This window comes from Chryseobacterium hilariae, assembly GCF_051400735.1.
GTDB lineage: Bacteria > Bacteroidota > Bacteroidia > Flavobacteriales > Weeksellaceae > Chryseobacterium.
This window is the reverse complement of record NZ_JBLFFJ010000001.1, coordinates 1,031,803-1,089,473: the sequence shown is the minus strand read 5'-3', so window position 1 is coordinate 1,089,473 and position 57,671 is coordinate 1,031,803. Positions and strand designations below refer to the sequence as shown.

Genomic DNA, 57,671 nt, shown 5'->3' with positions numbered 1-57,671 from the left:
ATTAATGAAGCATTAGCTCTCGTAAAACAGACTGGAAACCTGCCGGTGCCTTTACATCTTAGAAATGCACCCACCAAGCTGATGAAAGACCTAGATTATGGTAAAGAATATAAATATGCCCATTCCTACGAAGGAAATTTTGTAGAGCAGGATTTTCTGCCCGAGGAAATTAAAGATGTAAAACTTTACCAGCCGGGAAACAATGCTACAGAAAAAAAAATCTATGAGGAGCTTAAGAAAAAATGGAATAACAGATATTAAAGTAAAGGGTATGTTCATGTGCTTGTCTTTAGTGAGGTTTCCGAATGCTGCTTAACTGCTGGCAATAAGGCTGTCAGTTCCAAATAAGGGTGTTTATTTTATCCATCCTAAATAAATAGAAACAGGCATTATGGCTAGAGTTGAAGATATTATTATTGCAAAGCCATAGGAAAATTTCAGAATCAAGGGATTGTATTTTTCATGACTGATCCCTATAGAACGGAATGCGCTTTGAAAGCCATGTAATAAATGCCAGCCAAGGGATAAGCATCCTATCAGATAAATCACTACTTCAAATGGATTTTGAAATTTTTCAATAATCATTTCATATAACGGAAGCTCTTCTCCATATTGAAACTGATGAATTCGGTTAGGAATCCAAAAGTTTTGTGTATGAATAATTAAGAATAGCAGGATCAAAGTGCCCAGTAAAGTCATGCTTTTGCTATACCATTTAACTCCGGGCGTATTGTCTTTATAACTATAGCCAATTGACCGGGCTTTTCTGTTCTTTCTCCACAGAACAAGTCCCTGAGCTATATGAATTATAAAGCCAAAGATCAGAATAATTTCAATAGTTCGGATGATAGGGTTTGTAGCCATAAAATGTGCCCCAATAGTAAATGTCTTACCATTATCGTTACAGAAAATGAGCGCATTTACTGAGGCGTGTACAATAAGAAAACTTATTAGAAATAAGCCGCTTAATGCCATTAGGATTTTCCTGCCTATAGAACTTTTAAATATACCTTTTAACATAGTGATTAATTTTATAGTATAATATTTTGACTTCTATCAAAGTCTGTCAAATTCACTTCTCCCAGCATCTCTCTCAATTCGGCTTCTAATTGAAAGCTAATTTGAGATATGGGAACATCATTGGCGCCTCCTTCAAATGGATTCTCAGTATTTTCACCTACTTGCGCTATAGAAGAATACAACCAGGAAATTAAGAAACTGAAAGGAATGATCAGCCAAATCATATTCCCTTTCATAATTCCGCTAACACTTTCATTTAGCTTGTTAAAATCTGCCAGCAATCCATATGGCAATAGGAATGAAAACGATTGAATTAACAGATTATTAATAATATTATACTGGCGGGGAAATGGTGAATTTTTTATCTGCTCACTTTTTCCCTGCAGATTGTAAAACTCTTTAATTGATTTTTCCATATCAACAAATTGTGTCACATTAATCTCCTGTTTTTCGTAAAGAGATTTCAGGGTCTTACTTTGCAGACTCAAAATTTGAGTTGAAATATTTTTTGCTTTGAGAACATTCTGAAGCTCTGCAGGCGCCAGGTATTTAGCCAGCTCTTCTTTAAGGGTTGTATCGTGCTCAGGAATCGTAAATCGTTTACGATATTCTACATTATTTTTTTTATTTGTTGATTCCCATCTTTTAGGTTCCCTCATGCTATAGCGTAAGGCAGTAACCCAGGCTATATGAGTATAAATAAGAGATTTTGAAATTTCACTATTATCCTGTAAATAATCCTGACTTACCAAACCCCAGGAACGACTATTTGATACAATAGAAGTCCATACATTTAGAGCTTCTAAAGACCGGCTATAACTCAGGTTATTTTTGAATCCTAAAATAAATGCGGTAGCAGTTCCCAGCATGGCAATGACAGACCAGGGAATTGCTACCCATTGTAGTCCGAATATATGATACAGGCATATGGGAATAAAACCTAACAGGAGCAGGGTGTAAATTTTTCCTTTAGTCCATGTCACAAATTCAATGAGGGTATATGATTTACCGATATACATTTTCTATTACTATTTGCTAAAATCGCAGGTTTAAAATAACCTACGATTTTAATTGTTACTTCAGATTGATACATTGATACAAAAGACTTTTATCTGTAGCCAATATCAACGTTTGTTTTCAGGTTTGGCAATCCAGGCCGCATATTCCGTAGTTCCCAAATACACCGGATTCTCCGGAGTAAGCGTTGTCTTTTTCAGTATTGCACCTGAATAGGGTGCATTAACATCTGTTTCAACTTCCAAAGACTTTTGGGTTGACAGGATGTATTGTTTTATCCACTCATCTATTTGGAATCGTTCAGGCCCACCTATTTCAAGAGTTTTATTGGCTGGTTTTTCTGTTGCTACCTTGGCAAGAAATGCTGCAACTTCGGCACTTGCAATAGGTTGAATAAATGCATCCGAAAGTTTTACCTTTCCTTCTGATGTACTTGTTGCCACAATACCACCTGCAAACTCAAAAAACTGAGTAGCGTGTACAATAGTAAAAGGGACGCCGGATTCTTTAATTAAATTCTCCTGAACTTGCTTGGCACGAAAATATCCGCTTTCTTGTAATTGATCAGTTCCAACAACAGACAAGGCAATGTGATGTTGTACACCGGCTCTCTTTTCTGCCGGAAGTAAATTTTGATTTGAGGTTTTGAAGAAATTCATAACCGGTTCATCATCAAATGATGGTGAGTTGGAAACATCAATGACAATGTTTGCATCTTTAAGAGCGTCTTCAAGGCCCTCTCCGGTAATCGTGTTTACTCCCGTATTGGGTGAAGCAGCAATTACTTCATGATCGTTTTTTAACATGTTTACTACCTGGCTGCCGATAAGTCCGGTACCTCCAATGATTACAATTTTCATTTTTATTTTTGTTTATAGTTGTTAATAAAGCAAAATTGAGAATAAAAAAATCCTAAAAACTTAAACCAGTTTAAGTTTTTACAGAGGCACTATATTCATCTTTGTATTGTAATAGTCATTGGGCTATTTGAATCATTTTCTAAAAATTTAAAAATGGATAGCAAAAAATTAATTGAACTGACAAAACAACTTATTTATGAGGCAACACATTTTAATGTCCCTTATGTAAAGCAGATTTATGCGGATAATTTACTCATTGTCAAAGTTGATAGAAATGGAGTAGTGGATACTATGAACAAAGAAAAACTTGTTGGTTTTGTTCAGGGAAATAGTGATGCCAAAGCTACACCATTCTCCACTAAAGCTGAATTTCATTACGCTGTATGTGATGGAAATATGGGAATGGTAGTGATGACTCGCGATTTGGAAATTAAACGGAAAGTCAGATCCTAAATTTTTTACACTGATCTGGGAATACTCATCTGAAAGATGGCAGGTGGTCAAAGAATCTTGTGTTACACTTAATTAAAGGCGGCTTTCAAAGCTGGTTCTTAAACCAGTATGGTTATGGTAAAATAACAAGGAAGGTTGAGAAATCAACCTTCCTTATTTAGAATGAAAGTTATTGTTGACTTAGCAAATTACTTTGTACAACAGCCAACTTAAAGTATCTTTTTTATAAGTTTTATCTTACGTTTCGTTTATTTTATACCACTTGTGGTTAGGAAAACGGTTTTCTTTCCGTTATGGTCTTTAACTTCTACATTGCCCATGATGTCACCATAGATCTTTGTATTAGTGTCGGAAAACTCATAACCCTCAATAAAAACTGGTGTGTTTTCAGGCAGTTCGTACTGTGAGTTTAGCTGAGCTAAAGATATTACATCCAAGCCGTCATGGCCGTTTTTTATTTTAAATTCCGTCAAACCTTTTTCTGCAATGAAGCTGTATTTTTTTAAACCCTGTGGAAGTCCTGAAGGACCTTTATAGACATTAGAACTCTGAACAATAGCTTTTCTTGCATTGAACATACCTACTGTTCCGACAACATCATTGGCAACGGCAAACTTTATAGAAGGGTTTTTCTGAGCAGATAATGCTACAGATGATAATATTAAAAAAGAATAGAGTATTTTTTTCATAACCAGAATATGTATAACTATTAAAAACTTGATAAATATAATTAATTTTTACAAAATGTGAATAAATTTTTGTGATATTTTAAATATTGTTTAGGAATAAAAACTTTTGTTAAGGATTTTTGATTTTAAAAGAAGGTATTCAATAGCTGTTTTTATGAGAATAATATGGAAGTTATAAGATGATAAATAGTAACTCCGCTTTATCATTCTTCTTCTTTTTCTTCTTTTTTCGCATCCACCATATTCTTGATAATGTTTTTCAGTCTTTGGAAAGTGAAAGAGCTCAATAATAGAATAACACCCAATAGTATAAATGCAGTGATTCTTGAGATATTATCCATCTGCCAGACATCATAGCTGTAAAGCTTCAGCACCATAATTCCTATAAGTACAAAACCGATTCTGCTGTATTCAGGAATATTCTTTTTTAAGCTGATATAAATAAAAATACTGGCAAGAACAGTCCAGATGATCGGAAGATAAAGAATATTAAACAGTTCTTTGGTTTCATAGATGAGCGAAATGTCGTTCACAGAACTGAGAATATAAGTATGATAGAATCCACAGCTTACCGCAACAACAAGAGTTACTGCAATCATCCAGTAAGAGAGTTTTGTTTTATAAAAACCAGTACTGGCCGCTGCATTCCACAATATATAGGCAAAAGGAACCCAGTGAAGAAGATGGATCATATAAAAGCCGAATGTGAGCTTTTTCTGTAAAACCGCTGTAACAACTGCTGATGCAGCAAATGAAGCGTTTAAAACAATAAGGATAAATAGCAGATAAATAAGCCCGCTCTGGATGATACGTTCAATACCCAGTTTTTTCCTGAGGATCATAAGTGTAAAAATATAATAAATGCTGAACAGCAGACCAATACTTACAACTGCCGGCCAGGGCATGTCCGAAATATGGTAGCTGATCTCCAGCAGCAGGGCAATATATATAACGCTATAACTTATAACAGCAAAAACATTTTCAAAGAAATTATCTCCCTGCTTCTGTGTTTCGTTGATCTTTTTCAGTAAAAAGAGATTCACGATTGTTGTGGTAACGGTCACCAGGCTTGTTAAAAATACAGGATTGAATATAACAGTCATATTGTCCTTGTTCAGATATTCAGACCAGGTCATGATCTGTGCAATGATGACAAGCGGGAAAAGTACATAAAAACAAGTCTTGAAAATGCTATGCCCGCTTTTTTTCCATATATAAAGAAGAAGTGTGGCTTCTACAGCCCAAACACTGGTAATAAGATGGCTCTTGAACTGTAGGGCAACAGCTATCGTGATAAGGCTGATGGTAAGCGCAGCAAAAATAGAGTAGCTGAAGCCAAAGCTTTTTTTACCATATTCTCTTAAAAACAGCAGAGCGTTGACACCGGCAAACAGTAGCGGGAAAATAATTACAGGCTCATAGCTTAATGTATGGAATATATAAATCAGACCGATAATGCTGGAAAAATTAATTAACACCAGCATTAAAGTATCCCATGGCGAAAGTGTATTTTTTTTGATATGATCCTGTAGCGCAAAGATGTAGAAAATAATATAATTGATGATGTAAAAAATAATACTGAGCAGTTCAGGTTGTTTTACAGTCCAGAAAAACAGATAAATACTGGTGAATATATAAGAAGTCCATCCCACGCTTTTCCAGTGTTTCAAGAATGAAGTGGTAAGCATACCTATATTCAGAAGGGTCAGGTAAGTGAAAAGAAAAAGATAATTACTCTGCCCCGTACTGATCATCAAAGGAGCTGAAAAACCGCCCAGCATTGCAAAAATAATCAACACCTCACTTTTATAATAATAGGCGAGGGCAATAGAAATAATGGTAACAATAGTAGTAATAAAGAAAGCGGTATTTTGGGTAAACAGGTGATATTCCCGGAAAGCAATGGTAGTGGTAAAATAGAGAACAGCAATTCCGCCTCCTGTGATGATGGATGCGAAAACAGCATAATTTTTTCTCAGAAAATGTCCTGCCAGCATAATTCCGGCTCCGACTGTCAGGCCTATTCCAGCTCTTGCTGTTTCTCCTATCCAGTTTTTGTCTATAGCATATTTTACAAAGTAGCCAATTCCAAGAACAAGCGTAAAAATACCGATGATAGTCAGGATATTTTGTTTTAAAAATTCAAAAACAGGTTCCAGCCAGTCCCTTTGAGGCTCTTTGGGAATTTCACCAGAAATGTTTTCTGCAGGCACTACGATCTCCTGTACCTGAAGAGATACCGGATTTTTTTCATTGGCTGACGGATCCTGTAATGTATCTGTATTTTGTTGAGCCTGATTGATCTTTACCTGTAGATTAGAAACCTCTTTCTCCAGCTTCCTTATCTTATGATTAAGATTGTTGAAGATAAAAAAGATGATCACAATGATTAATATGACAGCAAGAAACCCACTCATTCTTTAGTTTTTATCAAATATAAATAAATGTAACAGGATAAAAAATTAATCCACCACAGAATATGTGATGGATTAACTGTGCAGAGTGATTAAATTTATCTATTAATTAGATACTTTGTAGATATGGAAAGATCCGATACTTGTTCCTAATAATCCTGCTTCAAGGGCTGAAGATCCTGTAAGTCCAAATGAAATTTTATCTCCGGCCTGGAATGTATACAGAGAATTGATAGTACTTTCAGAAATAGTTAAGCTTAAAACAAGCGGAACTGTTATCCCACTGAATACACGGCTGTCAATAAGAGTACCAACACCTGCTCTGTTTCTGAAAATTCCGATACCCGGAGTATTCGTAAGTAAGGCAGCCTGAAGGCCTGCGCCGTAACGGAATGTAAAACCTACCTCGTAAACACCGTTAGAAGGTATTGTATACGTATTGTCGGTATCAGAGAATAATGCTGCGGATCCTACTGTTCTTTCAGAGGCTAAAAAATTAACAGCTCTGAATCCGCTTGGAAAAAGACCTAGACTAAGCAAAGTGATTCCGGTAGTTTTCTTCGCTGCATATATAGAGGTATTAGTTCCGGATGCGGCTGTGGCAGCGTTGATAATGAGTTGAGGGTCCACTTTGGCAACTTGAAATGTCCCGTCATTTAGCACCACAATGTTATATCCGGGCAAAGCGGGGACCATTTGAGTATCCCTTACTTTCAAAGTTCCATTCACATCCAATGTAGCGGACGGATTAGCTGTATTAATGCCTACTTGGGAAAATGCTGGAATTGCAATTAAAGCAAAGAGCAAATTGTAAATTTTAGTTTTCATTAGTAAGTTTTTTAGTTAGTTTTTAGGGTTAACAAATGCAAAAATCGTGCCTTGCATTATGATTTTTTTAATTATTTATTTGTTATTGTGTTGATAATTTAAATAAATGTTTGTTTTGTAATGTATATTTCTTCGTAATATGCTTATGTGTTAATATTTTTAAAAATAATTTCGGAGTAAAAATAAGTAATTTATTTAATATATCATCATTTTATGAATTAAATTTTTACCATGTTTTATGACAGCTTAATTGTAATGGCAGGTTTGTCATATAATCTTGGTGAGAAGAGAAGTGAAAACAAAAAACACTGCCAGAAGAGCAGTGTTAGTTGAGCTATATTACCTGTATAATTTTAGCTTTCGAGGAGAAATTCTTTATAATTACCGAGAAAGTCAACCTCCGCATTTATTGATTGTAGCTCCAAAAGCGCATTTCCGTGAAGTATTTCCTCCCACTTTCCAACTACATTAATGAAGAAAAAGTAATTACCGAGGCCTGTTTTGAGTGTTCGGGATTCAATTTTGCTGAGGTTCATCTTTCGCCATGCAAAAACAGACAGAACCTGGTGAAGTCCACCCGCATGATCTTCCGGAAGGTTAATCAGCATACCGGATTTCTCTCCCAGTACCTCAAGGCTGGTATTATGATAAGCAGGCTGCTGTTTGGTGATGACAATAAAACGGGTATGGTTCTGTTCAAAGTCTTGAATATTCCGGTGAACAATTTTCAAGCCGTACAGATTGGCGGCAAACTGGTTGGCTACGGCAGCTATTTTCAAGTCTTTATTTTCAGAAACATATTTAGCTGCCGCTGCTGTAGAAGAAAAATCCTGTCTTGCTATTTCTTTATGATGGGTATCCAGAAAATGAAAGCTTTGAGCCAGAGCTTGAGGATGCGAATATATTTTTTCTATTTCCTCCAGACTGTTCTCAGGATGAATCATCAGATGGTGTGCAATAGGCATCACTCCTTCCGCTTCGATTTTGATGGAGGGCGTTTTATATAAATAATCCAGTGTCATAGAAACCGTTCCTTCTATGGAATTTTCCAAAGGAACAACAGCTTTGTCAGCTTCTCCACTATTAACAGCATTAAAACAGTCCAGAATATTGGCCTGCGGTAAAAGTTCCTCGCCCGGAAAAAGCTGTGTGGCTGCCAACTGTGTGAAACTTGCGTGTGGCCCCAAAAATGCGATCTTCATACGTTATAATAAATGTGTTTTTATATTTAAAATCAATTGAAGTGCAAAGATGCAAATTAGTTTAAAAACAATCACCTTCATTAGAGATATCCTGATTCTTATCTGCAACACGTCATTTGATATTTGTTATTTATTCCAATTCTCTTCAATAAGCTTCATCAGAAAATCCGGGCACCTTATAATTTTATTGGTTTTTGCATCCAGGAAAAACAGGGTAGTGGATGCTTCAGTAATCTTTACCCCTTCTTCATTGAAAATTTCATATTCAAATTCAATTCTTACCCCTGGAATTTTTTTTACGTAAGTATGAATTTCTAATTTTTGGTCGTACAGGGCAGGGCGGATGTATTTAATTTTATAATCTGAAACGGGAAGCCAAATTCCTTGGTTCTCAATTTCATCGTATGACATTCCTATGTTTCGGAAAAGTTCCACTCTGCCAATTTCCAGATACTCTGCATAGTTGCCATAGTATACATATTTCATAGGGTCTGTTTCTCCGTAACGTACTCGTATTGAGTGTGTTGTGTGTATCATTTTTAGTCCTTATTTACACATACAAATATATTTTTAAATAATCAATACCTGCAATATTTTTTTTTGAAAAGAAAAAATTGGACCTTTGTCTTCCTTCTACAAAAAGTACTAACAAAGATTTAATCGGGGCATAAATATGGATGAAAATTTAATGATGATATGGCAGAAATGTCTTCAGTTCATGCGTGATAATTTGAACGCGGCTGAGGATAATTCTGATCTTAAGAAGCTTGAAAAATCCTTCGACATGCTATTCGATAAGGTACAGCCACTTTCGTTGGTTGCCAATAACCTTACGCTTATAGTGCCGAGTGATTTTTACAAGGAATATATTGAGGATAATTACCTGTCCCTGCTTTCTGCTGCCCTGAAGAAAAATCTTGGAAAAGGAGTCAAATTATGGTACTCTGTCATGGAGAACAGGCCTACCGGAGAGGAAAAGCCAGTGACTATGAATATGAAGGGAAAAAGCGTTCCTACCCCAAAAATGCAGGAAACAATGCCGCAGGGATTCTCTGCAAATATTGTAAACCCTTTTGTAGTTCCGGGAATAAGAAAAGTAAATATAGATTCAAATCTAAAGTCTGACTATTCTTTTGATAATTATATAGAAGGAGAGAGTAATAAATTTGCTGCTACAGTGGCAAGATCAATTGCTAAAAGACCGGGAGCAACTGCTTTCAACCCATTATTTCTTCACGGAGGATACGGAGTTGGAAAGACACACCTGGGGCAGGCTGTAGGTCTTGAGGTAAAAAATCAGTTTCCTGATAAAGTTGTTCTTTATTTATCCTCAGAAAAATTTATCCAGCAGTTTATTTCTGCTGCGAAAGCCCATAAGCAGACTGAGTTTGCGAACTTCTACCAGATGGTTGATGTTTTGATCATTGATGATATTCAGTTCCTGTCCGGTAAATCTGCGACACAGGATAGTTTCTTCCACATCTTTGACCATCTTCACCAGAACGGAAAGCAGATCATCCTTACATCGGATAAGGCACCTGCAGATATCATGGATATTCAGGAAAGAATTGTTTCCCGTTTTAAATGGGGGCTTTCTGCCGAGATCAAATCACCGGATCTTTCTACAAGAAGACAGATCATCGTAGATAAACTGAGCAGAGACGGAATTGTTCTTCCTGGTGATATGCTGGATTTCCTTGCTGCTGAAGCTAAGACGAATGTAAGAGAGCTCATAGGAGTAATTAATTCTGTGATCGCTTATTCTACTGTTTATAAAACCGACTTAAGCCTTGAATTACTGAAAGATACGATCAATAAGATTGCTGCCAACCAGAAGAAAGTAATCAACATTCCTTACATTCAGGAAGTGGTATGCGATTATTTCGGGATCAAAAAAGAACAGCTTCTTTCTAAAACAAGAAAAAGAGAAATAGCACTTCCAAGACAATTAGCGATGTATTTTTCAAAAGAGCTCACTAATGCTACCTTTACAAAAATAGGCGAAGAAATGGGCGGAAAAGACCACTCAACGGTAATGTACGCTTGTGATACCATTAAGGATGTCTCTAAAATTGATAAAGAAGTGAAAAAGTACGTTAAAGATCTTGCTGAAAGAATCAAAAAATAGAAATAATTTAATCTGAATAAATTGAAATGGAGAATAGTTTTATTCTTCATTTTTTATTTAGTTTTGCTGCTGGAAGTAATGGCTTCACATTCTTAGTTGTCTTATGGATAAGTCATTTAATCTTTCAATTAATAAAATGATATGAAAATATTGATGGTCTGCCTCGGGAATATCTGCAGAAGTCCTTTAGCAGAAGGTATTATGAAGACAAAAGTCCCTGAAAACTTTTTTATAGACTCAGCAGGAACAATCTCTCTGCACGAAGGGGAAACTCCTGATAAAAGAGCTGTAAAAACAGCCGCAAACCATCATATTGATATCTCAGAACAAAGGTCCAGACCTATTACCAAAGCTGATTTTGATACTTTTGATAAGATTTACTGTATGGACATTGATGTATATGAAGATGTGGTTTCAAAAGCACAGAATGAAGAACAGCGCCAGAAAATATCATTATTTATGTCTGCGCTGGGAGATCATAAAAATGCAGAGGTTCCTGATCCTTACTGGGGAGATATGAAGGATTTTGAAGACGTTTTCCAATTGTTGGACAAAGGTTGTGACGCTATTAAAAACCAAATTCTATCTTAATATGAAAACATTGATTCTCGCACTTCTCTTAAGCTTTAATTTTTCTTTTGCCCAAACTCAGGACGAAACTGAAATCCGGAAAGTAATGGAAGAATTTATGCAGTGTATCAAAACCAGGGATGAAGCCAAGTTTGCATCTTTATTTCAGGATCCAGTGCTTTGGACCGGGATTTATAATGACAGAACCCAGGCCAAACGTCTGGAAAAAAACCCGAAAGCAGAATACTATTTTACGGATGATTATAAAGCCTTTATCAGAGGTTTTAAGGATAATAAATCTGAGGAAAAATTCGACAATATCAAAATCATTGAAGACGGAGCTGTAGCTTCTGCCAATTTTGACTACAGTTTCTGGTATGACGGAAAAATGGAAAATTGGGGTAAAGAAATCTGGACTCTGATGAAGATCCACGGAATATGGAAAATTACTTCAGTTACCTTTTCTATGGATCTTACGGAATATTTCCCTCAGCCTTCACTAAAAGAAAGAACTAAAAAACAATAAAATGCTTTTTTTACTCCCAGCCTATTTATCGGAAAACACTTCTATAACTCACTTTTCACCCGTACTGAAAGATTATATTATGCAGACGGACTATTTCTTTGTGGAAAATGAAAAAACAGCCAGAAAGGTTATTAAATTCTTTGCTCCCGAAAAGAAACAGTCTGATTTGAAGCTGTTTCTGCTTGATAAATACACGGAAAATGCTGATATCAAAGAAGCTCAAACGCTTATGCTGCAGGGACAAGACTTTGGGCTCCTTTCTGAGGCCGGGCTTCCATGTATTGCAGATCCCGGAAACCTGATTGTGAAATGGTGTCATGAAAAAAATATAAGAGTAATTCCTGTTTCAGGACCTTCATCTATCATTTTAGCGTTAATTTCCAGTGGATTTAATGGTCAGGAATTTACATTTCATGGCTACCTTCCGATAGATAAAGGAGAAAAGAAAAAGCAGATCCAGCGCCTGGAAAGTTTGGTGCAGCAGACAGGATATTCGCAGATTTTTATGGAAACTCCGTACAGAAACAATCCGCTTTTTGAGGACCTTACCAAATTCTTATCGCCGAACACAAAACTCTGTATTGCTGCCAACATCAACGATCCGGAGCATGAATTCATCCAGACAAAAACGATCAATGACTGGAAAAAAGCAAAGCCGGAACTCCACAAAATTCCTGCGGTATTTGTGTTAGGGAAATAATTCTCATACCGTCGTTGCGAACCGAAGGTGAAGTAATATCTACAGTAATTTGTCTATTATTTCTCTCGCAGATTTAGCAAATCGAGCAGATCTTTTGTGAATATTTTTTAATGAGTATTCTTAATCTGCTTGATCAGTTAAATCTGCGAGAGACTAAATGTTGTTAACCACTCGTTTTATACCATCTAAAATATTGGTAGTATTAAAGTTAACCAACAATCCCAATTTCTTATCGGAAAGCTTTAGATAAGTAGTAAGTTGTTTAAAATGAATATCATCTAGGTTCTTTACGGATTTGAGTTCCAGAATTACTTTATCTTCAACCAGAATATCTATTCTAAAGCTGAAGTCAAATTCTTTGTCATCATACACTATTGGAATCGCCAATTCAGATTGTACATCAAGTCCATTCTCCTGTAATTCATAGATATGAATTTTGTGATAAACAGTCTCCAAGAGGCCTGGTCCCAGCTTGTTGTATACATTAAAGATACATTTTCTTACGATGTAAGAAATTTCATTTTCATTCATTTGAGTTGTGTTTTAATCTTTACTAATTTAAATATTTTCAAGGATTAATTTTTTCTCACAGATTATATCATTATAATGTTCAAAAAATCTGCTCGATCAGTTGAATCTGCTAGAGATATAAAATCATTTATCAGTTTAAAGCTGTTTTATTTTCATCTTACCTATAAATAAACATTTAACAGCCATTAACATGCCCTTTGCACCATTCTTGTTCTGTACAGCTTATAACACCAAAAAAATAAATTATGTCAGATAAGAAATTAGCAGGACTTTGGATAGATACTGAAAAAGCAATTGTTGTAAAGAATCACGATGCACAGAATGCATTCAAATTTTTCCTGTGCAGTCCCGTAAAAGCAGAAATTCAGCATGGAAACTCAAGTGAAAATGCAGCCAATAATGCAGAACGTACTAACAGGGTAAAATTCTTTAAAGAAGTAGAGCATCTTCTTACCAATTCTCAGGAAGTTTATATTACAGGCCCGGGAACCATTCAGGAGGAGCTTAAGAAGTATCTTCATGATACGGCTCAATTTAAGAATTTAACGATAACATTAGATACATCACAAAAAATGTCGGATGAGCAGGTGCTCGAAACCGTTAAAGATTTTTTCAATGCTTAAATCATTGATCATGCAGTAAAAATCCGGATGTCAGTAACGACATCCGGATTTTTATTTATATAGAAAACGTTATGCTGTTATTTTGTTGTTCTTCCTGACTTCCATTTTCTCCATAAGAAGATGATAATGGGAATAAAAAGCAAAAACGGCCATAAAGAAATAATTCCCAACAGAAAACTCATAAAGCTGTTCCATCCTTCAGTGACAGAATCTGCAAAACGACTTCCGAAACCAATTTTTGAAGTGGCAGAGCTTCTCACTTTTTCTTTATATAAACTCAGATTGAGTGTGCTGTAATTTACACGGTCATCAATGAATCGGAGTCTGCCTTCCGCTACATCAATTTCGTCTTCCAGTTCTCGGATGGTCTCCTGGATTTCGATCATATCTTTTGTAGTAGAAGCACTTCTAAGCATATCACGGTACTTTTCCAGATAGATCTTTTTATTAGTCAATTTGATGGAAACATCAGTATATTCTTCGGTAACATCGTCAGACGAAATGTTTTTGGATAAAACAGAACCCACACCGTCAGAAAAGGAATTAATGAGCGCGTCGAAATTTTTATGCGCGACACGGATAACAAGATCCAGATTGTCGTCCATATCGGTATTTTGGAACTGTTCTGTTTGGATATAAGCATTATTTTTTTTCAGAATATCTGCCACCTGATTCTGGGCTTTTTTAATATCTCCCACCTGGATTTTCATATTGCCGTTTTTAATGATCTTTTTGGAGATAGTATCTGTTTTCTTTGTTAAGGCATTATGTTGTGAAGACTGATCTTCGTCTGGAAGCAATTTTTGGGAAATTTCTTTTGGTGGTGTAGGAGCCTTCATCTCATATTCAGCGACAGCAACTTTGTCAACGGAGACTGCCGGAGAGGAATTAGCAATGTCCAGTTCGGATTTCTTGCATCCACTCATCAAAAGAAGTATACATAAAGGTAAAAATAATTTTTTCATAGATATTTTTTACAGAATCTTATCAAAAATTATGCTTAAATCTTAATTTTATTGAATACTCATATTATTTTATTGAAATGTTTAGGATTTAGCTATTTTTATAAAGTTTAAAAATGACTTGGAATCTAAATTATTTTCTATTTTTATTGAATGAAAAAAAGTCTTTTAACATTCACGCTTTTTCCTTTTTTGATCTGCGCCCAGGAAGTTCCGAAACTTACTGATGAAATGGCCGGGAAATTACTGGAAAAGCCACTTCACTGCATCAACCAGGAATATCCAAATAAAACGGCACATATCATTAACAACGCTGGCGAAGTTACTTTAACACCAAAGGATCTTCATCCAAGCTTTTATGGCTGTTTCGACTGGCACAGTTCCGTGCACGGACATTGGATGCTTGTGAGATTGCTAAAGACGAAACCCAATCTGGCTAATGCAAAAGACATTGAAAAAATCCTCGACAATTCGTTAGGTAAAGAAAACCTACAGGCTGAAGCTGATTATTTCACAAAATATGAATTGACCACTACATTTGAAAGAACTTATGGCTGGGCTTGGCTGCTAAAGCTTGATGAAGAGCTGACCACCTGGAATCATCCAAAAGCTAAGATTTGGCATGAGAATCTGAAACCCCTTACCGGTCAGATTCTAAAATCATGGAAGGCTTATCTTCCTAAACAGACTTATCCTAACAGAACCGGAGTTCACCCAAATACAGCATTTGGTCTGGCTTTCGCAATCGATTGGGCTAAAGCAAATAAGGATCAGGAATTCGAAAATCAGCTTAAAGAAAAAGCGAAATATTTTTATGCTAAAGATCAGAAAACTCCGGCCTATCTGGAGCCTGACGGGTCAGATTTTTTTTCGCCAAGCCTCGAAATTGCAGACCTTATGAGAAGAGTGCTGCCTCAGAGAGAATTTGTACTGTGGCTGGATAATTTTTATGAAAAGAAAAGCCTGGAAAATATTGAAAAAATTCCTGTTGTAAGCGATCTGAGCGATTATCAGACCGTTCATCTTGTTGGTCTTTCTTTTTCCAAAGCATGGTGCATGAAAGGAATAGCAAAATCCCTTCCTGACGGGCATCCATTGAAAAAAAGCTTTAAAAAAACGGCAGATGTATTTTTAGCAAACGGACTTCCTTTATTATTCCAGGGGAATTATGGAGGAGACCACTGGCTGGCAAGCTTTGCCGTGTATTCCCTGGAAGACTAAATATTGTAAACACAGAATATATTGGTTACATTTGTGTTATGTCAGCCTTAGAAAAATTCGGTGTTGAAATTTTTACCCAGCACAATATTTTCGAAAGAATTTCTGCGGATAAGCCTTTCCGTCCGGAAAATCCTGCCTTTATTTTTATTAAATCAGGTACTATAAAACTCCGTCAGCATTTCAGTGATCTGGAGCTTTCTGCCAATATGTTTATGGTTACCGACCCGCAGACCATCTATGAAATGGTTTCTGTAAGCGGAGATTTCCAGTCCAGGATGGTTTCTTATAAAAGAGATTTTATTTCAGCTTTATCATTGAAGTTTAACAGGCTGATCACGTATCGCTATTTCCGCCAGCAGATGAATAAAGGTGTGCCTTTTCCTGAAAACGAAATGGAAGTGGTCTGGAAAAGTGTCAATTTTCTGAAATTTATTCTGGATTCAGATGCAGACATGCTTTACAAAAAAGAAATGGTGGAGCACCTTTTCTCTGTTTTCTGCTACCAGATGGCCGGGATTATTTCTAAAGAGGATAACAATTCTATGAACCAGATGTCCAGGCAGGAAGAAATTGTTTTCGTATTCCTGACAGACCTCTCAGAACATCATCTGACAGAAAGAACCGTTGAGTTTTACGCCGAACGACAATCGATTACAACCAGACATCTTTCTTCTGTTGTAAAATCCATTACAGGAAAGTCTGCCAGCCAGATTATTGCTTTAATTGTGATGAATGAAGCAAAGGTGCTTTTGAACTCTTCCAATAAACCTGTTTCAGAGGTTTCTTCAATCCTTGGTTTCAGTGACCAATACGCATTTTCTCACTTTTTTAAAAAGCATCTCGACGTAAGCCCCAGACAGTACAGACACCAGTTTGAAAATTGAAATCTTACATTTGAACATCTTTTTCCAAAATTCAAACATTTGATTGACTTTTTTGCTGCCGTAACTTTGCCTTCGTAAAACAAGGTAAAATGACAAAGAATATAAAAACAGCACTATCACTAGTGGTAGCTCTATTTCCTGCGCTGTTTTTTTCTCAACAGATCAAACAGATGACAGCTAGTGAGGTGGCCGATATGGCTGTGAGAAATCACCAGCAGTTAAAAGTGGCTGCGCAGAATATTGACATTGCAAAACAGAATACAAATGTTGCAAAACTTCAAAAGCTCCCTAATATAACAGCTTCTACAAGTCAGTTTTATTTAGGTGATGCCGTCGCAATCGATAAAGATTTTTCAAGCTCAACCAACATTCCGATGCCTCATTATGGAAGCTCATATGCTGTACAGGCAACCCAGCTGATCTTTAAAGGTGGTTTGGTGAATAAATCCATTGAAATGGCCGGCCTTCGGGAACAGCTTTCTGAACTGGATCTTGAAAAAAACAAGCTTGATGTAAAATTTCTGGTGGTTTCCAATTACCTGGATGTCTATAAAATGTTCAATCAGGAAACTGTCTTTCAGAATAACAAAAAGCTGGCTCAGGAGCGTCTTAAAAATATCCAGAAATTTTATCAGCAGGGAATGGTGACCCGAAATGAAGTGATTCGTGCAGAGCTGGCGATCAAAAATCTGGATCAGGGAATTCTGACATTGGCGAATAACAAAAAGATCCTTAATTATAATTTAAATATCGCATTAGGACTTCCTTCAGAAACAGAGATTGTTCCCGTTGAAAGTTTAACGGATAAAGAATCCGGAATCGGTATGGATTACTATATGGAGCTTGCCCATGACAGCAATCCTCAGCTGAAATCTGCAAAGAAAAATATTGATGTTGCAGATAAAAACATAGAAATTATTAAAACAGATCAGATGCCGACACTTTCCGGGTTTGGAGGCTATACTTTACAGCGTCCGGTTACAACGAGAAATCCTGTTTTGGATATGTATTCAGGAGGATGGCAGGCAGGCGTTTCCCTGAGTTATAATATTGATAATTTATATAAAACAAAAGAGAAAGTAAAGCTTGGTGAACTGCAGAAAACACAGGCAGGAGATGCTGTGACACTGGTTCAGCAGAATGTAGATATGGCAGTAAATGCAGCTTATGTAAAATATCAGGAGTCTATTCAGCAGGCTGATATTCTGAATGACGCAAAAAGGCTGGCTGAAGAAAACTACAAGATCACGGAAGCCAAATATTTAAACCAATTGGCGGTTCAGGCTGAAATGATTGATGCACAGAACCAGAAACTCCAGTCGGAACTGGATTATGCCAATGCAGAGATCAATGTACTGTATCAATATTATAACCTGCTGAAGGCTGCAGGAACACTTTAATTTTAAAACTGAAAATCAAGATAATGGAAAACAAGGAACAAAACACTCAAAATACTCAGGCCGCTCCGGCACAGTCAGGAGCAGTAGTTAAAAAGAAACAGAATAAAAAAAATAAAATCAGAGCCATTATTTCCAATACGGTTGTATTCCTGGTAATAGGGTTTGGCCTTTTCTGGCTGGTCCGCGAATATTTTCACATTGGAGACAAAACGTATACGGAAGCTGCTCAGGTAGAAGAATTCATTAACCCAATCAATACAAGGGTTTCTGCTTATATCAAAGAAATAAAATTCATAGAGCATCAAAAGGTTAAAAAAGGGGATACATTAGTTATTCTTGATAAAAATGAACTATTAACCCAATTGGGGCAGGCCGAAGCTGCTTATCAGAATGCAATTGCGCAGAGATCGGCAACAAGTTCATCTGTAAATACAGTTTCCAATAATGTAAGTGTTATGGAATCCAATATTGCCGGTGCCAAAGCAAGATTATGGAATGCCGAACAGAATTTAAACCGGTATAAAAACCTTCTTGCCGCAGAAGCAGTAACCAGACAACAGTACGATCAGATCAAAACTGAATATGATGCTCAGAAAGCAGCGTATGAAACCTTAGTGAACCAGAAACAGTCTGCCAACCTTTCCACCACTGAAGTGAAAAGCAAGTTGGGAATTAATGATGCCGAGATCAAAAGAACAAAATCTGCACTGGATATGGCAAAAATCAATCTTTCTTATACCGTGATCACAGCACCCTATGACGGAATCATGGGCCGCAGAACGATCTCTGAAGGACAATTGATACAACCGGGCCAGCAGGTAGCTACCATCGTTCTGAACGGTCAGAAATGGGTGACAGCTAATTTCCTGGAAAGCCAGATGCCGAACATTAAGATCGGTGAAAAGATGACGATGACTGCTGATGCCTTGGGAGGAAAAAAATTTGAAGGAGTGGTCACTGCTATTTCCGCAGCAACAGGTTCAAGGTATTCCAGTGTTCCTACCGATAATTCTACGGGTAACTTTATCAAAGTACAGCAAAGAATTCCGGTAAGAATAGAATTCAGCACTTCCAATAAAAAAGAAGATCTGGAAAAACTGAGCGCAGGGATGAACATGAATGTGAATATTAATTAGGATTGAAAGATTTAAGCATTTAACGATTGAAAGATTTTAGAAGGGAAGCCGGAAGTCAGAAGAGGGAAGTTGATGCAGACGAATCATAACTTCCGGTCCCTTTCTTATTTTTTATTTTTTTTAAACAGAACTTATTTGGAAAGCAGAAGTATGCTGACAAAAAGAAATTTCCATCTCCCATCTTCCCGCTTCGATCCTCTAACTTCTAACCTCTAATATCTAATTTCTAAATTCATGTACAACAAAGGATTATATAACGACTGGGTACCAAAACCCGTACAGCTGCTGCTTATCGTACTGCTATTGGCAGTAGTGATGCCGCTTGGCGGGGTGTACACCGGAAACATCAGCTATCTGGTGAGTGGTACCGGGGCGATGACAGAATATTTTATGTGGGCGAATTACGCCACCACAATAGGAATGGGCGCCTGTATGCCGGTCGTTCTCAGAATGAAGATGCGATTCAAGGTGAGGGATAAAATGACAGTGTTGCTCGTGCTTTTAGGATTATTGAGCTACATCAATGGAACTACCATGCAGCCAATGATATTCGTGTTTACGGCATTGTTTATTGGGTTTTTAAAGATGATGGTAACGATCGAATTATTTCTTCCGTTAATGATGATGATCGGAAACAGAGGAATGTTCTATGGATTATTTTACACTTTTGTTTTGGTGATGAACCAGGTAGCAGCTTATTATGCAGTGGTAGTTTCCATTCATTACAACTGGCAGCATTTCTACATTATTGCAGCGGTGTTGTGTTTCATTCTTGCCCTTATTCACTGGATTTTTATGCATGATAAATATTTTGCTTTGAAAGTGCCGTTACACTATATCGACTGGATGAGCATCATGCTGTTTGTTGCAACATTTATGTTTTCGGCTTATGTATTTTCCTTTGGGAAACAGCAGGACTGGTGGAACTCAAAAAATATTATGAATGCAAGTATAGCTGCTTTTGTAAGCTTTGCATTGTTGGTAGTTCGTCAGTTTACCTTAAAAAGACCTTATTTATCATTCAAGATATTCAAAAAAAATAATGTGCAGCATGGTCTGCTTATGCTGTTGTTTCTGGGAATGTTCTTAGGAACAACAACACTCCAGAATACCTTTGCAGTAGGAGTTCTGGGATATGATCAGCAAACAAATGCAGGGCTGAATATGCTGATGGTTCCAGGCATTATACTGGCAGGAATAATAGCAGTATTCTGGTTCAAAAAAGAAATACCATTGAAAATGTACATCTTCTCGGGGTTTTCGGCAATGATGGGATATGCATTGATTATGTACTTTTCGATGGTTTTAGAATTCAATTATGAGAACTGGTACTTACCGATGTTTTTAAAAGGATACGGAATGTGTTCACTGTTTATTTCAGTATGGTTCTATACCCTGGATAAGCTTGAAATGGAGGACATGCTGGCCGCAATCGGATTGGTGCTGGTGTGGAGAACTTTTCTGGCGGTAGGATTCTTTTCAGCATTGTATTCATGGTTCCAGTACCGTTTTCAGGTGACAGCAGTAGGAGATTTGGCGGTATATATCGATGGAATGACGGTTACCCCTCAAACTTTAGCAGCGAATATGAAGACGCTTCAGCTGAATGCCATTATTATAGCCGGTAAAAAGATCTTCGGATATATTATTTTGGTGGGTTTTGGAGTACTGCTGTACGTCATGACGCATCATTTCGGCAGGGAAAGGTTCCAGTATCTGAGATTTATCAGGGTGTTAGGCGGTAAATCTGTCATTGCGAGAAGAAGACTCCGTGAACGGAAACAATTGTTAGAAGAAATAAAAGACGCAGTCGGACCTGCAGTTTAAAGATACCTTGTTTTTCACGAGTAAAGCTCTGCTATAATTTTTTAGTGGGGCTTTACTTTTTTTGAATTAATTAATTTTTATTTAGACAAAATAAAATTAAATTTGTGTGAATTAAAATAAAATATATGGCAAGAATTCAAACAGGTCGAATCGTTGCGGAAATGAGAAGAAAAGAATATATCACAGACCATTATATCAGAGTATATCTGTATTCTCCCGAAGCTCATTTGTTTAAAAATACCACCATTGGGGATAATAATAAAATCGCTGTACCTCCGGCAGGCTTGGACGAAGTTCATTTTCCAACACTGGATGAAAACCGCCAATGGGTTTATCCGCCAAAAGAAGTAGCTCCTGCTATAAGAACCTACACCCACAAAGGGATTGATCTTGAAAAGAACGAGCTGATTATTGATTTTGTAGACCATGGCGATGGCGGTCCCGCTTCAAAATGGGCAAGAGAATCCGAAGCCGGATCCAAACTGGGCATTATGATGCGAACCGAAGCTAAAGAAATGTATCCTGATGCTGACTGGTATCTGTTTGCAGGTGATTCTACTGCAATTCCGGTCCTGAGCGCTATGCTGGAAACACTGCCTGAAACAGCAACAGGAGTCTGCATTATTGAAGTCCCCGGAAAAGAAGATGAACAGATCCTTAAAACTAAGGCTGATATTGAATTTAAATGGCTTCATAATCCCACACCGCATATCAACAGTGAAATGGCAGATGCTGTAAAAGAAATTACTATTCCGGAAACGTCTAAATTCGGATATGTTGCGGCGGAATTTTCAAGTGTAAAAGAGATCCGTAACTATCTTAGAAAAGAAAAAGGCTGGATATCACAGGAGCTCAATGCCTATTCCTATTGGAAAGCAGGCGTTGCAGAAAACGAATCGGAGAAGGACAGACATAAGGAGAAGGATTCGATGGGATAGGGATTTTGACCGGAATATTAGGTCAATAGTGAATTTGCTTTACAAGTGAATGTGAATGGCAGATACAAGAACCAAGAGCCAAGAATCAAGATACGGGATATCAGGTAACAGATAAGAACTCATTCACTTAATTACTATGAACCAGTAACCAGAAACTAACAAAGCAGCAACCTATAAAAACTCATTTAATCTCCAGCTCTCAAACGCTCGAGCTTGCAATCCGGAACCGAAACCCTTATCTTTGCACCTTTAAAGACAGCAATGAAAGATTTAATGGGTAAGGCAGTCTGGGATTATTTTCACAATGAAAATCCTGAGGATCTGCAGACAGAAACATCAATTTCGGAACTGGATGAGCTTCCGGTAGCGTATCTTTTCAGAGATTTTGAGGAGATGAACGATATTGAGCAGAAAGCACTTGAACTGGCTCAGGGGAAAGTTCTGGACATTGGTGCCGGTGCCGGTTCTCATGCTTTATATCTTCAAAATGAAAGAAATCTTGATGTGCTGGCACTGGATATTTCACCAAAATCTGTTGAAGTCTGTAAACTTAGAGGAATCAGAAAAGCAATGTGTGAAAATATGCTGGATTTTTCCGGTGAAACCTTTGATACCATCCTGCTTCTGATGAATGGAACCGGAATTTTTGAAAGTCTGGAAAAAATTGATACCTATCTTCAGAAACTGCACACTTTAATCAATGATAACGGACAGATCCTGATAGACAGTACAGATATTCTGTATATGTTCGACCGTGATGAAGATGGGGGAGTTTATATTCCGGCAGGCGGCTATTATGGTGAACTGGATTATGTGGTTCATTATAAAGGAGAATCTGAAGAGCCTATCAAATGGCTCTACCTTGATTTTACAACTTTGAAGAATGCTGCAGAAAATAATGGTTTTAAAGTGGAAAAAGTAATGCAGGATGAAGATTCTTACCTGGCAAAACTGACTAAAAAATAAATATTGCCTTGTCATTGCGAGCGCAGCGAAGCAATCTCTTAATACTCTTAATAGCTAAACTTTTCTTAATGGTTTTAAGGTTAATATCAAGTTTTTAAGATCATTGAGTTTAAATTTTGTTTTAAGGATGGAGTATAAAATAACAAAAGACACATGATTTTTCATGTGTCTTTTGTTTTATCTTAAATATTAATTATCCTATCTCAATACCATTTTCTACATTGCTGTCATCCGGTGTTACGAAAGACAGTTTTCCATCAGGTTTTGTCGTTAATAAGAACATACCCTGAGATTCTATTCCTCTGATCTTTCTTGGAGCAAGGTTCAATAAGATCATTACTTGTTTCCCGATAAGTTCTTCCGGTGTGAAGCTTTCTGCAACACCTGAAACTACAGTTCTGATATCAACGCCTGTATCTACTTTGAATTTTAATAATTTATCCGCTTTTTCTACTTTTTCAGCCTCTAGAATGGTTGCTGTTCTAAGGTCTATTTTAGCAAAATCATCAAAAGAAATCTCTTCTTTCATAGGGTTGGCGTTAGGGTTTGTTTTTTTATTGTTTTGTTTGGTCTGTTCCAGTTTTTCAATCTGAGCTTCAATTACACTGTCTTCAATTTTTGAGAAAAGAAGAGAAGCTTCATTGATTTTATGACCTGTTTCTATTAAAACAGATTTATCTTCAACATCACTCCAGTTTACCTGCTTGGCATTGAACATCGTTAACAATTTTTCAGAACTGAAAGGCATGAATGGTTCGCATAACTGAGCTAATGCAACAGCCAGCTGAGCTCCTACAAATAAAGATTGTGCTGCTTTTTCAGGACTATCCTTAATGGTTTTCCAAGGTTCTTCAGTCTGAAGATACTGGTTTCCGAAACGGGCAAGATTCATTAATGCAGTTAATGCATTTCTGAATTCATAATTTTCTAAGAATCCTGAAATTTCTTTAGCCGCTTTGTTAATTTCTTTCAGTTCAGGGCTGTTTACATCTCCCTGAGGAACCACTCCGTCATAATATTTATGGATAAGAACAGCAACTCTATTAATAAAGTTTCCAAAAATTCCTACCAGTTCCGAATTATTTTTAGTCTGGAAATCTTTCCATGTAAAATTATTATCCTTTGTTTCCGGAGCTGATGAAAGTAATGCATATCTCAGAACATCCTGCTGCCCAGGGAATTCTTCCACATATTCATGGGCCCATACCGCCCAGTTTCTTGAGGTTGAGATCTTATCGTTCTCAAGGTTTAAGAATTCAAAGGCAGGAACATTTTTCGGCATGATATAATCACCGTGAGCCTTCATCATCGCAGGGAAAATAATACAGTGGAATACAATATTATCCTTCCCGATGAAATGAACCAGGTCACTATTTTCACTCTGCCAGTAATCTTTCCAGTTTTTCCCGTTTCTCTCTGCCCATTCTTTCGTAAAAGAAATATATCCGATAGGAGCATCAAACCAAACATAAAGAACTTTTCCTTCTGCATTCGGAAGCGGAACCGGAACTCCCCAGTTCAGATCTCTGGTCATGGCACGTGGCTTTAAACCATCATTTAACCATGATTTAACCTGACCGTAAACATTCGGTTTCCAGTCGTCTTTATGGCCTTCAATGATCCATTCGTTTAAAAAGTCTTCATATTCATTTAAAGGAAGATACCAGTTTTTGGTTTCCTTAAGGATTGGAATATTTCCGCTTAGCATCGATTTCGGGTTGATCAGCTCTGAAGGTGATAGGGTAGAACCACACTTTTCGCACTGGTCCCCGTACGCATTTTCATTGCCGCAATTCGGGCATGTTCCTACAATATACCGGTCTGCCAGAAATTCTCCGGCTTGTTCATCAAAATACTGCTCAGAAACCTCTTCCGTGAACTTTCCTTTTTCATAAAGAACTTTAAAAAAATCCTGGCTCGTTTCGTAATGTTTTTTTGAAGTTGTTCTGGAATATTCATCAAATGAAATTCCCAGATCCGAAAAGGATTTTTTGATGATCTCATGGTATTTATCCACGATATCCTGAGGCGTTACTCCTTCTTTTTTTGCTCTGATGGTAATAGGAATCCCATGTTCATCCGACCCGCAGATAAACGCTACATCTTTTCCTAATCTTCTCTGAAATCTTGCGTAGACATCCGCAGGAATATATACACCTGCCAAATGTCCTATATGAACCGGTCCGTTTGCATAAGGCAAAGCTGCCGTAATCATCTTTCTGTTTGACATTTATAGTAAAGTTTTGACGGCAAAGATAAGGATTATCTGCCTAAAAGTGCCTAAACTTCTGCTATAATAAGTTTTTTGCTCTCTTAAAAGGATTTAATATTATATTTAGTTAAACAATTGTTTAACTAAATGTTAAAATACAACATATGTTATGTATTGCATATATTAATGTAATGTTATGAAAAACAGATGTTTAATTTTTTAATAGACAAGCAATTTACATAAAATTATCCAAATTTTCAATAATATTATAATAATTCTAATTTTTTTATAAATTGCAAGGCTGGTTTGTACAGCCTTATTAAGAAACGAAACTAAAAAAACGATATTGTGAAAAATTTTACAACGGTATTAAAAATTGCGCCTGCTTTTTTACTAGCTAGCTCAATAATACATGCACAGACACAAGACACTATAACCAAAGAGAAAAAAATCGAGGAGGTTGTATTGATAGGGTATGGTAAACAAAAGAAATCTGACCTTACCGGGTCTATTACTTCCGTCACTGCCAAAGATTTCAACGGAGGCGCAACTTCTGCAGGTCAGCTGATTCAAGGGAAAACACCTGGGGTGCAGATTACCAATAACAGCGGTGCACCGGGATCAGGAACCAAAATTAGAATCAGGGGAACATCTTCCTTAAGTGGAGAAAATTCTCCATTGATTGTAATTGATGGAGTTCCTCAGGATTTTGTGGGGATGAACGGTGTTTCTGATCCTTTATCCCTCATCAACCCCAATGATATTGAAACATTTGATATTCTGAAAGATGCTTCTGCTACAGCTATCTATGGTAACAGAGCTTCTAATGGTGTTATTTTGATCACAACTAAGAAGGGAAGTTCAGGAAAATTTAAAGTGAATTTCTCAACAGTAGCTTCGGTTTCTACCAAAATGGGAAATGTAGATGTATTAAATGCACAGGAGTTTAGAGATTTTGTTAATACCTATGCACCGGCAAACTACAAGACCAAACTTGGAAATGCAGATACTAACTGGCAGGACAAGATATATCAGGCAGCTTGGGGAACAGACAATAATGTGGCCCTTTCAGGAGGTATTAAAGGTTTGCCTTACCGTTTGTCATTAGGGTACAACGAGCAGAACGGTATTGTAAGATCAAATTCTTTCCGTAGAACCTCAGTAGGCTTGAACTTAAATCCTAAGTTCTTAGATAATCATTTATCAGTAAATGTCAATGCCAAAGGAACTTTCACAGATAACAGATTTGTGGATGGCGGAGTAATCAAAGCAGCTACTTATTTTGATCCTACACAGCCTGTATATTCCGGAAATTCCAATTATGGAGGTTACTATGAATGGTTGGATTCAGGATCAGCAACAGGATATAATGTTAATGCCAATACCAACCCTCTTGGGTTAATTGATGGGGTACGGGATGTATCATCTGTGACCAGAGGATTGGGAAATATTCAGTTAGATTATAAATTGCACTTTCTTCCTGACCTGCATTTTAATGTGAATGCCGGTTATGATTATACAAAAAGTGAAGGACACAAATTTAAAGATGCCATTTACAGACCCGGCTATGGGGATAAAGGAAGCTCAAACTTCTATTCAATGGAAAAGAAAAACAAGCTTTTGGAAACCTACTTTAATTATGTGAAAACTATAAGCGCAATCAATACAGGGGTAGATATTACAGCCGGATATGCTTATCAGGACTTCCGCACAATTGTTCCGGGAGCTATTACATATAAAGGAAATGGTACTACATTACCACCGGACCTGGATTTTGAAACACAGAATACATTAATATCTTTTTATGGAAGAGCTATTTTTACAGTAGCCAACAAATATATTATTTCTGGATCTGTTCGTAAAGACGGTTCTTCAAGATTCTTTAACGGGACGAGAGATAATGTATGGGGTGTCTTCCCTGGAGTTTCCCTTGCCTGGAAGCTTAATGAGGAAAGCTTTATTAAAAATATTTCAGCAATCAGTACTTTAAAATTGAGAGCAGGATGGGGGAAAACCGGACAACAGGAATTACCGGCTCTGAACGGAAACAAACCGAATAATTATCCGGCATTTGCAGCATATAATCCAAGTTACCCAGGTGCTAGTTACCAGTTTGGAAACGAATATTATTTTATGTTCAGACCTGCCAATTATAATCCAAATCTTACATGGGAAACTACCACAACAAAAAACATAGGGTTAGATTTTGGTTTTGCTCAAAATAGAATTACCGGGTCTATCGACCTTTTCAGAAAAGATACTAAAGATCTATTGGTATATGCTGATGAAGCGGCTGGAGGTTTAAGTAATGCCAGCTGGCAAAATGTGGGAGATATGAAGAATGAAGGTATTGAAGGAAGTATTACAATAGTTCCTGTTAAAAATGAAAAGACTACTTGGGAATTAAGTTTTAACGCGACACATTATAACCCAATTGTAACTAAATTGAAAGACAGAGCTGATGAGTCATTCAATATGGAAGTTGGTGGTATTGAAGGTGGTGCCGGAAACAGAATTCAGGCACATGCTGTAGGATATGCACCAAACTCATTCTGGGTGTACCAGCAGGTGTATGATACTAATGGAAAACCTGTAGATGGAGCATTTGTTGACAGAAACGCAGATGGCATAATCAATACAAAAGATATGTATTATTACAAGTCTACTACTCCGGATGCTATTTTAGGTTTTTCAACCAAAGTATCTCATAAAAACTGGGATTTTGCGCTTAGTGCCAGAGCCGTATTAGGAAACTATGTGTATAACAACATGGCATCCAACAGTTCGTTACAGTCTGCATCTACAAACGAATACCTTCAAAATGTATTCTCCACTGCGCCAGAATATAAATTTTCTGTACCTCAGTACAAATCGGATATTTATGTAGAGAATGCATCGTTCTTAAGATTAGATAATATCAATATTGGCTATAATTTCGGTGAAGTTTTCTCTAAAGGGAGCAATCTGAAAGTATACGGTATGGCACAAAACGTTTTTGTAATCACTAAATATACAGGAGTTGATCCTGAAGTTTTTGGGAACATAGACAACGGATATTATCAGATGCCAAGAATATATTCTTTAGGCTTTAATTTTCAATTTTAAATAATAATTACGATGAAACTAAATAAAATCACACTTAAAAATATAGTATTGCCTCTTTCTGCCGCATTTCTACTGACTACAGCGTCATGTGTAAAAGATCTGGAAAGAGAGCCAATAACAGATGTTACTTCTGCAAGTATTTATAAAGATTTTTCTAACTATAAAAATATCTTAGCAAAACTGTATGGAGGTCTTGCTATGGGAGGACAGGTAAGTGGAGATGGTGACCAGCCTGACAGTGATATTAATGGAATTAACGGAGGTTTTTCACAGTATACAAGATTATTGTATACCCTTAACGTAATAACTACTGATGAAGCAGTAATAGGCTGGAATGATGGAAACCTTCATACCCTTCATAAGATGACATGGGATGCTTCTAATGAATTTATTGCCGCAATGTATTACAGAGTATATACGGAAATTGCTTTTTGTAATGAATTTCTGAGAAATGTTACAGACGAAAAATTAGCAGCAAATAATATTACAGGAGATAACCTTGCTCAGGCAAAATTAATGAGAGCCGAAGCCCGTTTTCTAAGAGCACAATCCTATTATCATGCAATAGACATGTTCGGGAATGTGCCTTTTGTAGATGAAACATATCTTCCTGGATCTGTAAATCCTCCGCAGAGAATAGACAGAAAATCATTATTTAACTTCATAGAATCTGAACTGGTTGCGGTGGCAGGTGAATTAAAAGAACCTAAAACCAATGATTATGGCAGAGCAGACAAAGCTGCAGCCTGGGCGTTATTGGCAAAATTATATTTGAATGCTGAAGTATATACCGGAACACAGAGAAATACAGATTGTATCACTTATTGTAACAAAATAATTGCAGCAGGTTATTCCTTAAAACCAAAATATGATGATCTGTTCCTTGCAGACAATAATATCAGTAATCCAGAACAGATTCTAAGTGTAAATTTTGATGGAATTAATACTCAAACCAATGGTGGAACCACTTACCTGGTTCATGCAGCAGTAGGTGGAGGTATGAAAGCTTCTGATTTTGGAATCAACGGAGGCTGGAGCGGAATCAGAACGACCAAAGCATTTGTAAATCTGTTTCCAACTAATGGAAGTGATAAAAGAGGACGGTTTTTTACAGCAGGACAGAATTTGGAAATTAACGATCTGGGTTCTTTTACAGATGGATATGCATTTATCAAGTATAAGAATGTTAAAAGCAATGGATCTGTAGGTGCACATGATAACTGGGTGGAAGCTGATATTCCTTTATATCGTTTAGCAGATATCTATCTGATGTATGCAGAAGCTGTTCTAAGAGGCGGTAGCGGTGGTAGCCAGGCGACTGCAGTAACCTATGTTAATCAGTTAAGAGAACGTGCTTATGGTAATACAAGTGGAAACGTAACCTCAATAAATCTGAATTTTATTCTGGATGAAAGAGCAAGAGAACTTTCTTGGGAAACATCTAGAAGATCAGATCTTGTCCGTTTTAACAAATTTACTACAGGAGATTATCTATGGCCATGGAAAGGTAATGTTAAAGATGGAAAAGCTGTTGAAAGCTATAGAAATCTTTTCCCTATTCCAAATAAAGACATTATAGCCAATCCTAACCTGATTCAGAATCCTGGATATTAATTAAAAACACTATAAAATGAAACAAATATTTAGATTATTAACCATAGCCTTCATAGGTTTTCTGGTTATTTCCTGTGAAAAAGATGAAGATCAGGCTGTGATTAATGAAACATCAACAGCCAAAATCTCCTCCGATAAAAGTGCAATAGTTCTTAACGAGCTTACTGCTAATGATGCTGTAATTAATTTTACATGGACAAAACCGACATTTAATATTGCTGTAGTTCCAAGCCAGCAGATAGAATTCGGGATCAAAGGAGATAATTTTAAAAAAAGTGCTACTGTTGATTTTTCCAATGATGTAACGACAGGTTCTGTTACCCATGCCGCAATGAATGCTGCTATGTTCAATATTGGAGCAGCTCCGGACGTGGTGAATGATATTGAAGCCAGACTTAAAACATCTGTAGGATCAGCAGCTTTTTATTCCAATGTAATAGCCCTTAAAGTAACACCTTATACTCCAAATCCGGATTTGGTATATCCGAAGATTAACGTTCCCGGAGCCTATGCCGGAGCAGCAGGATATGCAAATTGGAATCCTGCCAATTCACCAAACCTGTTCTCTCCTGAAAAAAATGATCAATACAGAGGATTTATCTGGATTAACAATGCAACAGGTGATAACGGGAAGTACAAATTTGCGATCAATCAGGATTGGCCGGGAAATAAAGGTGATGATGGAACAAAAACAGGAAAACTGGTTGTGGACGGGTCAGATATTGTGCCGGCTTCAGCAGGAACCTTCTACATGAAAGTAGACTGGGCTGCCAATACCTATTCTTCGGTACTTGCCAACTTCGGGATTATCGGAGATGCTACCCCTACAGGATGGGGTTCAGATACAGATTTTGTTTACAATCCTGCTACCAAAACCTATGTGATCAATTCTATTATGCTGACGAGCAGCGGGCTGTTTAAATTCAGAGCAAATGATGACTGGGCCTTGAAAATTCAGCCTAAAGATGCTGATGAAGCGCTGGTTTCAGGAAAAGCTGTACAGACATATTTCAATGCTGAAAATACAGTAACAGGAGATCATGGTTACAAAGTTTCGGATGCAGGGAACTATAAAATAGAGCTGGATCTGCATAACTCAGCCTATTATAAGCTGACTATTACAAAATTGTAAAACATATAAATAATTTGATAAAGTGTTGCTTTACCGCAGCACTTTATCTATTTTTAAGTTTATAAATAATCATTATGAAGAAAATTACAGTTGGAGCGATGCTGCTCTCAATGATGTTCGCAGGTGTTAATGCACAGTCTTTGAAATCACCGGATGGAAAATTTGAAATGAATTTTCAGTTGAAACAGGGAGTACCTTATTACAACCTGAAATATAATGGTGCTGTGGTGGTAGAAGATTCTAAGTTAGGATTGAGATTATTTAAAGATTCAGCTATCAAATTCGCTTCCGAAATTGCTAAGGCTGAAGACGCAAAATTTGACCTGAACAACGGGTTCACGAAAACACAAGAAAAACGTGACTCTAAAAATGAAACCTGGCAGCCGGTGCTTGGTGAAAAGAAAAACTATGTTAATCATTACAACGAACTTGCCATTACCCTTGATCAGGCTTCTACAAGCAGAAGCATTGTTGTAAAGTTCAGACTGTTTAATGATGGATTGGGATTCAGATATGAATTTCCGCAGCAAAAAAACCTGAACTATTTCGTGATCAGAGAAGAAGATTCCGAAATTGATTTCCCTACAGATATGAAAGCATGGTGGATGGTTGCAGATTATGATTCCCAGGAATATCAATACCAGGAAACAAAGATCTCCGAAATTCCTTCCCAATGGGATAAGGCATTCGATGCCAATGCTTCCCAGGCTCTCGTTAAAAATGCTGTCCAGTCTCCGTTGATGCTTAAAAAGGAAGGTAAAAATCCTTTGTATGTGAATGTGGCAGAAGCAGCTGTTTTAGATTATCCAGCTTCCCATCTTGAAGTGGATGCTCAAAGTTTTAAGTTCAAAACACATCTTACTGCTGACAGGCAGGGGGCAAAAGGATATATTCAAACCCCTTCAGTAACGCCTTGGAGAACTATTATCGTTTCTCCGAAAGCAGAAGAGGTGATGGAATCCAAAATGATCTTCAACCTTAACGAACCTACAAAATATACCGATACTTCCTACATTCATCCTACCAAATATATGGGTGTATGGTGGGAAATGATCATCGGAAAATCCCAGTGGGCTTATTCTACCGCTGAAAACTTACATCTGGACAAAACAGATTTCTCAAAACTGACGCCAAACGGAAAGCATGCGGCGAACAATACAAAAGTTAAAGAGTATATCGACTTTGCGGCTGAAAACGGTTTTCAGGGACTGCTGATTGAAGGATGGAACATTGGTTGGGAAGACTGGTTCGGTCATTCCAAAGAATATGTTTTCGATTTTATTACACCTTACCCGGATTTTGATATCAAAATGCTGAATGATTATGCCCACTCAAAAGGGATTAAGCTTATCATGCACCACGAAACATCCGGTTCTGCAACCAACTACGAAAGATGGTCGGACAAAGCTTTCCAGCTGATGAATAAATACGGTTATGATGCCGTAAAAACAGGCTATGTAGGAGATATCATCCCAAGGGGAGAGCACCATTACTCACAGTGGACGATCAACCATTTTTACAGAATTGCTGAAAAAGCAAACGATTATAAAATAATGGTCAATTCCCACGAGTCAGTACGTCCTACAGGAGAAAGCCGTACCTATCCGAACTATATTTCTGCAGAAGCGGCCAGAGGAACTGAATACGAAGCATTCGGAGGAAATAAACCCGATCACCAGACCGTTCTTCCTTTTACAAGATGGATGGGTGGATCTATGGACTACACGCCGGGAATTTTTCAAACCAAATTAGACTATTATTTCCCTGGAGATAAGCGTTTTGTGAAAACTACACTTGCTAAACAGCTTGCCTTGTACGTAACAATGTACATGCCTCTTCAGATGGCAGCAGACCTTCCTGAAAACTATAAAAAGCATATGGATGCATTCCAGTTTATCAAGGATGTTGCAGCAGACTGGGATGATACTAAGATTCTGTCGGCAGAGCCGGGAGATTATGTCATCACAGCCAGAAAAGCAAAAGGCACTGACAATTGGTTTGTAGGAGGTATTACCGATGAAAATAAGCGAGAATACACCGTAGATTTCTCTTTCCTGGATAAAGGGAAAAAATATGAGGTAACAGTTTATGAAGATGGAAAAGATGCAGATTACATCGATAACCCTCAAAGCTATAACATCTACAAAAAGCAGGTCACCAGCAAATCTAAATTGAATTTCAAAATGGCAAGAAGCGGCGGTTTTGCAGTTTCTGTAAAGCCTGTCAATTAAGATTTAATTCATAAGTTTGTTATGCCCCGGTTCATTATATATTCGAAATGGGCCGGGGCATTACTTTTTTAGAACAAAAACAATTGATGAAAATATAGAAAAAATATACTGAACAGAACGACCTTGTTGATCAAAATATAATCATACATGAAAAAAATATACACAATTTTTGCCCTTTCAGCAGCTTCTGTAGCTTTTTCTCAGATTCAGAAAGTAGAGCCTGCTTTTTGGTGGAAAGGAATGAAAAATCCTGAACTTCAGATCCTGGTATATGGAAAAGATATTGCCCAAAATGAAATTGAGCTTTCCGACGGTATTCAGATAAAAGACATAAAAAAAGTTGAAAACCCCAATTATGTTTTTGTTACGGTCAATACCAATGAAATTAATGTTCCCAAGTTTAAAATCAATCTTAAGAAAGGAAAGAAAAATATAAGCTCCTACACTTATGAGCTGAAACAAAGAACGCCCGGATCCGCAGACCGTGAATCTTTTACTTCAAAAGATGTCATGTATCTTATCATGCCGGACCGTTTTGCTAACGGTGATGAAAAAAATGACTCCAGACCTGATCTTATTGAAAAAGCAGATCGTAGCTTACCGAACGGAAGACATGGCGGAGATCTTCGCGGAATTATCAATAACCTTGATTATATCCAAAACCTTGGAGCCACATCTGTCTGGCTTACACCTGTCAATGAAGACAATGAAAAAGTATATTCCTATCACGGATATGCACAGACTGATCTTTATAAAATCGACGGCCGCTACGGAACTAATGAAGAATACCGCGAACTTTCCCAGAAGCTGAACAAACGGAATATGAAGCTGGTTATGGATTATGTAACCAACCATTGGGGAGTGTCCCATTGGATCATCAAAGACCTGCCTTCAAAAGACTGGATTCACTGGTTTGATGAAGGGAAAAATGGCTTTTACCGGTCCAATTATAAAACAACGACCCAGTTTGATACCAATGCCTCAGAAATTGATAAAAAATACGCACTGGATGGCTGGTTTGATACCACCATGCCGGATGTCAATCAAAAAAATCCGTTGGTTTTAAAGTATCTTACCCAAAATGCAATCTGGTGGATTGAATATGCAGAATTGGGTGGCCTGCGCGTAGATACCTATCCGTACAATGATAAAGAAGGTATGGCCAAATGGGCAAAGGCGATTACCGATGAATATCCCAAATTCAATATTGTAGGTGAAACCTGGCTGTATACAGCAGGACAGATTTCTGCCTGGCAAAAAAACTCTAAAACTGGAGAAGCAGCCGGCTACAATTCAAATCTGCCTTCCGTTATGGATTTTATGCTGTTTGCTGATATGCCGAAAGCCCTTAAAGAAAAAGAGAGCTGGGATAACGGAATGATTAAAATTTACAACGTTTTTACCAGCGATTTCCTGTATCCGGACATCAATAATCTTCTGGTCTTCTTTGAAAATCATGATACCGAAAGATGGAATGAAATATTCAATGCCGATCCGAAAGCCTACAAAATGGCATTGACCCTGATTTCCACGGTCAGAGGCATTCCACAGATTTATTACGGTTCAGAAGTAGGGATGAGAGGAGATAAAGCTAAAGGAGGCGATGCCGATATCCGCAGGGATTTTCCTGGTGGGTGGAAATCGGATGCGCAGAATGCTTTTAACCCTTCATCACAGACTCCCGAACAGAAAGAATTTTATCAGTTTAGCCAAAAATTATTAAACTGGAGAAAAGGAAAAGAAGTGATTCATACCGGAAAAACTAAGAATTACGTTCCTCAGGATGGTGTATTTGTCTATTTCAGATATGATACCAAGGACAATGTAATGGTAGTTGTCAACAATAATGAAAAAGATCAGACATTAGATTTAAAACGTTTTTCAGAATCATTAAACGGTGTGACAAAAGGTAAAGACGTTATTTCAGGAAAGGAATTTTCTATGAAAAACAGTCTCACTGTACCAGCAAAAACTCCAATGATCATCGAACTCTAAAACTAAATCAATCATACAATGAAAAAAATAACAGTTATTTACACATTAGTGCTTTTTATACTTGGTTTTATGGGAATAAGCGCCCAATCCAACGGGGCAAGATTTGAAAAGGATAAAACAGAAATAGGAACTATGCTGGACGGCTTTAATACTGCTGCCGCAAAAGCTGATTTCACTGCCTATTTCAACTACTTTGCAGACGAGTCCACGTTTATTGGAACCGATGCCACAGAAGTTTGGGACAAAAAGGCTTTTATGGTTTGGGCCAAACCTTATTTTGACAAAAAGAAAACCTGGAATTTCACTTCCCTTAAAAGAAATATCTATTTCAGCAAAGACGGAAAACTGGCCTGGTTTGATGAGCTTCTGGATACCCAAATGAAAATCTGCAGAGGTTCAGGTGTTGTAGAAAAAATAAACGGAAGCTGGAAAGTAAAACAGTATGTACTTTCTGTAACTGTTCCGAATGATGTGGTTGATAAAGTGGTTGCAGAGAAAGCCGCCATTGAGAATGCCTTAATCCAAGAATTAAAAAAATAATAATGAATCCTCCGCACAATACTTTTTCAAAAAAGATAAAACCGAACCTGTCCATGGCCCAGATCATTAATATGAGTATGGGATTTTTAGGAATTCAGATGGCTTTTGGGTTACAAAATGGTAATGCAAGTAGAATTCTTGCCAATTTCGGGGCAGATGTTCACGAATTATCCTGGTTTTGGCTCGTTGCACCAATCACAGGACTTATTGTTCAGCCGATTATCGGACATATGGGAGATAACACCTGGAGTCCGCTCGGAAGAAGAAAGCCTTATTTTTTAATTGGAGCAGTTTTATGCGCGATTGGTTTAGTGATGCTTCCCAATGCTGCTTCTGCCACGCAAATGCTGGCTGCCAATGTTTTGTTGATGGCGGTTATTTTCCTGGCAATGATGGATGCATCAATCAATGTGGCAATGGAACCTTTTCGGGCATTGGTAGGAGATATGCTTCCGAAACACCAGGCAACCATTGGGTTTTCTGTTCAGACCATTTTAATAGGAATTGGGGCTGTTATAGGTTCTGATTTGCCGAACTGGCTGACAAAATTAGGAGTGTCAAATGTTGCTCCCAAAGGTTTTGTAGCAGACAATGTGATTTACTCTTTTTACATCGGGGCAGCAGTTTTAATTTTATCAATTTTATATACCATTATAACGACCAAAGAATATTCTCCGGAAGAGTTCGCATCATTTGAAGGTGGGAAACCCATTGTAAAAAATGAATCCAAATTCTCGGATATTTTTAAAGATTTCAGAAATGCACCTTCTCAGATGAAAAAGCTTGGAATTGTTCAGTTTTTTTCATGGTTTGCTTTATTTACCATGTGGGTTTTCACGACCAGTGCTTTGGCAACCCATCACTTCGGACTTTCTCCTGACGATACCCATTCAGTGGAATTTAATAAAGCCGGAGATTTGACGGGAAGTTTATTCGGAAGCTATAATTTTTATGCGATTTTCTTTGCATTTGCGCTGACTCCGATTGCTAAGTTTATTGGTAAAAAGCAAACCCACGCTTTAGCTTTGGCTTGTGGTGGATTAGGTCTTATTTCTATGTATTTTATCAAAGATATCCATAGCCTTTGGATTTCAATGATAGGATTAGGATTTGCCTGGGCAAGTATTCTTGCAATGCCTTATGCCATGCTGATTGATTCGATTCCGCAAAAGAAAATGGGGGTTTATATGGGAATTTTCAATTTCTTCATTGTAATCCCGCAAATCATCAATGGTATTTTCGGAGGACCCATTGTAAGCAGCGTTTTTGGAAAACAAGCCATTGATTATATTGTAGTCGGAGGTATCTGTATGTTAATCGGAGCTGTCGTTACAATGATTTTTGTAAAATCAGAAGATGAAACCCCTAAGGAAATAGAAGAAGAAATCCAGCAGGTACATTTTTAAAGAAAGAAGTTAGAAATTAGAGGGTAGAAGCTAGAGGAAGAAGTCGGATGATGGAAGCACAGAAACCTCGAATGTCAGTACAGTCAATCATAATATAATTCAATAGAAGCGGGCTTAGCCCGCTTTTTAAATTAATCCCATGAACAAAGGCTCTGGCCAAATGAATTATCAATGACAAATTATAAAAATTCAGCCTTGGTAGTTCAATGATCTATGCCAAAACTGTTTCAATTTCCGCAACCGCCTTCGAGAAATTCTCATCTTTCAACTGAGGAACCATCATTCCCTGAGATTTGAAAACCTCTACATCGGTAATTCCAATAAAACCAAATAAAGTTTTTAAATAATGCTCCATGTTCTCAATAAGTCCGTTTTCATACATTCCGCCGATGGCAAAATTTAAAAAAAGTTTTTTGTTTTGTAAAAGGCCTTTGGGTGTTCCGTCTGCATACGAAAATGTTTTCCCGGCAACCGCAATGCTGTCGATCCATGATTTTAGAGTCGAAGGGAAAGTGAAATTATAAAAAGGAACACCAATAACGATGATATCAGCTTCCTGAATTTCCTTCAATGCTTCGTCAGAATATTTTGAGGCTTCCTTCTGTTCATCATTCTTTTCTTCGTCAGGAACTCTGGAAGCGCTGAAATGATGAATTCCTAAATGCGGAATCGGGTTTAAAGCCAGATCACGAACAATAACTTTGCTTCCAGGATTTTTATCTAATAATCGATTGATAACAACTTGAGAAAGTTTGTTGCTTACAGAATCCTGTCCATTAATGCTTGTTTGGATATTTAAAATGTTTTCCATTTTGTAAATTTTTCGTTTTTATTAATGACAAAATTATTGTAATTTCACTTTCTAAAGTATAGCAGTTACCTAAAGGAAAGTGAAAAAATCGAAAAGCAACATAATCATAAAGATTGCATGCAGGCATTAAAGCCTGTCCGTGACACCTTAGATGTTATTAATGGCAAATGGAAATTACAGATTATCATTTCTTTAAACGCAGGCAATAAACGGTTTACAGAAATTGAAAGAAGTATCCCGAAACTAACCTCGAAAGTTTTAGCAAAAGAATTAAAGGAACTTGAACAAAACGGCTTAGTTGAAAGAATCGTTAAAGATACCTATCCTGTAAGTATAGAGTACCATCCCACACAATATACCAATACACTACACCCTGTTGTGGAATCTCTGAAAGATTGGGGTGAAAACCACCGCAAACGTATTTTCGGAACTCCAGCAGAGACAGAAAAATTGAAATAAATACTAGTAATATTAAATTAAGCATGTCAGTAAAAGCTTTATCTCAATTTTAGATTTCAAAACTAGTTTATATCCTCAGTCAATTTGTCTTAGATAAAATCTTTATGCCTTAAGTTTATACCATTGTATTAACAGAAAAACACTTCTGTCACAGTCCAAAATCCTTTCTTAACCTACATCAACACTTTCAAAGGCTCCCATCCCTTACATTTGTACTATAAATAATCACGTATGAAAACAGTATATCATAAAGCAGATTCAAGAGGCCATGCAGATCACGGCTGGCTAAACAGCTACCACACATTCAGCTTTGCCAATTATCAAAACAAAGACAGAATGAATTTTGGAGCATTAAGAGTATTGAACGACGATACCGTATCGCAGGGAATGGGATTTGGAACACATCCGCACAAGGATATGGAAATTATTTCTATTCCTCTGGAAGGAGACCTGGAGCATAAAGATTCAATGGGAACTACTGCCGTTATCAAAAAAGGGGAGATCCAGGTAATGAGCGCAGGAACCGGCGTAATGCACAGCGAATACAATAAAAATAAAGATGAGGCAGTGAAATTTCTGCAGATCTGGATTTTTCCTAAAGAACTGAATGTTGAGCCGAGATACGACCAGAAAAGTATAAAAGAAGGTGAAAAGATTAACGGATTCCAGCAGATCTTATCTCCCAACAAAAATGATGACGGAGTTTGGATTCATCAGGATGCCTGGTTTAATCTGGCTAATTTTAAAGCCGGAAACGGTAAAAATTATATGCTTAATAAAAAAGGAAACGGGGTATATGCCTTCGTTTTAAAAGGAAGCGCCAAAGTAGGAGACAGAATTTTGAATGAAAGGGACGGATTGGGAATCTGGGACACTCAGAGCTTTAATATTGAAGCAGTAGAAGATGCTGAGATCTTATTAATGGAGGTGCCAATGGAACTGCCGGCTTATTTAAAATAACATTAACGATCTTCGTAATAAATAGAACACAGTATAAAATAGACAATCAATGAAAGTTTTAGCAATAGCAGGAAGCAATTCGGATGCTTCAATGAACAGACACTTAGTAGCGTATGCCTCATCGCTTTTTGAAAATGCAGAAGTAGAAGTAGTAGATTTGAACCCTTTTGAAATGCCTATTTATAAGCATGAAAGAGAACTGGCCGATGGAATTCCTCAGGAAGCACGCGATTTTGCAGCAAAAGTTGACGAAGCTAATCTTCTTTTGGTTTCATTACCTGAGCACAATGGAACATACTCTACAGCATTTAAAAATGTATTCGACTGGGTGTCCAGAATCAAGGACAGAACCGTATGGAACGAAATACCTATGCTGCTGATGTCTACCTCGCCCGGAGGCAGAGGAGGAGCTGGAGTTTTAGAAGCTGCATCCAAGCGTTTTCCTTTCCACGGAGGGAATATTGTAGAAACTTTCTCACTTCCTTTCTTTAATGATAACTTTGATAAAGCGGCTCAGAAGATTTCTAATGCAGAGAAAGACAGTGAATTAAAAGAAAAAATCAAGAAGATTGCAGCCATTGAAATTATCCTTGAAAAATAGAATTTGAATATTAATTTAAAATTACTATTTTTGCAAAAAGAAATAAGATGAAATTTCAGACCACTTTTAAAGAATGTTTCTCAGAGAAAGGGAAAACTGTGGGCTCTGAAATTCTGAGATAAAATAACGGCCGATAATCTACCAAGATTGTCGGCTTTTTTATTTTCTAAAATCGATATAAAAAGTAATTATAGAAATAAAATGTACCAATATACCAATGTATCAATTTACCAGTTTTTTGGTTTTCCCAACAAGATGATTGTTACATTGTTAAACTGATACATTGCTACATTAATAAAAATTATTAAACATGAGCAACACTTACAAATCAGCAGGCGTAGACAAAGAAGAAGGGTACAAAACGGTTAATAAGATCAAAAAAGCGGTAGGCGAAACCCACAACTCAAATGTATTGAACCATTTGGGAAGTTTTGGGGCTTTCTATGAGATCGGAGGATATAAAAATCCCGTGCTGGTTTCAGGAACAGACGGAGTAGGAACCAAGCTGAAAGTAGCTTTGGATACCAAACAATACGATTCTATCGGTATCGACTGTTTCGCCATGTGTGCCAATGATATCCTTTGCCACGGTGCAAAACCATTATTCTTCTTAGATTATCTGGCTTGCGGTAAGCTTGATTCAGAAATTGCTGCTGAGATCGTCCTTGGAATGGTGAAAGCTTGTAAGGACAACAACTGTGCACTGATCGGTGGTGAAACTGCTGAAATGCCGGGAATGTACCAGCCAGGAGATTATGATGTTGCCGGATTCTGTGTAGGAATCGTTGAAAAAGATCAGATTATTGATGGTTCTACTATCAAAGCAGGAAACAAAATTATTGCTCTGCCAAGCTCTGGATTTCACTCCAACGGATTTTCATTGGTAAGAAAAGTATTCCCTAATTTCGAAGAAGAGTTTGAAGGAAAACCTTTATTCGAAACACTTTTAGTGCCAACAAGATTATATTATAAAGATATCCACAAAGTATTGGAAGAAGTAAAGGTTTCCGGTATTGCCCACATTACAGGTGGTGGCCTTTATGAAAATGTTCCAAGAATTATTCCTGAAGGATTATGTGCTTCTATCGATGCAGCCAAGATCAAAATTCCTAGCGTAATGCTTGAACTGGAAAAAAGAGGCGGAGTATCCCGTGAAGAAATGTTCGGAACCTTCAATATGGGAGTGGGCATGATCATCGTTGCAGATGCAGACCACGCTGAAAAAGTATTGCATCTTTTAGATGATGCGTACGAAATTGGTGAGATTACGGAAGGAAGCGAGAAGATTAATTTAGCAATATAACAATTGATCAATGTACCAGTGTACCAATTAAATTCATTGTTACATTGTTAGACTGATACATGGTTACATTAACAACATGAAAAACATCGTTATACTCGTTTCAGGTTCCGGAACCAATTTGCAAAGAATTATAGATGCTACTGAGAGCGGAGAAATCCAGAATGCAAAAGTATCTTTAGTCGTGGCAGACAGAGAATGTTACGGACTTGAAAGAGCAAAAAATCATCATATAGAAAACGTTCTGATTCCCAGAGGAAAGAATTTCAGCAGTGAATTGGGAAATGTGATTCCGAAAGATACAGATCTTATTGTATTGGCAGGATTCCTATCCATCCTGAGACCTGAGTTCTGTGAAAACTGGACCGGAAAAATCATCAATATCCATCCGGCACTGCTTCCGAAATTCGGAGGAAAGGGAATGTGGGGAATGAATGTTCACAATGCTGTTATTGAAGCTGGGGAAAAAGAAAGCGGTGCAACCGTACATTTTGTAACTCCGGGAATAGATGAAGGTGAAGCGATTCTTCAGAAATCATTTGAAGTAAACGCAGAAGATACTCCGGAAACCATTGCAGAGAAAGTTCACCATATTGAATATGAAATATTTCCAAAAGCCATCAATAAAGTTTTAGGAAATTAAATAATATACCAATAACAAAGTACCAGTGTACCAATTAAATTCATTGTTACATTGCTAGACTGATACATTGCTACATTAAAAAAAAATCTAAGTAAATAAAAGTAAGGCCGGGGGTGAAAGACCGGGCTACAGTTTGAAATAGCTGTAAAAAGTAAAAAATTGAAAGTAAAATGAGTAAAAAGAGAGTTTTAATCAGTGTTTCTGACAAAAGCGGCTTGACCGAGTTCGCCCAGTTTTTGGAAGCCCAGAATTATGAGTTGATTTCTACAGGAGGAACGTTCAAACATTTGAAAGACGCTGGTTTAAATCCGATTCAGATTGATGAGGTAACCAATTTCCCTGAAATGCTGGATGGCAGAGTGAAAACCCTTCACCCTAAAGTGCACGGAGGTCTTTTAGCAGTCCGCTCCAATGAAGAGCACATGAAAACCGTTCAGGAACACGGAATTGATCTGATCGACATGGTGATCGTAAACCTTTATCCTTTCTTTGAAAATGTGAACAAAGATATTTCTTTACATGAGAAGGTAGAATTTATCGACATCGGAGGTCCTTCAATGCTTCGTTCTGCCGCTAAGAACTTTGATTCCGTTACTGTAATTACCGATGTCGAAGATTATGCGACGGTAAGGCTTGAAATGGAGCAGAACGGCGATACGTACATCGAAACACGTAAGAAGCTTGCAGGAAAAGTATTCAACCTTACTTCAGCTTACGACGGAGCTATTTCAAGAATGCTTTTGGATGAAGAATATCCTACCTATCTTAATGCTTCATACAAAAAAGCGTCCGACTTAAGATATGGTGAAAACCCTCACCAGACTGCTGCTTACTACGTTTCTACCTTTGAGAACGGTGCGATGAAAGATTTCGAACAGTTGGGTGGTAAAGAACTTTCTTTCAACAACCTTCGTGATATGGATCTTTGCTGGAAAGTAGTTACGGAGTTTAAAGAAGAAATGGCATGCTGCGCAGTGAAGCACTCTACGCCTTGTGGAGTAGCGATCGGAACATCAGCTTTAGAAACTTACCAAAAGACTTTTGAATGTGATCCGGTTTCCATTTTTGGCGGAATTGTTGCAATGAACTATAAAATCGATGCGGCAACAGCTGAAGAACTGAACAAAACGTTCCTTGAGATCGTAATGGCTCCGGAATTTGATGAAGCAGCTCTCGAAGTTTTAAGAAAAAAGAAAAACCTTAGAATTATAAAAATCGTTAACCCTGTTTCTGATAAGCAGACTTGGGTGAAGATCGACGGTGGTATCCTGGTTCAGGACAATGACAACCATTTCTCTGACGATATCAAAGTGGTAACTGAGGTACAGCCTTCCGAAGAGCAGAAAAAAGCCCTTCTTTTCTCCCAGAGAGTTGTGAAGTATGTAAAGTCAAATGCAATTGTTGTTTCCAATGGTATCCAGGCCTTCGGAATCGGTGGCGGGCAGGTGAACAGAATCTGGGCTACCGAACAGGCCATCGAAAGAGCCAAAGAGAAATTCTCAGGAGATCTTGTTTTGGCTTCTGACGCTTTTTTCCCTTTCCGTGATGTGGTAGATTTTTGCGCCAAAGAAGGAATTAAGGCCATCATCCAGCCAGGCGGAAGTGTAAAAGATCAGGACAGCATTGAAGCTGCCAATGAGCACGGTATCCCAATGATGTTTACAGGAGTTAGACACTTTTTACATTAATTAAAATAGAATTAAAAAATAATTTGGGATTGTATTTATAGCATTCAAAATTATATATTTGTAAAATAGACTAGATAATAAATAAAGTATGAGAATATTAATCATAGGTGAAGGCGGTAGAGAATCTGCTTTAGCAGCAAAGCTTCAGAATGACCCGAGAATTTCTAAAATGTTTTTTGCTAACGGTAATGCTACCACCGATGTAATAGGGAAAAATGTTCATTTATCAGAGATCAAAGAATTGAGAGATTTCGCTATTAAAGAAAAGATAGATCTTACCATCGTAGGTCCTGAAGCACCTCTTGTAGCAGGATTGAAGGATGAATTTAAAAAGCACGATCTTAAAGTTTTCGGTCCCAACCAAAAAGTAGCAAGCCTGGAAGGAAGTAAGGCTTTCTCTAAAAAATTTATGCAGACCTATGATATCAAAACGGCTAAAGCTGTAGTATTTGATTCATACAATGATGCTAAAGAATATGTTCAGACACAGCAGTATCCTTTAGTGGTTAAGGCCAGTGGATTGGCAGGTGGAAAAGGTGTTGTTATCTGTGACAACCTTGAAGAAGCTGAAGCTACGATTCACGACTTCATGATCAGAAGAATTTATGGAGATGCCGGCATCCGTCTGGTTATTGAAGAATATTTAGAAGGTTTTGAAGCTTCAATCATTGCATTCTCAAACGGTGAAAAGATTTTCCCTTGTATCGCTGCAAAAGATTACAAAAAAGCCGGAAACGGTGACACAGGACCAAATACCGGTGGGATGGGATCTGTAGCTCCAAGCCCTGATTTTACTCAGGAGCACTACGCTGATTTCGAAAAAAATATCTTACAGACTACCATTAACGGTCTTAAAGGAGAAGGATTCAGCTTTAAAGGAATCATTTTCTTCGGATTGATGGTGACTAAAAACGGAACCTACCTTCTTGAATACAACATGAGATTCGGAGATCCTGAAACTCAGGTATTAATGGCATTAATGGAAAACAACCTTCTTGATGTGATCCAGGACTGTATGGAAGGAAAAGATATCCAGCTTAAGTTTAAAGACGAAAAAGCAGTATGTCTTGTGATGTGTTCCGGAGGTTACCCAAGAAACATCGAAACAGGGTACGAAATTGTAGGTGAGGACAAGCTTAAACATTCAAAACTTCTTTACGCAGGTGCCGTAAGAAAAGGCGATAAAGTGGTTTCCAACGGCGGACGTGTTCTGAACGTGGTGGCTACAGGAGCGACTTACGATGATGCCCGCAAAAAGGTGTACGAAGATGCAGCCCACATTCATTTCGATTATGGATTCTACAGAGAAGACATCGGAAAGTTTTAAAATAAATCACGAAAAAAGATTTGGAACATTTCCAAGTCTTTTTTTGTAAAACAGTCAATATTAGATACCAGATGCAAGAACTCAGATTCCAGACACCCAAGTCTGATATCTGACGTCTGACATCTGACATCATTTATCAATCATCATTTATCAATCATCATTTATCAATTATAATAATGAACAACGGTATTATCATATTAGATTTCGGATCACAGTACAACCAGCTTATCGGAAGAAGAATCCGTGAAATGGGTGTGTACTCTGAAATCCTTCCTTTCAATACACCTTTACAGGATATTCTAGCCAAACAGCCAAAAGGAATTATCCTTTCCGGAGGACCAAGCTCTGTGAATGCAGAAAATGCACACTTAGTAGAAAAAGAACTGTATGAGCAAGGCGTTCCTGTTTTGGGAATTTGCTACGGAATGCAGCTTACAGCTCACCTTTTAGGTGGAAAAGTAAACAAAGGTGAAAAAGGAGAGTACGGAAAAGCCCATTTGGATATCATTAAAGAAAGTTCTTTACTCAAAGGAGTTACTCAGAATTCTATCGTATGGATGAGTCACTTTGATGAAGTAGGAGCACTGCCTGCGGGTTTTGAATTGAATGCAAAATCAGGAGTAATGGCTTCTATGTCCAATGAAGATAGAAAAATCTACTGCGTACAGTTCCACCCGGAGGTTTCTCACACTGAAGAAGGCGGGAAAATGCTTGAAAACTTTGTTTTTGCCATCTGTAATGCTGAGAAAAACTGGAAGCTGACGAATTATATCGAAAAAACAGTTGAAGAGATCCGTGAGAAAGTAGGAGACAGCAGAGTGATCCTTGGACTTTCCGGAGGAGTTGACTCTTCTGTAGCAGCAGTTTTAATTCACAAAGCAATCGGTGATCAGCTGACTTGTATCTTTGTTGATACGGGATTATTGAGAAAAGACGAGGGCCAGAAAGTAATGGACAACTATGGAGAACATTTCCATATGAACATTAAAATGGTGGATGCTAAAGAAAGATTCCTTTCAAAATTGGCAGGAGTAGACGATCCTGAACAGAAAAGAAAGATTATCGGAAACGAGTTTATTCATGTTTTTGATGAAGAATCCCATAAAATTGAAGGCGCTAAATTCTTAGCTCAGGGAACCATTTATCCTGACGTTATCGAAAGCCAGTCTGTCAACGGACCGTCTGCAGTAATCAAGTCACACCACAATGTAGGAGGACTTCCTGAAGATATGGAATTCGAATTATTGGAGCCTTTAAGAGAGCTTTTCAAAGATGAGGTAAGAAAAGTAGGTGAGGAGTTAGGTATTCCACATCATTTAGTACACAGACACCCTTTCCCGGGTCCTGGATTAGGAATCAGAGTATTGGGAGCTGTAGATGCTGAGAAAGTGAAAATCCTTCAGGAAGCTGATGATATTTTCATTGAAGAATTATACAAAAATGATCTTTATGAAAAAGTTTCTCAGGCCTTCGTAGTGCTTCTTCCTGTGAAATCAGTAGGAGTAATGGGAGATGAAAGAACTTACGAATATACAGCTGTAGTCCGTTCTGCCAACACCATCGATTTTATGACGGCAACGTGGAGCAGACTTCCTTACGAGTTTCTGGATACTGTATCCAGCAGAATCATCAACGAAGTAAGAGGAATCAACAGAGTAGCTTACGATATTTCAAGCAAGCCGCCTGCAACTATTGAGTGGGAATAATTTTCACTGTGATTTTATAATACAGATCCTGCTCTTTATGGGGCAGGATTTTTTGTTAGTATTAAATGATATTACTACCAGGTGTTTATTTAGAAGTGATATTGTAAAAAAAGTCTTCGACTGCACTCAGACTGATAAAGTTCGAAAACCAACCTGTTAGTAGTGATGTCACACTGAGCGAAGTCGAAGTGTGTAAGTTGATTTATTGATTTCAGGAATAAGTACAACGAAATAAAATACTCCTGCCTAGTTATGGGGGTATTTTTTATTGAAATATGAAATCTGAGAAAATTTGAGACTTATCTTCACTGAAAAAGAACATTCTACTTATTCCGTTATACCTCGCAATTACAAATTTAATATGTTCATGAGATTGTTGTTCTATCAGACAGAAATCGTCAAGAATCTGTTTGGTTAATCTTTTTACATTCTCATCTTGAGCTATCTTATTTCTCAGCGTATATAATGATATTAAATCTTTTATAGGTAATGGACGATCTGTATAGGAAATTTCAAAACTTTTCATTTTGGGATCATATTCTTGAATTTTATAATAAATTGAATCTTCCATTTGTTGAAGTTATGTTAAGTAGATTTTTTTTTCCTAAATTTAAGTAAAATTACGTCAAATGCAAATAGAAACAAGAGCCCTGACGCTTCAGGATTATGATGAACTGGTAGTAACAATGAAACGCGCGTATCCGCAGATGTCCGAATCTATTTGGTCTAAAAAAAGCATCGAAAAGCTCACCAGAATATTCCCCAAAGGTCAGATCTGTATCACCGTAGACGGAAAACTGGCTGCCGTAGCGCTTTCCATTATTGTGAATTATGACGAATTCGGAGACGATCATACCTATGTCGATATTACAGGAAATTATACCTTCAATACCCATCTTTCCACAGGAAATGTACTCTATGGAATCGAGGTCTTTGTAGATCCCGAATTCCGCGAGCTACGTCTGGGAAGGAGATTGTATGATGCCAGAAAAGAATTATGTGAATTACTTAATCTGAAATCGATCATTCTGGGTGGAAGAATCCCGAATTATCATAAATACAGCGACGAGCTTTCCCCAAGAGAATACATCAGAAGAGTAAGAGACAAGGAAATTTACGATCCTGTGCTGTCTTTCCAGCTTTCCAATAATTTTCTTCCTATAAAGATCCTCAAAAAGTATCTTCCCGAAGATGAATCGTCACTGGAAAATGCTGTTTTGCTTCAATGGAATAACATTTATTATAGCAAAAAGCCGAATACGATGCAGGACAGCATCATCCGTTTGGGACTTGTACAGTGGCAGATGAGACATTTTAAAAATATCGATGCGTTTTATGAGCAGGTAGAATTTTTTGTCAATGTAATGGGCGATTATAAATCCGATTTTGTCCTTTTCCCGGAACTGTTCAATACCCCGTTGCTGGCGCCGTTCAATAAGCTTTCAGAAAGAGACAGTATGATAGAATTGGCTAAATTAAGTGAGGACATCAAGAATAAAATTTCCGAACTGGCCATCAGCTACAACGTCAATATTATTTCCGGAAGTATGCCTGTTTTTGATCATGATCATAACGATTTGTATAACGTGAGCTATCTGCTTCACCGCGACGGCCGGATCGATGAATACCGGAAGATCCACATCACACCGAATGAAAGAAAATACTATGGAATGAAAGGCGGAAACGAGATCAGGGTTTTCGATACCGACTGCGGAAAAATAGGTCTTGTCATCTGTTACGACGTAGAGTTTCCCGAACTGCCGAGAATTTTGGCAGATCAGGGCATGAAAATTCTGTTCGTACCTTATCTTACGGATACGCAGAATGCTTACATAAGAGTCCGTCACTGTGCAGCGGCAAGAGCTATTGAAAATGAATGTTACGTTGCTATCGCAGGTTGTGTAGGAAATCTTCCGGGAGTGAACAATATGGATATTCAGTTTGGGCAGGCTGCCGTATTTACACCTTCAGATTTTGCTTTTCCGTCCAATGCCATAAAAGGAGAAGCGACTCCCAATACAGAAATGACCCTTATTGTAGATGTGGACCTTAATCTCCTGAAAGACCTCCATCATAACGGATCCGTTCAGGTGATGAATGACCGCAGAAAAGATCTGTACGAAACCTACCTTAAATAAGAATATTATAATTTAAATAAAAATATCCTGTTCAATTTGGACAGGATATTATGCTTACATTTATTTCATTAAAATAAAAAAGAGCAGACAAAAATCTGCTCTATACTTAAATAGGTTCTTTTTATAAATATTTAGGACATACCACGGCAGGGCAGATCAGTTTTGGACATCTTGGCCTTCCGTCAGTAGGGCAGCATTCATATGAGCAGTTCCCGATAATGATACCGCCTCCGTTAATTCCTTTTAATTGCTCTCTTGAAAGTTTGTTGTTTCGTAAATTTTTCATTTTTTAATATTTATAGGTTAGTTTGATGGGTATAAAGATAAAAAAATACATTAAATAATATCAGTAATGTAAATTTTTTTCTTTAGCATTTTCAGTGATTTGAAAAAAATAAGCTAAGAATATATATTTTTTTTGAGGATATTCTTAAATTTACTATCTTCACTGATCAATTTAAATAAAATATAATGACAGGAACAGTAAAATGGTTTAACGAAACAAAAGGTTTTGGTTTTATTACACCAGACGGAGGCGGAAACGATATTTTTTGCCATCATTCAGCCATTCAGTCTTCAGGCCTTAGATCTTTAAAAGAAGGACAGGCAGTAGAATTTGAGATTAAAGAAGGTAAAAAAGGACCTGAAGCAGACAATGTTAAAGTAGTAGGATAATCACTTATTAAAGATATTGTTTAAAATAAAGCTGCCATTTCAGGCGGCTTTTTTTATGGATTTTGGATTTGAAAAATTTGTTCGATGCAAAGGGGCATTTGACTGAACAGTGCTTTAGCTTAACTTAAATTTTATTCTACTTAACTCTACGGTTTACTGTTCAAATAAAAACTAAAATAGCAATAGGAACAATTTTTGGAGTAATTTGCACCAACTATTTAGAAATATATGTTTGACAAGCAGCAACGAAAACTGAAAAGATCAGCCAGGCTCATTTCCGTACTGAGTAAATACGGGTTTAAGGATATGCTGGCAAGGATGAATACAGGAAATAAGCAGGAACCACTTTCTGTTGATCCGGATGAGGTCATTTCTAAAGGGACAGTATATGAGAGAATCAGGCTGGTGCTGGAAGAGCTTGGGCCTACATTTGTAAAGCTTGGCCAGACCTTCAGCAACAGGGAAGATTTGCTTCCGCCAGAGCTGATCCAGGAGCTGCAGAGACTTCAGGACAAGGTGGATACGGTAGATATGGATGTAGAAGAAATTCTGGAAAATGAATTCAATATATCAGTCAAAGACCATTTTCAGGAAATTCAGAAAGAACCTTTGGCCACAGCATCTATTGCACAGGTGTATAAAGCAGTTTTGCTGGATGGAAGTCCTGTGATTCTTAAACTTAAAAAGGCTGATGTACAGACCGTTATTGAAGACGACTTACTTCTTATAAAAGACTTGGAAAAACTCATCTCTGCTTATTCTGAAATCGGAGAAAAGCTCAATCTGAAACAGGCGATTTCCACTTTTGAGAAATCTCTGCTGGAAGAAGTTTCCCTGATCAATGAAAAAGAAAATATTCTGCATTTTGCCCGGAATTTCAAGAATAATAAGGAAACGTATGTTCCGAAGATCTATGAAGAATATTCCAACAATAATATTCTCTGCATGGAGTTCATCGACGGGATCAAGGTGACTGATAAAGCTTCTCTTTTAGCCCATAACATTGACCCTGTAAAGGTATCCGAAGTAGGTTTAAGACTGTTTGTTTCACAGATCCTGGATTACGGTTTTTTCCATGCTGATCCGCACGCCGGTAATATTTTAGTGAAAAAAGATGGGAAAATCGTTTTTATAGATTTCGGTGCGGTAGGAAAGATACAGCCGAATGATAAGGAAATCCTTGAAAGTCTGATTGTAAGCTTTGTTGCTAAAAATCCACATAAAATTGTCCGCTATCTTAAAAAAATGGCTGTCAGCTACGAAATTCCCGATGAAAGAAGATTTGAAAATGATGTGGAGGATATTTTGAATTTTGTTCACAGCTCATCGCTGCAGGATATTAATGTTCAGGTGATCATCAATAAAATGAAGGATATTCTGAAGGATAACAGGCTTTACATGCCCGACTATTTTTATCTTTTGTTTAAAGGGATCAGCCTGATTGAAGGTGTTGGGAGAACGATCAATCCGGATCTGGATATCGTGAAAAGCCTTCATCCGTATACCCGGAAAATTCTGACAAAAAAGATCAAGCCAAAGAATCTTTTAAAAACGGGAATGGACAGGATGATGAATTTCACAGATAATGTAGATGAAATTCCCAAAGAGTTACGATCTGTACTCCAAAAGCTGGATGATAATAAATTCACCGTATCCAGTGAGATCAAAAATATTGAAAAGACCAACCAGTTAATTAAATCCAGTATCATCAATTTAATTTTAGCCATGGTTTTGGGTGCTAATATTATTGCCACAGCTATTGTTTTTGTGTCAGAATCCGGTCCACGGGTTGGTGAAATGTCTTTGGTGGCCGTTTTAGGCTTTGTTTTTTCTATTATATTGGTCTTGGTTCTTTTACTGAGAGTAACCAGGAAATAAATGAAAACTGGTATAGGAATTAGCCAGGAGAATTTACAACCGATAATGGCCCAAAACTTAGTTTTATAATTTTATATCTTTGATCTGCCAGCCAGCAACAAAAAAATAACCTATGAAAAAACTCATCTTAATAACTTTGACCTTATGGAGTTCAATGTTTATAGCCCAAAAAATGAATGAAGATGGACTTTTGGGAGATTTTGACGGTAATGGAACAAAAGAATATGCCTACACTAAAGTCAGCGATTGTTCTGATGAATGTGATGGAAAATGTGAAACAACTATTTATTTCAGCGATAAAAAAATAAAAACATTTATAATTTCACCTGCCAAAAATGGAGAATTATACAATCTGGGAGACCTTAATGAAGATGGAAAAGAGGAGATAGGCTTCTATCCGGGCTGGTGTACAAGCTGCTGGCATGTTTTTCATGTATATACGCTTACCAAGACCGGATGGGAAACCTTAGTGCCTTCTATTTCCACACACTGTTCGCAATGGGAAGAAGAGAAGTTTCCTATTAGAAAAGACCCTAAAAAGAAAGGATATGTGATCATTACCTCAAGCATTTGGAAAGATGATGATATTAAAATTGAAACTACAGGTTTGAAGGTGAATTGAGTTGAATTTCGAGGCAAGAGTTGTTAAGCTAATGATTCAGCTTCTAATGTCTGACATCTTGGTTCTTGCCCTTTAACCTCTAAATTTAAATACCTATCTTTGCACCATGGAAAAACTCACTTTTGCGGATTTTGACCTGCCGGTTAAAATTCTTGATGTTTTAGCGGATCTGGAACTATTCGAACCTACACCTATTCAGGAAAAGAGCATTGGCCCTATACTTTCCGGAAGAGATGTAATGGGGATCGCACAGACCGGAACCGGGAAAACATTGGCCTATCTTCTGCCCGTTCTTAAAACATGGAAATACAACAAAACAGGAAATCCTACTGTTTTGATTCTGGTTCCTACAAGAGAATTGGTGGTACAGGTAGCTGAAATTGTTGAGAAACTGACAGAAAATATTACCGCAAGGGTAATCGGAATATACGGAGGAAAAAATATCAATACGCAGAAACTTTTATTTAATAACGGATGTGATATTCTGGTAGGAACTCCGGGAAGAGTGATGGACCTTGCTATTGACAATGCAATTTCATTGAGGGAAGTACAAAAGCTGATTATTGATGAGTTTGACGAGATGCTGAACTTGGGTTTCAGACCGCAGCTTACCCATATTTTTGAAATGATGAAGCCGAAGAGACAGAACATTCTCTTCTCGGCTACCATGACGGAAGCGGTAGATGAAATGCTGGATCAGTACTTTGCTAGCCCGGTAGAAATTTCATTGGCTAAATCAGGAACACCTCTTGAAAAAATTGAGCAGACCGGTTACAAAGTGGAAAACTTTAATACAAAGATCAATCTTCTTGAGCATTTATTGAAGAACAATGAAGATATGTCTAAAGTGTTGATTTTCACAAATAATAAGAAGAATTCTGATCTTCTGTTTTCGAAAATTGATGAGCTTTTCCCTGAGCAGTTTGACGTAATTCACTCAAACAAATCCCAGAACTACAGGCTCAAAGCCATGAAAAGGTTTGAAAACGAAGAGATCAGAGGATTGATTACCACCGATGTAATGGCCAGAGGTCTTGATATTTCAAATATTACCCATGTTATCAACTTTGAGACTCCAGAAATTCCTGAACAGTATATCCATAGAATAGGTAGAACGGGTAGGGCAGATAAAGACGGTAAGGCAATTACTTTCGTGACTAAAAAAGAAGAGGCTTATATTCTTGACATTGAGCTGTTAATGGATAAAGATCTTAAGTTCAATGATTTCCCTGCAGAGGTGAAAATCAATCCTAAGAAAATTGCTTCCGAGGAAGATGTGATCATTATGAAAAATCCTGCACAGGTAAAACTGTACGAAGGAGGAGGAGCATTTCACGAGAAAAAAGATAAAAACAAGAAAGAAAACTGGGGAGGACCTTCCAAAAGGAAAGCACCGAAGAAATTTGGAGCTAACAGAGCCCAGCAGAAATCGATATCAGTATCAAAATCTAAGAAAAAGAAATAAAAAAAATCCCGTTCAGGGATTTTTTTGTTTACAACAGGCATTATTTCATATAAGGTTTCATAATCTTTGCCCATATTTCATAACCTTCCGGAGTGATGTGAAGCATATCTTCAACGAAAAGATCTTTTCTTACATGTCCATTGGAATCTTCCATGGCTTTGGTAATATCTATGAACTCTGCATCAGGTTCTTTTTTCATGAAAGCGGCAATCTTCTTATTCGCTTCTTTCATCTGTGGCCACAGCATTTCGCGGCTCGGGGAATATTTAATGGAAATATAGTCCACTTCAATATTCGGAAATCTTTCACGGACTTTTTTATAGAATGTTTTAAACCTTTTCACCACTACTTTAGCTTTCAGCTCATGGTTGTCTGCAAAATCATTTTCGCCGCAGTAGATAATGATCTGTTTAGGCTGATAAGGGCTTAAAAGATCGTCAGCGAAATCGTTCAGGTCTGTCAATCTTGAACCTCCGAAACCTCTGTTGATAATTGTTTTATCAGGGAAATAGTTCGCAACATCCGTCCATTTTGTAAAAGAAGAGCTTCCTATGAGAAGAATGGCGTCTTTTGGCGGAGGATTTTCCTGATCTGCCTTTTTGAAATCCTGAATGTCCTGCCAGAACATCGGTTTTTTTTCCTGTGAGAAGGACAAGGTAAAATACAGCAGTAGAAATGCTGAAAGAATCTTCTTCATTGTAATCAATTTTTAAAATATCTGATAAATGTAATAAAAAACTCCCGATAAAATCGAGAGTCTGTGCTTATCTTTTATAGGTTACATAAGTGAGATCATCCGTACCATCACCATTCTGATCAAATGTCCCAAACAGGTGGGCAAGTTTCAGATCCTGGCTTGTAAGGACCTCCACTCTGTACCATCTTTCAGTATCATTATCATTTTTAATACTCATCAGCTTGGATTCCTCAGTATACGTAAACTTTCCTTCAGTTTTTCCGCTCATCTGGCAGTCAAGTCCGTTTTCAGTATAATAGGTATAGCTGGTATAATAATCACTTCTGAAGTGCAGAATATTTTTAGCTTCACAGTCAGAAGGAGTTTCTGTTTTAAGCACTGTTTTATTGTCTTTTCCGGAAATAGTTTCTATTTTGCTCACCTTCCAGTCTCCGCTCATCATTTCTAATTCATAGGCTTCGATATTGTCATCTTTACATGAAGTTAGCGCCAAAGCAGAAAAGGCAAATAAAAGTAGCTGTTTTTTCATTTTCACAAATTTAAGAATATGCTAAAATATAAATAAATTTGAAATATCTATAATGAAATCATGCTTTTTTAAACGAATGTTTATAAATAATAGTATTTTTTATAATGAAGATAGAAGAGTGATGCTAAAATGTGAAGGTTTTAGGTTGCAGGAATTAATCCACAGTCTGAAAATTCCGTTTTTGATCAAGACATCAGAAGATATCAAATTTTCATTAAATCATCAACCGTTTACTCTAAAACCTTCAAGCTCCAACCCTAATAGCTCATCTCTACAATCTTATAAACATCCTGAGGTGTCAGTTTTTTATATTCACCAAGTCCGGACCAGTTTCTGTCTGTAAACGCTTTTTCAACCCTTTCAGCAGTACCTTTGTAATCTTCCGTATATTCCGAAAGCCTTGTTTTGATATCCAGGCTGTGGAAAAATTCTTCCATTTTTTTGATTCCAAGTTCTGCTTTTTCTTCCACAGTTCCCTCTTTAACTCCCCAAACTCTTTCAGCATACTGCGCCAGCTTTCCTTTCTTTGTTTCAAAATTATAACGGTAATGGGAAGGAGCGATAACGGCTAATGTTCTTGCATGATCGATTCCGAAATAAGCAGTCAGTTCATGTCCCATGGCATGTACGGCCCAGTCCGTGATTACTCCTTTCTGGATAAGTCCGTTCAGAGCCATCGTACAGCACCACATAAAATTCCCGGCAGCATCATAATCAAAATCATCAGCCAGAACTTTTGGAGCCGTTTCCTGAAGACTAATGAGAATGCTTTCTGCAATTCTTTCCTGAAGATCAGCAGAAGAAGGAGCTGTCATATACTGTTCCAGAACGTGTGTATAAGCATCCGTGATTCCATTCACGATCTGGTTTTTAGGAATTGTTCTGATCACTTCCGGATCCAGTACCGAAAACTGTGGAAAAAGCCCAGGGCCACCTGAAGATAATTTTTCATTAGTTTCTCTTCTCGAAATGACATAACCTGAATTCATTTCAGAGCCTGTTGCCGGCAATGTCAGGATACTTCCGAAAGGCATTCCCTCTCCTTCAAAAGTTCTCACCGAGTTTTTAAGGATTTCCCATGGCTCGCCATCATAGTTAGCAGCGGCTGAAAGGAATTTGGTTCCGTCGATTACAGATCCACCGCCAACAGCAAGAAGGTAGTTGATATTTTTTTCTTTGATAAAGCTTAAAGCGTTGATCAGTACTTCATATTCCGGATTGGCAGGCACGCCTCCGAATTCATACAGATCATGATCCTTCAGAGCTTCCTTTACCTGGTCGTAAACACCGTTGTTTTTGATGCTTCCACCACCATAGATCATTAATATTTTAGCATCTTTTGGAACTTCACGGGAAATTTTAGCGATTTCGCCTTTTCCAAAAAGTATTTTTGTCGGATTTTTAAATTCGAAATTAAGCATTGTTCTAAATTTATTTGATCCAAATTTACGGAAAGCAATATGAAAACAGAGTTAATGAAATTTTAAAATTCCTATCGAAGTCTTTTATAATAACAATATAAATTTTACCGGTTCTGTGAGATCTTAGTTCTGATTTTCCTCACAGAATTTTAATTCGGATGAAAAATATGTTTTTTGAGGTTGCAAAGCAGGAATCAACAAAGTTGATTTCATCCAAGCTATAGTATAAAAATCTGCACAATCTGCTTAATCAGCGAGAATTTTAAATATAGAATATATTGGTATTACTTTCTTACTTCTACAGAGAAATGGGTTGATTACAATTCTCATTCTTAAAATAAACACCATTATTTTTCGACTCCAGTTTTCCGCTTTTTCTGTTGATCTTTATAAAGTAAGATTCTTTAATTTCCGGACAGCCTTTAGATTTTGAGGCATACAGATAAATATGCTTGTCCTCTATTTTATAGGAACCACTCAGTTTATTGCTTGTATCTATTTTAAAACCATAGGTTTGGATTAATAGAATAGCTTCCGGAAGATTGTCAACCGTTCCGATGAAATCTCTCAGTTGCTGTTCATTGGAAAAATATACGGACCTGTCTTTTTTGCAGGCAAGAATATAGGAAAAGCATCGGTTGCCCATACATTGCTGGAAGAAACCCTTCTCAGGAAGAGGCTCGTTGATAGTCATGAAATCCGGCATTTGGCTTTCGTAGATCACAGCTTTTTCAGGATCGGTGTCATTGGTAAGGACTCTCCAGTAACTGTATTCTTTACCAGGGACAATGAACGGGTAGAGTAGTTCGGTATTGTCAAGGATTTCCGGGATTTTTTTGAAATCGGAGGGAACTGTATTTTGGGAAAGTAATAAACCCGGAATCAGAAAAGAGACAATCGAAATAATTTTCATAATTATTATTTTTAAAATAGTTTGAAGACGCTAAACTATTGCAGTACAATTTTATAATATCCTTTTTCGTCTGTGACATCAATGTTTACGCCTGTAAATGTTAATTTATTGATCTGATATCCGTCACAACCTCCCTTAAATTCTGACGAATGTATTGAAAAATCAAAAGCTTTAATATTGGATTGGAAAGTATAATTTTTTGTCCCATTATAAGCACCCACATTTTCTAAAATGATCATATCGTCGGATGTTTTGGTCAATTGTACCCCAACCTGATTTTCGTCCTTTATCGAATAGGCAGTAAGTGTTCCGTTTGTAATCAGATTTTCATCATTAGAATCAACGAATTTAAAAGCTATCGTCTGAGGAGCATTATAGCAGTCTTCACCACAGCTTGTGAGAATAAAAGCCATTAATAGGAATATGAATATATTTTTCATGGGAAGTTGGTTAATTTCTGTAAAAAGTAAAATTAATCATTAAACTGTTGTATTCAAAATTATTATAAACCTGAATTGTTATGGGTCCTAAATATAAAATGGATAAAAGTTATTGAATTAACCCCAAGAAAGAATATTAAAACAATTTTGCTTCGCGATACTTCATTTTTTGTCATTTGTCAATTAATTTAATTCCAAAATCCATTACATTTGTTATATGATACACGACCAACGAGCAGAAAAATTCAGGCAGATCGTGGAGAATAAA

The 57,671-nt window shown here is 37.3% G+C and carries 54 protein-coding genes (2 of these 54 only partly in view); 35 read left to right on the top strand and 19 right to left on the bottom strand.

What is annotated here, in order from left to right; genetic code table 11:
- Positions 1 to 261 carry the end of a replication-associated recombination protein A gene (locus tag ACMGDK_RS05045; protein ID WP_436806926.1) on the top strand. 1,017 nt of this gene lie to the left of the window's left edge, so only the last 261 of its 1,278 coding nucleotides appear in the window; the start codon falls outside the window, past its left edge; the stop codon is at positions 259 to 261.
- 93 nt (positions 262 to 354) lie between these two features.
- Here ACMGDK_RS05045 and ACMGDK_RS05040 read toward each other — a convergent pair whose 3' ends face one another.
- The 3 genes from ACMGDK_RS05040 to ACMGDK_RS05030 all read right to left on the bottom strand — a co-directional run bounded on the left by ACMGDK_RS05040 (position 355) and on the right by ACMGDK_RS05030 (position 2,897).
- On the bottom strand, positions 355 to 1,020 hold the full coding sequence (locus ACMGDK_RS05040; RefSeq protein ID WP_436806925.1) for a succinate dehydrogenase cytochrome b subunit: 666 nt from the start codon (positions 1,018 to 1,020) through the stop codon (positions 355 to 357).
- Positions 1,021 to 1,031: 11 nt separating this feature from the next.
- Positions 1,032 to 2,039, bottom strand: coding sequence for a bestrophin family protein (locus ACMGDK_RS05035; protein WP_436806924.1), 1,008 nt, complete (start codon positions 2,037 to 2,039; stop codon positions 1,032 to 1,034).
- Between the two features lie 105 nt (positions 2,040 to 2,144).
- The gene (locus ACMGDK_RS05030; protein ID WP_436806923.1) at positions 2,145 to 2,897 is read right to left on the bottom strand and encodes an SDR family oxidoreductase; all 753 of its coding nucleotides are present in this window, start codon (positions 2,895 to 2,897) and stop codon (positions 2,145 to 2,147) included.
- Positions 2,898 to 3,050: 153 nt separating this feature from the next.
- Between ACMGDK_RS05030 and ACMGDK_RS05025 the strand changes: the two genes are divergently transcribed.
- On the top strand, positions 3,051 to 3,350 hold the full coding sequence (locus tag ACMGDK_RS05025; protein ID WP_436806922.1) for a hypothetical protein: 300 nt from the start codon (positions 3,051 to 3,053) through the stop codon (positions 3,348 to 3,350).
- Between the two features lie 248 nt (positions 3,351 to 3,598).
- Here the strand turns inward: ACMGDK_RS05025 and ACMGDK_RS05020 are convergent, their stop codons facing one another.
- The 5 genes from ACMGDK_RS05020 to ACMGDK_RS05000 all read right to left on the bottom strand — a co-directional run bounded on the left by ACMGDK_RS05020 (position 3,599) and on the right by ACMGDK_RS05000 (position 9,020).
- Positions 3,599 to 4,039, bottom strand: a complete 441-nt coding sequence (locus ACMGDK_RS05020) for a hypothetical protein (RefSeq protein WP_436806921.1) — start codon at positions 4,037 to 4,039, stop codon at positions 3,599 to 3,601.
- Positions 4,040 to 4,242: 203 nt separating this feature from the next.
- Entirely contained in the window at positions 4,243 to 6,456 is a 2,214-nt protein-coding gene (locus ACMGDK_RS05015) for a DUF2339 domain-containing protein (protein ID WP_436806920.1), read from the bottom strand.
- A 102-nt stretch (positions 6,457 to 6,558) separates the two neighbouring features.
- Entirely contained in the window at positions 6,559 to 7,281 is a 723-nt protein-coding gene (locus ACMGDK_RS05010) for a hypothetical protein (protein ID WP_436806919.1), read from the bottom strand.
- A gap of 353 nt (positions 7,282 to 7,634) precedes the next feature.
- On the bottom strand, positions 7,635 to 8,483 hold the full coding sequence (gene pheA, locus ACMGDK_RS05005) for a prephenate dehydratase (RefSeq protein ID WP_436806918.1): 849 nt from the start codon (positions 8,481 to 8,483) through the stop codon (positions 7,635 to 7,637).
- Positions 8,484 to 8,609: 126 nt separating this feature from the next.
- The gene (locus tag ACMGDK_RS05000) at positions 8,610 to 9,020 is read right to left on the bottom strand and encodes an acyl-CoA thioesterase (protein ID WP_436806917.1); all 411 of its coding nucleotides are present in this window, start codon (positions 9,018 to 9,020) and stop codon (positions 8,610 to 8,612) included.
- A 136-nt stretch (positions 9,021 to 9,156) separates the two neighbouring features.
- Here ACMGDK_RS05000 and dnaA point away from each other — a divergent pair, with 136 nt between their 5' ends.
- From dnaA to ACMGDK_RS04980, 4 genes are all read left to right on the top strand, one after another.
- A complete protein-coding gene (gene dnaA / locus ACMGDK_RS04995) occupies positions 9,157 to 10,611 on the top strand; it encodes a chromosomal replication initiator protein DnaA (RefSeq protein ID WP_116011449.1) in 1,455 nt (484 codons plus the stop codon).
- A 141-nt stretch (positions 10,612 to 10,752) separates the two neighbouring features.
- Entirely contained in the window at positions 10,753 to 11,202 is a 450-nt protein-coding gene (locus ACMGDK_RS04990) for a low molecular weight protein-tyrosine-phosphatase (RefSeq protein WP_436806916.1), read from the top strand.
- Position 11,203: 1 nt separating this feature from the next.
- Positions 11,204 to 11,707, top strand: coding sequence for a DUF4440 domain-containing protein (locus tag ACMGDK_RS04985; RefSeq protein ID WP_436806915.1), 504 nt, complete (start codon positions 11,204 to 11,206; stop codon positions 11,705 to 11,707).
- 1 nt (position 11,708) lies between these two features.
- A complete protein-coding gene (locus ACMGDK_RS04980) occupies positions 11,709 to 12,407 on the top strand; it encodes an SAM-dependent methyltransferase (RefSeq protein ID WP_111957715.1) in 699 nt (232 codons plus the stop codon).
- A gap of 153 nt (positions 12,408 to 12,560) precedes the next feature.
- On the opposite strand, the gene ACMGDK_RS04975 is transcribed toward ACMGDK_RS04980, so the two are convergent.
- On the bottom strand, positions 12,561 to 12,938 hold the full coding sequence (locus ACMGDK_RS04975) for a GxxExxY protein (protein WP_436806914.1): 378 nt from the start codon (positions 12,936 to 12,938) through the stop codon (positions 12,561 to 12,563).
- Positions 12,939 to 13,183: 245 nt separating this feature from the next.
- On the opposite strand from ACMGDK_RS04975, the gene ACMGDK_RS04970 reads away from it, so the two are divergent.
- Positions 13,184 to 13,561 carry a hypothetical protein gene (locus ACMGDK_RS04970; RefSeq protein WP_436806913.1) on the top strand — a complete coding sequence of 126 codons (378 nt, stop codon included), beginning with the start codon at positions 13,184 to 13,186 and terminating at the stop codon, positions 13,559 to 13,561.
- A gap of 77 nt (positions 13,562 to 13,638) precedes the next feature.
- Here the strand turns inward: ACMGDK_RS04970 and ACMGDK_RS04965 are convergent, their stop codons facing one another.
- A complete protein-coding gene (locus tag ACMGDK_RS04965; protein WP_436806912.1) occupies positions 13,639 to 14,526 on the bottom strand; it encodes a DUF4349 domain-containing protein in 888 nt (295 codons plus the stop codon).
- A 150-nt stretch (positions 14,527 to 14,676) separates the two neighbouring features.
- Here ACMGDK_RS04965 and ACMGDK_RS04960 point away from each other — a divergent pair, with 150 nt between their 5' ends.
- From ACMGDK_RS04960 to ACMGDK_RS04930, 7 genes are all read left to right on the top strand, one after another.
- Entirely contained in the window at positions 14,677 to 15,744 is a 1,068-nt protein-coding gene (locus tag ACMGDK_RS04960) for a DUF2891 domain-containing protein (protein ID WP_436806911.1), read from the top strand.
- Between the two features lie 38 nt (positions 15,745 to 15,782).
- Positions 15,783 to 16,628: a helix-turn-helix domain-containing protein gene (locus ACMGDK_RS04955; RefSeq protein WP_436806910.1), complete on the top strand. Its 846-nt coding sequence runs from the start codon at positions 15,783 to 15,785 to the stop codon at positions 16,626 to 16,628.
- An 89-nt stretch (positions 16,629 to 16,717) separates the two neighbouring features.
- The gene (locus ACMGDK_RS04950) at positions 16,718 to 18,028 is read left to right on the top strand and encodes a TolC family protein (RefSeq protein ID WP_436806909.1); all 1,311 of its coding nucleotides are present in this window, start codon (positions 16,718 to 16,720) and stop codon (positions 18,026 to 18,028) included.
- Positions 18,029 to 18,051: 23 nt separating this feature from the next.
- Entirely contained in the window at positions 18,052 to 19,164 is a 1,113-nt protein-coding gene (locus ACMGDK_RS04945; RefSeq protein WP_436806908.1) for an HlyD family secretion protein, read from the top strand.
- A gap of 234 nt (positions 19,165 to 19,398) precedes the next feature.
- The gene (locus ACMGDK_RS04940) at positions 19,399 to 20,991 is read left to right on the top strand and encodes an efflux MFS transporter permease (protein WP_436806907.1); all 1,593 of its coding nucleotides are present in this window, start codon (positions 19,399 to 19,401) and stop codon (positions 20,989 to 20,991) included.
- Between the two features lie 125 nt (positions 20,992 to 21,116).
- On the top strand, positions 21,117 to 21,929 hold the full coding sequence (locus ACMGDK_RS04935; RefSeq protein ID WP_436806906.1) for a siderophore-interacting protein: 813 nt from the start codon (positions 21,117 to 21,119) through the stop codon (positions 21,927 to 21,929).
- A gap of 261 nt (positions 21,930 to 22,190) precedes the next feature.
- Positions 22,191 to 22,895 carry a class I SAM-dependent methyltransferase gene (locus ACMGDK_RS04930; RefSeq protein ID WP_436807252.1) on the top strand — a complete coding sequence of 235 codons (705 nt, stop codon included), beginning with the start codon at positions 22,191 to 22,193 and terminating at the stop codon, positions 22,893 to 22,895.
- Positions 22,896 to 23,088: 193 nt separating this feature from the next.
- On the opposite strand, the gene metG is transcribed toward ACMGDK_RS04930, so the two are convergent.
- The gene (metG, locus tag ACMGDK_RS04925; protein WP_436806905.1) at positions 23,089 to 25,125 is read right to left on the bottom strand and encodes a methionine--tRNA ligase; all 2,037 of its coding nucleotides are present in this window, start codon (positions 25,123 to 25,125) and stop codon (positions 23,089 to 23,091) included.
- Between the two features lie 330 nt (positions 25,126 to 25,455).
- Between metG and ACMGDK_RS04920 the strand changes: the two genes are divergently transcribed.
- The 7 genes from ACMGDK_RS04920 (at position 25,456) to ACMGDK_RS04890 (ending at position 37,130) form a co-directional block, all read left to right on the top strand.
- The gene (locus tag ACMGDK_RS04920; RefSeq protein WP_436806904.1) at positions 25,456 to 28,212 is read left to right on the top strand and encodes a SusC/RagA family TonB-linked outer membrane protein; all 2,757 of its coding nucleotides are present in this window, start codon (positions 25,456 to 25,458) and stop codon (positions 28,210 to 28,212) included.
- 12 nt (positions 28,213 to 28,224) lie between these two features.
- Positions 28,225 to 29,826 carry a RagB/SusD family nutrient uptake outer membrane protein gene (locus ACMGDK_RS04915; RefSeq protein ID WP_436806903.1) on the top strand — a complete coding sequence of 534 codons (1,602 nt, stop codon included), beginning with the start codon at positions 28,225 to 28,227 and terminating at the stop codon, positions 29,824 to 29,826.
- A 16-nt stretch (positions 29,827 to 29,842) separates the two neighbouring features.
- Positions 29,843 to 30,958, top strand: a complete 1,116-nt coding sequence (locus ACMGDK_RS04910; RefSeq protein WP_436806902.1) for a SusE domain-containing protein — start codon at positions 29,843 to 29,845, stop codon at positions 30,956 to 30,958.
- Between the two features lie 74 nt (positions 30,959 to 31,032).
- Positions 31,033 to 33,189 carry a glycoside hydrolase family 97 protein gene (locus tag ACMGDK_RS04905; protein ID WP_436806901.1) on the top strand — a complete coding sequence of 719 codons (2,157 nt, stop codon included), beginning with the start codon at positions 31,033 to 31,035 and terminating at the stop codon, positions 33,187 to 33,189.
- A 147-nt stretch (positions 33,190 to 33,336) separates the two neighbouring features.
- Entirely contained in the window at positions 33,337 to 35,184 is a 1,848-nt protein-coding gene (locus tag ACMGDK_RS04900) for a glycoside hydrolase family 13 protein (RefSeq protein ID WP_436806900.1), read from the top strand.
- Positions 35,185 to 35,202: 18 nt separating this feature from the next.
- The gene (locus ACMGDK_RS04895) at positions 35,203 to 35,724 is read left to right on the top strand and encodes a nuclear transport factor 2 family protein (RefSeq protein ID WP_436806899.1); all 522 of its coding nucleotides are present in this window, start codon (positions 35,203 to 35,205) and stop codon (positions 35,722 to 35,724) included.
- Between the two features lie 2 nt (positions 35,725 to 35,726).
- Positions 35,727 to 37,130 (top strand): MFS transporter, encoded by a 1,404-nt coding sequence (locus ACMGDK_RS04890; protein WP_436806898.1) that lies wholly within the window; start codon positions 35,727 to 35,729, stop codon positions 37,128 to 37,130.
- Between the two features lie 211 nt (positions 37,131 to 37,341).
- Here ACMGDK_RS04890 and ACMGDK_RS04885 read toward each other — a convergent pair whose 3' ends face one another.
- Positions 37,342 to 37,941, bottom strand: a complete 600-nt coding sequence (locus ACMGDK_RS04885) for an FMN-dependent NADH-azoreductase (protein ID WP_436806897.1) — start codon at positions 37,939 to 37,941, stop codon at positions 37,342 to 37,344.
- Positions 37,942 to 38,058: 117 nt separating this feature from the next.
- Here ACMGDK_RS04885 and ACMGDK_RS04880 point away from each other — a divergent pair, with 117 nt between their 5' ends.
- The 8 genes from ACMGDK_RS04880 to guaA all read left to right on the top strand — a co-directional run bounded on the left by ACMGDK_RS04880 (position 38,059) and on the right by guaA (position 46,625).
- Complete coding sequence (locus ACMGDK_RS04880; RefSeq protein WP_436806896.1) at positions 38,059 to 38,400, top strand: winged helix-turn-helix transcriptional regulator; 342 nt, start codon at positions 38,059 to 38,061, stop codon at positions 38,398 to 38,400.
- Positions 38,401 to 38,631: 231 nt separating this feature from the next.
- Positions 38,632 to 39,360 (top strand): pirin family protein, encoded by a 729-nt coding sequence (locus ACMGDK_RS04875; RefSeq protein WP_436806895.1) that lies wholly within the window; start codon positions 38,632 to 38,634, stop codon positions 39,358 to 39,360.
- A 49-nt stretch (positions 39,361 to 39,409) separates the two neighbouring features.
- Complete coding sequence (locus tag ACMGDK_RS04870; RefSeq protein ID WP_436806894.1) at positions 39,410 to 39,961, top strand: NADPH-dependent FMN reductase; 552 nt, start codon at positions 39,410 to 39,412, stop codon at positions 39,959 to 39,961.
- Positions 39,962 to 40,271: 310 nt separating this feature from the next.
- The gene (gene purM, locus ACMGDK_RS04865) at positions 40,272 to 41,264 is read left to right on the top strand and encodes a phosphoribosylformylglycinamidine cyclo-ligase (protein ID WP_436806893.1); all 993 of its coding nucleotides are present in this window, start codon (positions 40,272 to 40,274) and stop codon (positions 41,262 to 41,264) included.
- Positions 41,265 to 41,340: 76 nt separating this feature from the next.
- On the top strand, positions 41,341 to 41,904 hold the full coding sequence (purN, locus tag ACMGDK_RS04860) for a phosphoribosylglycinamide formyltransferase (RefSeq protein WP_436806892.1): 564 nt from the start codon (positions 41,341 to 41,343) through the stop codon (positions 41,902 to 41,904).
- A 170-nt stretch (positions 41,905 to 42,074) separates the two neighbouring features.
- Entirely contained in the window at positions 42,075 to 43,592 is a 1,518-nt protein-coding gene (gene purH / locus ACMGDK_RS04855) for a bifunctional phosphoribosylaminoimidazolecarboxamide formyltransferase/IMP cyclohydrolase (protein WP_436806891.1), read from the top strand.
- A gap of 88 nt (positions 43,593 to 43,680) precedes the next feature.
- Positions 43,681 to 44,919 (top strand): phosphoribosylamine--glycine ligase, encoded by a 1,239-nt coding sequence (gene purD / locus ACMGDK_RS04850; protein WP_436806890.1) that lies wholly within the window; start codon positions 43,681 to 43,683, stop codon positions 44,917 to 44,919.
- Positions 44,920 to 45,095: 176 nt separating this feature from the next.
- A complete protein-coding gene (guaA, locus tag ACMGDK_RS04845; RefSeq protein ID WP_436806889.1) occupies positions 45,096 to 46,625 on the top strand; it encodes a glutamine-hydrolyzing GMP synthase in 1,530 nt (509 codons plus the stop codon).
- 265 nt (positions 46,626 to 46,890) lie between these two features.
- On the opposite strand, the gene ACMGDK_RS04840 is transcribed toward guaA, so the two are convergent.
- A complete protein-coding gene (locus ACMGDK_RS04840; RefSeq protein WP_436806888.1) occupies positions 46,891 to 47,196 on the bottom strand; it encodes a hypothetical protein in 306 nt (101 codons plus the stop codon).
- Positions 47,197 to 47,254: 58 nt separating this feature from the next.
- On the opposite strand from ACMGDK_RS04840, the gene ACMGDK_RS04835 reads away from it, so the two are divergent.
- Positions 47,255 to 48,763 carry a carbon-nitrogen hydrolase family protein gene (locus ACMGDK_RS04835; RefSeq protein ID WP_111957657.1) on the top strand — a complete coding sequence of 503 codons (1,509 nt, stop codon included), beginning with the start codon at positions 47,255 to 47,257 and terminating at the stop codon, positions 48,761 to 48,763.
- A 121-nt stretch (positions 48,764 to 48,884) separates the two neighbouring features.
- Here the strand turns inward: ACMGDK_RS04835 and ACMGDK_RS04830 are convergent, their stop codons facing one another.
- Positions 48,885 to 49,049, bottom strand: a complete 165-nt coding sequence (locus ACMGDK_RS04830) for a hypothetical protein (protein WP_436806887.1) — start codon at positions 49,047 to 49,049, stop codon at positions 48,885 to 48,887.
- 185 nt (positions 49,050 to 49,234) lie between these two features.
- Here ACMGDK_RS04830 and ACMGDK_RS04825 point away from each other — a divergent pair, with 185 nt between their 5' ends.
- From ACMGDK_RS04825 to ACMGDK_RS04810, 4 genes are all read left to right on the top strand, one after another.
- Positions 49,235 to 49,438 (top strand): cold-shock protein, encoded by a 204-nt coding sequence (locus ACMGDK_RS04825; RefSeq protein ID WP_167409426.1) that lies wholly within the window; start codon positions 49,235 to 49,237, stop codon positions 49,436 to 49,438.
- A 228-nt stretch (positions 49,439 to 49,666) separates the two neighbouring features.
- Complete coding sequence (locus tag ACMGDK_RS04820) at positions 49,667 to 51,316, top strand: ABC1 kinase family protein (RefSeq protein WP_436806886.1); 1,650 nt, start codon at positions 49,667 to 49,669, stop codon at positions 51,314 to 51,316.
- Positions 51,317 to 51,428: 112 nt separating this feature from the next.
- Entirely contained in the window at positions 51,429 to 51,938 is a 510-nt protein-coding gene (locus ACMGDK_RS04815; RefSeq protein WP_436806885.1) for a hypothetical protein, read from the top strand.
- A 106-nt stretch (positions 51,939 to 52,044) separates the two neighbouring features.
- Positions 52,045 to 53,403, top strand: a complete 1,359-nt coding sequence (locus tag ACMGDK_RS04810) for a DEAD/DEAH box helicase (protein WP_436806884.1) — start codon at positions 52,045 to 52,047, stop codon at positions 53,401 to 53,403.
- Positions 53,404 to 53,443: 40 nt separating this feature from the next.
- On the opposite strand, the gene ACMGDK_RS04805 is transcribed toward ACMGDK_RS04810, so the two are convergent.
- The 5 genes from ACMGDK_RS04805 to ACMGDK_RS04785 all read right to left on the bottom strand — a co-directional run bounded on the left by ACMGDK_RS04805 (position 53,444) and on the right by ACMGDK_RS04785 (position 57,403).
- Positions 53,444 to 54,100: a GDSL-type esterase/lipase family protein gene (locus ACMGDK_RS04805; protein WP_436806883.1), complete on the bottom strand. Its 657-nt coding sequence runs from the start codon at positions 54,098 to 54,100 to the stop codon at positions 53,444 to 53,446.
- 67 nt (positions 54,101 to 54,167) lie between these two features.
- Positions 54,168 to 54,629 carry a lipocalin-like domain-containing protein gene (locus tag ACMGDK_RS04800; RefSeq protein WP_436806882.1) on the bottom strand — a complete coding sequence of 154 codons (462 nt, stop codon included), beginning with the start codon at positions 54,627 to 54,629 and terminating at the stop codon, positions 54,168 to 54,170.
- Positions 54,630 to 54,886: 257 nt separating this feature from the next.
- Positions 54,887 to 56,050 carry an iron-containing alcohol dehydrogenase gene (locus ACMGDK_RS04795; protein ID WP_436806881.1) on the bottom strand — a complete coding sequence of 388 codons (1,164 nt, stop codon included), beginning with the start codon at positions 56,048 to 56,050 and terminating at the stop codon, positions 54,887 to 54,889.
- A 298-nt stretch (positions 56,051 to 56,348) separates the two neighbouring features.
- Positions 56,349 to 56,963: a hypothetical protein gene (locus ACMGDK_RS04790; protein ID WP_436806880.1), complete on the bottom strand. Its 615-nt coding sequence runs from the start codon at positions 56,961 to 56,963 to the stop codon at positions 56,349 to 56,351.
- A gap of 35 nt (positions 56,964 to 56,998) precedes the next feature.
- A complete protein-coding gene (locus ACMGDK_RS04785) occupies positions 56,999 to 57,403 on the bottom strand; it encodes a hypothetical protein (protein ID WP_436806879.1) in 405 nt (134 codons plus the stop codon).
- A 217-nt stretch (positions 57,404 to 57,620) separates the two neighbouring features.
- On the opposite strand from ACMGDK_RS04785, the gene ACMGDK_RS04780 reads away from it, so the two are divergent.
- A protein-coding gene (locus ACMGDK_RS04780; protein ID WP_436806878.1) for a phosphoenolpyruvate carboxylase crosses the window boundary here: on the top strand, positions 57,621 to 57,671 show its beginning. The gene runs 2,484 nt beyond the window's last position; only the first 51 of its 2,535 coding nucleotides appear in the window; the start codon lies at positions 57,621 to 57,623; its stop codon lies off the right edge, out of view.

Coding starts and splice junctions, on each gene's coding strand:
- ACMGDK_RS05040 (WP_436806925.1), bottom strand. CDS start 1,020: ATGTTAAAAGGTATATTTAAAAGTTCTATAGGCAGGAAAATCCTAATG.
- ACMGDK_RS05035 (WP_436806924.1), bottom strand. CDS start 2,039: ATGTATATCGGTAAATCATATACCCTCATTGAATTTGTGACATGGACT.
- ACMGDK_RS05030 (WP_436806923.1), bottom strand. CDS start 2,897: ATGAAAATTGTAATCATTGGAGGTACCGGACTTATCGGCAGCCAGGTA.
- ACMGDK_RS05025 (WP_436806922.1), top strand. CDS start 3,051: ATGGATAGCAAAAAATTAATTGAACTGACAAAACAACTTATTTATGAG.
- ACMGDK_RS05020 (WP_436806921.1), bottom strand. CDS start 4,039: ATGAAAAAAATACTCTATTCTTTTTTAATATTATCATCTGTAGCATTA.
- ACMGDK_RS05015 (WP_436806920.1), bottom strand. CDS start 6,456: ATGAGTGGGTTTCTTGCTGTCATATTAATCATTGTGATCATCTTTTTT.
- ACMGDK_RS05010 (WP_436806919.1), bottom strand. CDS start 7,281: ATGAAAACTAAAATTTACAATTTGCTCTTTGCTTTAATTGCAATTCCA.
- pheA (WP_436806918.1), bottom strand. CDS start 8,483: ATGAAGATCGCATTTTTGGGGCCACACGCAAGTTTCACACAGTTGGCA.
- ACMGDK_RS05000 (WP_436806917.1), bottom strand. CDS start 9,020: ATGATACACACAACACACTCAATACGAGTACGTTACGGAGAAACAGAC.
- dnaA (WP_116011449.1), top strand. CDS start 9,157: ATGGATGAAAATTTAATGATGATATGGCAGAAATGTCTTCAGTTCATG.
- ACMGDK_RS04990 (WP_436806916.1), top strand. CDS start 10,753: ATGAAAATATTGATGGTCTGCCTCGGGAATATCTGCAGAAGTCCTTTA.
- ACMGDK_RS04985 (WP_436806915.1), top strand. CDS start 11,204: ATGAAAACATTGATTCTCGCACTTCTCTTAAGCTTTAATTTTTCTTTT.
- ACMGDK_RS04980 (WP_111957715.1), top strand. CDS start 11,709: ATGCTTTTTTTACTCCCAGCCTATTTATCGGAAAACACTTCTATAACT.
- ACMGDK_RS04975 (WP_436806914.1), bottom strand. CDS start 12,938: ATGAATGAAAATGAAATTTCTTACATCGTAAGAAAATGTATCTTTAAT.
- ACMGDK_RS04970 (WP_436806913.1), top strand. CDS start 13,184: ATGTCAGATAAGAAATTAGCAGGACTTTGGATAGATACTGAAAAAGCA.
- ACMGDK_RS04965 (WP_436806912.1), bottom strand. CDS start 14,526: ATGAAAAAATTATTTTTACCTTTATGTATACTTCTTTTGATGAGTGGA.
- ACMGDK_RS04960 (WP_436806911.1), top strand. CDS start 14,677: ATGAAAAAAAGTCTTTTAACATTCACGCTTTTTCCTTTTTTGATCTGC.
- ACMGDK_RS04955 (WP_436806910.1), top strand. CDS start 15,783: ATGTCAGCCTTAGAAAAATTCGGTGTTGAAATTTTTACCCAGCACAAT.
- ACMGDK_RS04950 (WP_436806909.1), top strand. CDS start 16,718: ATGACAAAGAATATAAAAACAGCACTATCACTAGTGGTAGCTCTATTT.
- ACMGDK_RS04945 (WP_436806908.1), top strand. CDS start 18,052: ATGGAAAACAAGGAACAAAACACTCAAAATACTCAGGCCGCTCCGGCA.
- ACMGDK_RS04940 (WP_436806907.1), top strand. CDS start 19,399: ATGTACAACAAAGGATTATATAACGACTGGGTACCAAAACCCGTACAG.
- ACMGDK_RS04935 (WP_436806906.1), top strand. CDS start 21,117: ATGGCAAGAATTCAAACAGGTCGAATCGTTGCGGAAATGAGAAGAAAA.
- ACMGDK_RS04930 (WP_436807252.1), top strand. CDS start 22,191: ATGAAAGATTTAATGGGTAAGGCAGTCTGGGATTATTTTCACAATGAA.
- metG (WP_436806905.1), bottom strand. CDS start 25,125: ATGTCAAACAGAAAGATGATTACGGCAGCTTTGCCTTATGCAAACGGA.
- ACMGDK_RS04915 (WP_436806903.1), top strand. CDS start 28,225: ATGAAACTAAATAAAATCACACTTAAAAATATAGTATTGCCTCTTTCT.
- ACMGDK_RS04910 (WP_436806902.1), top strand. CDS start 29,843: ATGAAACAAATATTTAGATTATTAACCATAGCCTTCATAGGTTTTCTG.
- ACMGDK_RS04905 (WP_436806901.1), top strand. CDS start 31,033: ATGAAGAAAATTACAGTTGGAGCGATGCTGCTCTCAATGATGTTCGCA.
- ACMGDK_RS04900 (WP_436806900.1), top strand. CDS start 33,337: ATGAAAAAAATATACACAATTTTTGCCCTTTCAGCAGCTTCTGTAGCT.
- ACMGDK_RS04895 (WP_436806899.1), top strand. CDS start 35,203: ATGAAAAAAATAACAGTTATTTACACATTAGTGCTTTTTATACTTGGT.
- ACMGDK_RS04890 (WP_436806898.1), top strand. CDS start 35,727: ATGAATCCTCCGCACAATACTTTTTCAAAAAAGATAAAACCGAACCTG.
- ACMGDK_RS04885 (WP_436806897.1), bottom strand. CDS start 37,941: ATGGAAAACATTTTAAATATCCAAACAAGCATTAATGGACAGGATTCT.
- ACMGDK_RS04880 (WP_436806896.1), top strand. CDS start 38,059: ATGCAGGCATTAAAGCCTGTCCGTGACACCTTAGATGTTATTAATGGC.
- ACMGDK_RS04875 (WP_436806895.1), top strand. CDS start 38,632: ATGAAAACAGTATATCATAAAGCAGATTCAAGAGGCCATGCAGATCAC.
- ACMGDK_RS04870 (WP_436806894.1), top strand. CDS start 39,410: ATGAAAGTTTTAGCAATAGCAGGAAGCAATTCGGATGCTTCAATGAAC.
- purM (WP_436806893.1), top strand. CDS start 40,272: ATGAGCAACACTTACAAATCAGCAGGCGTAGACAAAGAAGAAGGGTAC.
- purN (WP_436806892.1), top strand. CDS start 41,341: ATGAAAAACATCGTTATACTCGTTTCAGGTTCCGGAACCAATTTGCAA.
- purH (WP_436806891.1), top strand. CDS start 42,075: ATGAGTAAAAAGAGAGTTTTAATCAGTGTTTCTGACAAAAGCGGCTTG.
- purD (WP_436806890.1), top strand. CDS start 43,681: ATGAGAATATTAATCATAGGTGAAGGCGGTAGAGAATCTGCTTTAGCA.
- guaA (WP_436806889.1), top strand. CDS start 45,096: ATGAACAACGGTATTATCATATTAGATTTCGGATCACAGTACAACCAG.
- ACMGDK_RS04840 (WP_436806888.1), bottom strand. CDS start 47,196: ATGGAAGATTCAATTTATTATAAAATTCAAGAATATGATCCCAAAATG.
- ACMGDK_RS04835 (WP_111957657.1), top strand. CDS start 47,255: ATGCAAATAGAAACAAGAGCCCTGACGCTTCAGGATTATGATGAACTG.
- ACMGDK_RS04830 (WP_436806887.1), bottom strand. CDS start 49,049: ATGAAAAATTTACGAAACAACAAACTTTCAAGAGAGCAATTAAAAGGA.
- ACMGDK_RS04825 (WP_167409426.1), top strand. CDS start 49,235: ATGACAGGAACAGTAAAATGGTTTAACGAAACAAAAGGTTTTGGTTTT.
- ACMGDK_RS04820 (WP_436806886.1), top strand. CDS start 49,667: ATGTTTGACAAGCAGCAACGAAAACTGAAAAGATCAGCCAGGCTCATT.
- ACMGDK_RS04815 (WP_436806885.1), top strand. CDS start 51,429: ATGAAAAAACTCATCTTAATAACTTTGACCTTATGGAGTTCAATGTTT.
- ACMGDK_RS04810 (WP_436806884.1), top strand. CDS start 52,045: ATGGAAAAACTCACTTTTGCGGATTTTGACCTGCCGGTTAAAATTCTT.
- ACMGDK_RS04805 (WP_436806883.1), bottom strand. CDS start 54,100: ATGAAGAAGATTCTTTCAGCATTTCTACTGCTGTATTTTACCTTGTCC.
- ACMGDK_RS04800 (WP_436806882.1), bottom strand. CDS start 54,629: ATGAAAAAACAGCTACTTTTATTTGCCTTTTCTGCTTTGGCGCTAACT.
- ACMGDK_RS04795 (WP_436806881.1), bottom strand. CDS start 56,050: ATGCTTAATTTCGAATTTAAAAATCCGACAAAAATACTTTTTGGAAAA.
- ACMGDK_RS04790 (WP_436806880.1), bottom strand. CDS start 56,963: ATGAAAATTATTTCGATTGTCTCTTTTCTGATTCCGGGTTTATTACTT.
- ACMGDK_RS04785 (WP_436806879.1), bottom strand. CDS start 57,403: ATGAAAAATATATTCATATTCCTATTAATGGCTTTTATTCTCACAAGC.